The following is a 57,671-nucleotide window of genomic DNA, read 5'->3' on the forward strand; positions in this document are numbered from 1 at the left end:
CTGGAGTACAGCCCGCTATTATTGAATGGTGTGATCCATACCATTGTGAACGTGTATGACATAACCGCACAGAAGGAAGCCGAGCGGGTATTGCAGCGCTCCCGTGATTTGGCCGAGAGCGCCAATCGCGCCAAGACTGAGTTTCTGGCCAATATGAGTCATGAAATCCGCACGCCATTAAATGCCGTTTTGGGTGCGGCTCAGTTGCTCAGCTATACCACGTTGGATAAAAAGCAAAGTAATCATGTGGGTATGATTTCTGCCGCCGGGCAGGCCTTGTTGGCTTTGTTGAATGATGTGCTGGATGTTTCCAAAATTGAGGCAGGCAAGATGGAATTGTCCCATGAGCCATTTCTGCTCACTGATGTCATCGAACCGTTGGCAACCATTATGTCTGGCAATGCCGCCAAGAAAAATATTGAACTGGTGATTGAGGTGGACCCTAAGATTCCGCGCAATTTGGTGGGGGATGCCATGCGGTTCCAGCAGGTGTTGGTAAACCTTGCCGGTAATGCCATCAAGTTTACCGAAGAGGGTGAGGTGGTGGTTGCTTTCTCGTTGGTGGCTCAAGAGGGTAACCGTGCAACGATTGAAGTCTGTGTGCAGGACAGCGGAATCGGTATGGATGACGTACAATTAGCCTCTTTGTTTAAAGCGTTTTCCCAGGCTGATTCTTCCATTACCCGACGTTTTGGCGGAACCGGTTTGGGTCTTACCATCTGCAAAAAGCTGGTGGAGCTGATGCAAGGGCAGATACGGGTCAGCAGCCAAACGGGCAAAGGCTCCGAGTTCTGTGCGCAAGTGGTTTTGGATATTGATGCAAGCGACACACAGCGGCCAGTTGAGCCCGATCGCAATCGCCGGGTGTTACTTGCCGATGCCAGTGCTGCCTCGCGTAGAGCCATGCGAGCCTATTGCGATAGTTGGGGCTGGCAGTGCGAAGAAGTTGAATCATCAGCGGCTGCCCGTAAGCTGATCGAAGCGCGACGCAGTAACTTTGATGTGCTGATATTCAATCAGAATCTTGATGCTGCCGAAGCGCTGGATGCTTTGGCGATGACATTGCCGAGCATTAAGCTCGTTGGTCATGTCAGTCGGGAGAAGCTATCGAACAGCCCGTTATCCAGTAATAAAGTGGTCATGTTGTCCAAGCCGATCACCAGCTCGATCTTGCTGGATGGAATCAGCGAAGCCTTGGGCCGGTTTGCCAATGAATCGGCGTTGGTTAAACAGCGGCCCGCAGTGGAGTTGGCACGGCTTGATGGTGTGCATCTCTTACTGGTGGAAGACACGCCATCCAACCAGGTTATTATTATGGGGGTGCTGGAGCAGGCTGGTGCCCATGTTGAAGTTGCCGATAACGGTGCTGATGCATTGCAGCGATTGCGAGATAATGCGGCGTCTTATGATGCCGTGTTGATGGACGTACAGATGCCGGTGATGGATGGGTTCACAGCTACTCGCAAAATTCGTGACGAGCTGCACCTGACTGTCCCGATTATAGCGATGACAGCGGGGGTGTTGGCGTTTGAGCGACAGCAATGTATTGATTCAGGCATGGATGATTTTATTGGCAAACCTTTGGATATTCCCACGATGCTGAAAACCATTTCCCGATATGTGTCGGTTCGAGCTTCGCAGGCAGAACCGGCTGTGGTTGCTGCGGAGGTGTTGCCTTCAACGCAGCCGTTGATCAAGCAAGGTGTATTTGATCCAGAGCGGATCATGGGGTTTGTGCGGGGTAAACCTGCCCGTGAAAAAGACATTGTCGATATGATCGAACGTATTGTGGCCGAGCAAATGTTGCCGGTGGATACTGGGCGACGCCTGTTAGAGGAGCAGCGTTACGAAGAGGCTGCTCGTCATTTTCATACGCTGAAAGGGTCGATGGGCAACTTTGGTGCCAATGGGGTGATGGCCGCGGCACAGGCTTTGGAGCAGGCGATAAAGCAGAATCAGGGAGAGGACTATGAAGCGCTGTTGCAGGATTTTACCCAGGCATTACAGGACATGGTTGCGGTAGCTGGCAATTGGTTGGTGCAATACCGTGCCAGCAATGGGGTATCGGGCATTGAGTACGAGTGGAACGATCAGGAGTTTACTCTCAAATTGCAGCAGTTACGGGACAGCCTGAAGAGTTCCGATATTGAGGCGGTGGATATCTTCAATAGTATCGAATCAATGTTGAAACAGAAGCTGGGGGAGAGCAAAGTCAGCTCGCTGGTGGATGCCATGGACGAGCTGCGCTTCGAGGACAGTTTGAGCTTGCTGGAAGATCTCTGAACGTCTAAACGGCGTTTTTATTCAGTTTGTTGCGGGCCAGTAGATCCAGGCGCTGGCGAATGGATTGCTCAATACCTTCTGCATTCAACCCACACTCTGCGATCATCTCGGTGGGCTTGCCGTGATCCACGTAGTAATCGGGAATACCAAGATTCAGAATCGGCATGACAATGCCGTGTTTTGCCAGCACTTCGCAGACGGCCGATCCCGCGCCACCTTGGATGGCGTTTTCTTCTACAGTTACCAGCAATTCATGAGTGTTGGCCAGTTCCAGAATCAGCTCTTCATCGATGGGCTTAATAAAGCGCATGTCTGCCACACTGGCGGACAGGGTATCACCTGCGGCTTTAGCGGCAGTGACCAATGCGCCGAACGCCAGGATAGCTGTGCCTGAGCCCCGACGAACCATGCGCCCTTTACCTATTGGCAGAGCGGTCATGGTTTTCTGTATGGTGGCACCGGTGCCGGTCCCGCGGGGATAGCGAATGGCGGCAGGCCCTGTGTATTGGTAGCCGGTATACAGCATCTGGCGGCATTCGTTTTCATCAGAAGGCGCCATGATCAGCATGTTGGGAATGCAGCGCATGAAACTGAGGTCGTAGGCGCCTGCATGGGTGGGGCCGTCTTCACCCACCAGACCGGCCCGGTCGATGCCGAAGGTGACATCGAGGTTTTGCAGGGCGACGTCGTGAATGAGTTGGTCGTAGGCTCGCTGCAGAAACGTGGAATAGATGGCGACCACAGGCTTCTGCCCTTCGCAGGCCAGTCCGGCCGCCAGTGTGACAGCGTGCTGTTCCGCGATGGCGACATCTTCATATTGATCCGGAAATTGCCTGGAGAACTCTACCATGCCGGAGCCTTCGCGCATGGCCGGTGTGATGCCCACCAGACGCTTATCCTGCTGCGCCATGTCGCACAGCCATTGGCCGAATACATCGCTGTATTTGGGTGGCTTGGGTTTGGGGGCGGCGTTTTTTACCGGGGGTTTGGGTTCAATTTTAGATAGGGCGTGGTAGCCGATGGGATCCTGTTCGGCGGGATAGAACCCGCGCCCCTTGCGGGTAAACACATGGAGCAGGTGGGGGCCGGGGATCTCGCGCAGCTTGCCTAAGTAGGTCACCAGCTTATCCAGGTTGTGACCATCTATGGGGCCGATGTAGTTAAAGCCCAGCTCTTCAAACAGCGTGCCGGGGGACACCAGCCCTTTCATGTGCTCTTCGGTGCGGCGCACGAATTCCATGGCGGCGGGCATGTTCTCGAGGACTTTTTTGCCGCCCTCCCGCAGTGAATTGTAAGTGCGGCTGGCCCAGACTCGGGATAGGTAATTGGAGAGGCCGCCTACGTTCTCGGAAATGGACATTTCGTTGTCATTGAGGATGACAATCATGTTGGCCTTGGTGTGGCTGGCATGATTGAGTGCCTCAAACGCCATCCCGGCGGTCAGCGCGCCATCGCCGATGATGGCCACGTTGCTGTTGTTGCGGCCTTGGGCGCGGCTGGCCAGGGCCATGCCCAGCGCGGCACTGATGGAGGTGCTGGAGTGACCTACACCAAAGGTGTCGTACTCGCTTTCGCTGCGTTTGGGGAACCCGGCAATGCCGCCACGCTGACGCAGGGTGGTCATGTCATCCCGGCGACCGGTGAGTATTTTGTGGGGGTAGGTTTGATGGCCTACGTCCCATACCAGTTTGTCTTCCGGGGTGTTGAACACGTAATGCAGGGCGATGGTGAGTTCCACCACGCCAAGCCCGGCACCGAAATGACCGCCGCTCTTGCCCACCGCATACATCATGTAGTGCCGCAGTTCGTTGGCCAACTGGGGCAGCAGCTCCTGATCCAGTGTGCGCAACTGGGCGGGTCTGTCGATCAGGTCCAGCAGTGGCGTGCTGGGACGGGTGAGTGGTATTTCGGTAAACATCAAATTGATTGCCTGTATGCCAATCCGGTCAGGTACGGGGTAATCCCCCATTATACGAGTCTGGGAGCCAAAAATAACGTTCGGGTTTAATTTAGGGGTTAATTTCCTGTGTGTCAGTGGCTGCGGGAAACGATGTAGCGCGCCAGTTCCCGCAGTGGGGTGGCTGATGGGCCAAAATTTTGCAGGGCGGTGATGGCCTTTTCACTCAGCTCCCGCGCCAGTTGCTGGGCTTGTTCCAACCCCAACAAGCCAGGATAGGTGGCTTTGGCCAGTGCCAGGTCTGCGCCTTGCTGCTTACCCAGTTGTTCGGTTTCGCCAATGACATCGAGAATGTCATCCTGCACCTGAAAGGCAAGGCCGATGGCCTGGGCGTAGTGATCCAAGGCTTGCAGCTGATCTTCGTTCACCTCTGGCCGGGTGAGTGCGCCCATGGCGACGCTGGCCCGAATCAGGCAGCCGGTTTTGTGATGGTGGATGGTTTCCAGCTGCTGCAAGGTAAGCTGTTGTCCTTCTGCGGCCAGATCCAGTGCCTGGCCTCCTGCCATGCCTTGAGTGCCACTGTTGGTGGCCAACAGCTGGATCAGCCGCAGGCGGGTGCGGTCTGTCATGGACACCGGGGATCGGGTCAGCACTTCAAAGGCCAGGCATTGCAGGGCGTCTCCGGCCAGTATGGCGGTGGCTTCGTCGAACGCTATGTGGCAGGTGGGCTTGCCCCGACGCAGATCGTCGTCGTCCATGGCGGGCAGGTCATCGTGCACCAATGAGTAGGAATGCACCATTTCCAGGGCGGCGGCCACGTCGTCGGCCAGGGTTGTTTCACCGTCTACGGCCTGTGCGGCTGCGTAGGCCAGCACCGGACGCACCCGCTTGCCGCCATTGAAGGTGGCGTAACGCATGGCTTCAACCAGACGGGGAGCCAGGCCATTTTGCTGCTGCAGCCAGTATTCCAGCCGCTGATTTACCTGCTGCTGGCACTGTTTTAGATACTGATCCAACTGAAATTCGTTCATTTAACCGGCGTCTTCTTCCTTGAATGGAGCCAGTGTCTCTTCGCCATTCTGATTCAGAAGTACTTCCACTTTCTGCTCCGCTTCTTTCAGGGCCTGCTGGCATTCTTTGGTGAGCTTGATGCCCTGTTCAAATGCCTCCAGGGATTTCTCCAGGGTCATGTCGCCGCTTTCCATGGATTCCACCAGTTGTTCCAGTGTTTGCAGGGATTGCTCGAAGTCGATAGCGGTTTTTTTCTTCGCCATGATGTCTCCTGATGGGTGGGGCTGGGGCGACGCGGTGGCCGGTGTTTGTGTGAGGGCGCAAGTTTCGGCCATCGGGATGATGAGGTCAATGCGGTGCCAGAATAAATCACAATACGTCAGGATTGCGGAATTTCTCCAATTCCTGTCTAGACTTAGTTGTGTAGGCCACTTTCAGTCAAAATGTTGAACGTTTTTTAGTCAAATGGAGTAGGGGTGTGGATTTAGCGACCCTCATAGGATTACTTGGTGCGTTGGTGATTGTGGTGATGGCCATGGTCACCGGTGGCGATGTGATGATCTTTTTGAATATACCTTCCATATTGATTGTGGTGGGGGGGACGATTTTTGCCGTCATGGCGAAGTACTCATTGGGGCAGTTCCTGGGGGCCATGAAGGTGATGAACAAATCCTTCAAGTCCAAGCTGTCTTCGCCTGAAGAAATCATTGTTGAGGTGGTGGAGCTGGCGGATCTGGCGCGCAAGGGCGGGCTGCTGTCTCTGGAAGGCAAGGAGGTCTCCAACGATTTTCTGCAAAAGGGTATTCAGTTACTGGTGGATGGGCATGATCCTGAGGTGGTGAAGAGTATTCTGAGCAAAGATATGCGGGAGGGCCTGTCACGCCACGCCACCGGTAAAGCGATTTTCGTAAATATGGGCGATACGGCACCGGCCATGGGCATGATCGGTACGCTGATCGGTCTGGTGCAGATGTTGTCTGCCATGGATGATCCCAAGGCCATTGGCCCGGCTATGGCGGTGGCACTGCTGACCACGCTGTACGGTGCCATGATTGCCAATATGTGGGCACTGCCGGTTGCGGATAAGGTAGCCATGCGATCGGAGGAGGAGGCGCGCATTCAATCTATGATTATTGATGCTTTGTTGGCCATTCAGGCCGGTCAGAACCCTCGTGTTATTCAGGGCCTGCTCAAAACCTATCTGCCTGCCTCCAAGCGCGCCAGCGAAGAAGAGGCGTAAGGGAGAGGATATATGGCTGACGAAGACGATTGCGACTGCCCTGAATGCCCGAAAGGGCTTCCCGCCTATCTCGCTACCTTTGCTGACTTGATGTCGTTGCTGATGTGTTTCTTTGTGCTGCTGCTGGCATTCTCGGAGATGGACATTCAGAAATACAAGCAAGTGGCGGGTTCCATGAAGGATGCCTTTGGGGTGCAGGATCAGATCAAGATGAAGGAGATGCCCAAGGGTACCTCGATCATCGCCCAGGAGTTCTCCCCCGGCCGGCCGCAGCCCACGCCACTCAATGAGGTGCGTCAGTCCACCACGGAAACCATGAGCGATACTCTGGAAGTGCTGTGTGCGCCCGATGACAAGCAGGAGCGGGAGGATTCCCAGGATGAGTCCAAAGCGGCAGCGTCGGATCACTCTGCCGAGATCCTGGAGCGACTGGTGGCCATGACCCAGGCGGACGCTGTAGAGGTCGCGGCGGCGATGAAAGAGGATATTCAGAGCGGGGCGGTGGAGCTGGAAACCCGCAACCGTCGCATCGTGATCAGGGTCAAGGAGCAGGGGTCTTTCCCCAGTGGTTCGGCCACGCTGCGATCCAGTTTTATCCCGATTATGGATCGAATCCGCGAGGCAATTAAGGATATCGATGGTATCTATTCGGTGGAAGGGCATACCGACGACCTGCCCATTTCCACCGCCCGTTTTCGCTCCAACTGGGAGCTGTCTTCCGGTCGTGCGGTATCAGTGGCCCATGAACTGATGAAGAATAGCGATATGGATCCCACCAAGTTCACGGTGGTGGGCTTTGCCGATACCAAGCCGATGGTGCCCAACGAAGATGAGGCCAGTCGGGGTCGTAACCGGCGGGTGGAGATCGTTATCGAGCAGGGCAGTGAAGATGAGAAGTACCTGTCGGGGGAGGAGCAGCTGCCGGAGGATCCCGAGTTCAATACCGCATTGCTGAAAGAGGCTGGCATCGAGAACCTGGAAGGCTTCGAGCTGCTGTCCGGTGATGAAGCCGATCAGCAAACCAGTGAAGCCAAAGACGTGATCAGTGTAATCGACAGCGAACAGCCCCCCGAGGTGACAGCGGATCAGGCACCACAAAGCGGCCAGCCCGAGGCCGATGGCACACCCTCACCATCGCCCTTCGACCTGTCCGTGGATCCCTTTGCTCCCAAGCCGCAGCCCAAGCCCGAAGACGAGTTCTTTTAAGTTGAGCTTGCCATACCCCCCTTTGGGCGGGTATGGTTTGGTCATTTAAGGCCAAATCGCGGGTAATTAATGGACACCCCTCCACAGACAGGTAACGACAAAGAGCTGGACATCGAGCTGGACAAGCTCAGTGCCAACGCAGTGTACGCCGCCCTGCTGGTAGAAATGCTGGTGGAAAAGGGCGTGCTGTTGGCTGAGCTGTTGGCTGGCACCGATATTCGCCTGGAAACCCTCAAATCATTGGAGGGCCGTCTTACCGCACGTCAGTATCAGGCGCTCATCAATAACGCGCTGCGCCTGTCCCCCGACCCTGCCCTGGGCTTCAAGTTCGGTTTTCAGTTGAAACTGTCTACCCACGGTTTTCTGGGGTTTGCGGCAATGAGTGCAGCCACCCTGGGGGAGGCTCTGCAGCTGGGGGTTAAATACTGCCGCACCCGTTTTGATTTTTTTGCTCTTGACGTGTTTGAGCAAGACGGCAAAGTGATATTCCAGGTAGACGAACTGCTGAATATGGGGCCCGCCAGCGCCTTTCTGTTGGAATCTGTGATGGCCAGTTTTGGCACGATGAGCATCAATCTGTTGGGGGAGATTCCCAAAGGCGTAAGCTGCCGTCGTGTTTGTGCCAAGCCTGCGTATTTTGAAGAGCTGGAGCACTGGTTCCCGCAGCGGGCACCGGTGGAATTTAACCAGAGCGCCAATCAGCTGATATTCCAGAAAAGCCTGATGCAGCGGCCCCTTAACCTGTCCGATCCCCTGGCCCGGCAATTGGCCGAAGCGCAATGTCAGAAAGAATTACAAACCATACAAGTGGATGATGACCTGCTGTACCGTGTACATCGGCTGTTGAAAGAAGCGGAGCCCAATTATCCCAAACTGGATGAAGTGGCGGCGCGGTTACATTTGTCCTCCCGTACTTTCAAGCGCAGACTGCAGGCAGACGGCACCAGTTTTCAGGCGATCCTGGATCGGGTGCGTATGCACCAAGCCAGGCAGATGCTGGCAGAATCACGGCAATCCGTAGACGCCATCGCCTCGGCGTTGGGTTATAGTGATGCCTCTAATTTCAGCCGGGCATTTCGGCGTTGCGAGGGTATGACACCGGCTCGTTTCCGGCGTCAGAAACTCGAAAAAGAAAACCAGCCCTGATTGGGCCGACTGACTACAACAACAGTGCAATCCAACATCATTATTGAATTTTTGAGGGGAAATCATGACTGATCAAACTGAACTGGCCAGCAAGCTAGAGGAAGCCCATGTTCAATTCTTACTGAACCGTTTGCAGGATGAGGGGCTTGAAGCCACCATCGACCGAGAGCTGAAGGCTGCCTGGGAATGGGGTGCCACGGTGTCACTGAATGACATCCTGGATCGTGAGTTGCTTGTTACCACCATTCTGCGGTTGGTAGAAACGGGCCCCTTTAATCAGGAGCTGAGGGACATTGTTGTTAAAAGCGTGATCACCGGGATACAGGCTGAATTTAACGACGGTGCCACGATTCAAAGCCTGGTGCCCAAAGCCGAATACGACAAAGCCATCAGTCACTACGCCAAGTTTGAGAAAATTCGTGTGGATGTGATCCGCATGATTCTGGAAAGCCCGATTTACAGCGAGCTGATCACCGATGTGCTTTACCACGGCATTAAAGATTACATCACCACCGAAAACGTTGTGGTGAAAAAAGTGCCGGGTATGGGGGCGTTGATGAAAGCGGGTGCCAAAGGCCTGAACAAGGCGATGCCCAAGCTGGAAGGTGCGGCGGAAGGCACCATCAAAAAATTCATCACCAGCAACCTGCGCAGCTCGGTGGAGTTAAGTGAGAAAATCCTCAACAACGCCCTGTCAGAAAGCAACATCAAAACCATTGCAGACCACTTCTGGAAGACCATTAGCGAGAAAGACTTCTCCAAGTTCAAAAACTACGTTACCGATGAAGATATCAACGAAACCATCGCTATCGGTGATGACTTGTGGAATGAAATACGCCGGGCCGAGTACCTCCACAACATGATTCGTCAGATCGCTGAGCATATTCTGGACGAAAACGGCGATAAGAAGCTGGCCGATCTGGTGAATGATATTGGTTACACCGAAGATTACATAGCCGGTGAACTGAAACAGATTTTGCCGGGCATCCTGGGGCGAGAGGCCCTGTGGCGGTATCTGGAGAGTCGAGTCCGGTCTACGGTGTCTGACTTCTACGGCAGCGATGCTTTCACTGCTGCAGTGGGTTAATGGCGGCATATTGCCTTAACAGGCAATGGCAGGCGGCAAGCCGTGGCAGTGGCTTGCCGTTTCTGGGCGGAATGATGCAGTTTTTGAACGCCTTTACAGCGTTTGGGTCAGTTGGCAAAGGCTTTGCTTTGAGTTGTTCTAAAGCGGTTGAATCGTAAGGAGAACCTTGGCATGGAAGGCGTGTCCTCCAAATTGAAGAGCTGGTGGCAACAGAAAAATACAACCAAGTCAGAGCCGGTGCAAACCGTGTCAGAGGAGGTGATGCACCTGTTCCGGCTGCGGCGTGAGCATCGTTTGCTGCAAGCCCGTTTCAGTGGGGTGGAGGACGTTTTTCAGAGCCTGCTGTTGGAAGTGGATCTGGAGCAAAATCGTCTGTTGCTGGATGAGCCGTTTCCCCATCGGTTTCCGGTGCAATCCTGGGTAGGGCGTCGCATTAAAGTCTCCACCAGTGAAGGTGGGCTGGCAACCCGTTTTGAAAGCCGGGTTTGTGATCTGGTGCAACTGGATCAGGCCTCTGCGCTGGTGTTGGAGATGCCAAGAGACATCATGGCTGCTCAGCGGCGTCATCACTTTCGCGTCATCGTAAATCGACGTATGCCTGTGGATGCAGTGGTGCGCTTACCGGGCCAAGGCAACCTTGCGGCTACGGTGCTGGATCTGTCGGCCTCCGGCATTCGTTTGTCTATTCCCGGCGCATTCAGTGTGTTGGAAGAGGATGCCAAACTGTGTTTGCGGCTGGGGGCGGAATCACCCATGGTGAGCCTGCTGTCGGTGCGGAATTTGATGCCGTCGACTCAGGAAGATGACTATACCGAGGTGGGTGCGATGATGTCTGGTTTGAACAGCAGTCAGCTCAAAACCATTGAGCGCTTTCTGGTGCGCATGCAGCGAGCGCAGCGTCAGCAAGAACTGGAGGCGGGTTTAGCCTAGCAACCAGCATTTGGGCGATGATCGCTCACCGCCCATAATACCTAGCTACAGCGCAACACCGTCAGGAGGCGATTTCCGTTTCCGGCAGCGTTATGTTCAGTTCCAGTACTGCGCAATCTTCGTTCTGATCCAATGCTACCGACACCATATCGTCAGTGATGGGTACGTATTTGCTGATCACTGCAACCAGATCACGCTGCAGAGCAGGCAGGTAGTCTGGCTGGCCACGACTGCCGCGCTCGTGAGCCACAATAATCTGCAGGCGCTCCTTGGCAACACTGGCCGTACTTTTCTTTTTGGTTTTGAAGAATTCCAGTAAGCTCATTACCGCCCCCCAAACATTCTCGATAACAGGCCCTTTCTTGAGGCATTCAGAAAGCGGTGTTCAACGTCTTCGCCCAGCAGGCGACGTACCGCGTCATCATAAGCCTGACCCGCATCGCTTTCTTCATCCATGATGACAGGCTGGCCTTGGTTAGAGGCAGACAGAACTGCTTTGGATTCAGGAATGACACCCAATAAGGGAATGGACAGGATGTCTTCTACATCCTTAACGCTCAGCATCTCGCCCCGTTCTACCCGTTCCGGGCTGTAGCGAGTGAGCAGTAGATGTTCCTGAATAGGGGCTTCGCCCTTTTCTGCACGCATGGTTTTGCTTTGCAGAATGCCCAGGATGCGATCAGAGTCACGCACAGAGGACACTTCAGGATTGGTGACCACCACCGCGCGATCGGCAAAGTACATGGCCATGTGTGCGCCTTTTTCGATGCCTGCCGGTGAATCGCAAATGATGTAGTCGAAGGTTTTTTTCAGGTCATCCAGCACCTTCTGTACCCCTTCCAGGGTCAGTGCATCTTTATCCCGGGTTTGGGATGCGGGCAGGATGCTGAGGTTGTCGACGCGCTTGTCTTTGATCATGGCCTGGTTGAGGTTGGCTTCGCCGTTGATGACGTTGACGAAGTCATACACAACGCGACGTTCACAGCCCATGATAAGATCCAGGTTGCGTAAACCCACATCAAAGTCGATGATTACAGTTTTATGGCCTTTGAGTGCCAGCCCCGTGCCGATGGCTGCGCTGGTGGTGGTTTTACCCACACCGCCCTTGCCTGAGGTCACCACGATAATCTCTGCCAATGTCGTATCCTCTTTAAAAATTACAGTGGACTGATGATGAGTTGATCGCCTTCGAGCTCTGCCTTGATGGCTTGTTTCCACAGTGAGCCTTGCAGGTCTTCGTTGACTTTATAGTTGCCAGCAATGGAAATCAGTTCAGCTTCCAGGCTTTGGCAGAAAATACGGGCGCTGTTATCGCCCTTAACGCCCGCCAGTGCGCGTCCGCGCAGGGGGCCATATACATGGATATTGCCATCGGCCAGGATCTCGGCACCGGCGCTGACCGGTGCCATTACCACCAGGTCTCCGCCGGGGGCGTAGATTTGCTGGCCGGAGCGCACCGGTGTTGTGATCACTTTGTTGGCGCTCACAGGCACTTCTACTTCGATTTCCACTTCACGAATGGTAACAGCGGATTCGGAGGCAGGCTCATTGCTTTTACTGGCAATACTGGCGGGAGGCAGGCTGGGCAGCCCCGCAACATTGGCCGAGACGATCTGCTCTTCACTGCCGCCACGGACGGCCACGGGCACCATGCCGTATTCGCGGCACAGCTCTTCCAGTTCGATAAAATCGATGAAATCCTGCGCTGGGCATTTCTCCAGGCTGAGGATTACGGGGGTTTGTTGGAAAAAGTCCGGTGCGCTGCTAACCGTAGAGGAGAGGGCATCGTTGAAGCTCTGATAATCGTAACGATAGAGCTCCAAAATGGTCATGGTGACTCGGCTGCCTTTTAGTTTGAAACAAGCCTCCGAATCCAGTGCGGCTTCTGTATCCTGCATAGGTTCCAGTTTTATTCTGTTTTTCTGAACAGCTCTGATTGGCTCATGGTTTGAGTTCATCCTGTCCAGTGGAGTTTATGGCGACACTAGGTTCGCTTTTTTCAAACCATGATTTAGCGCAATTGTATCAGAACTGGAAAAGATAAAAGGGAAAAGTTTGCGATTTCGTGATCTTTTGTTGCGAATTTGAAAACGTGCTTGAGAAATTTATTTAGGCAATGAATCAACCGGACGCAAGCTGCAGGTGATGGCCAGTTCTTCGGCCAGGGTTTCGATGGCCAACGGCTTGGTGAGAAAGTCATTCATGCCTGCCTTCAGGCCTGCTTCCCGATGCTCTTGCATGGCGTGTGCGCTCAACCCCACTATGCGGGTGTGGCTGCATTGGGGCAGGTGGCGTAACTGTGTGGTGGCCTGATAGCCATCCAGATTGGGCATTTCGCAGTCCATCAGAATAAGGTCATAGGGCTCGGGAGCAGACTGGACACAGTGGATGGCTTCCAGTCCGTCGTTGGCCAGATCCGGCACTATGTTGAATTTTTTTAACAGGCCTTTCACCACCATCTGATTGACGGCGTTGTCTTCTGCCACCAGAACTTTAAGATCGCTGAAATCAGTCACTTCATAACGGGAGGTAACCGGTTGCTCGCGCCCGGTGAGTTGGCGCAGAACAGCCTGGATGAGCTGAGAGTGGGTGCAGGGATCTTGAATGTTTGCGGCATTATTGGGCGCGGCTTCCTGCAGGGGGCGCAGAATAAGGGTCGGGCAGGAAAATCGACGTAAGCTCGCCGGTTGATGCAGGTGCTGGATAACCAGATCCAGCCGTTCAGGAGAAAATTCGTCCCGCTCTGTAAAGGTGATCACGCCATATGCGGTTAATGCCGCCGCCACCCCGTTTACCGCTGCGGGCAGTGGATCGAGTATCAAAATCTGTTTACCTTTGAGGGCGGGGTTGGGCTCTGGATAGATGATGGCTTTACAGGGCAGCTCCAGCCAGAATTCGCTGCCTTTGCCCGCCGTACTCTTCAAGCCAATGCAGCCGCCCATCAGTTGAGTGAGTGATTTGGATATGGCCAGACCCAGGCCGGTTCCGCCGAACTTGCGGGTGGTTGAGGAATCAGCCTGGGAAAAAGACTGAAACAGTTTTTGCTGTTGTTCATCGCTGATGCCGATGCCGGTATCAATAATGGTGATGCGCAGCTGCGAGTGGCTTTTGTCGAAATGGGCTTTCAGGGCTACGTAACCCTTGTCGGTGAACTTCACCGCATTACCCAGCAGATTGATGATGATCTGACGCAGGCGAGTAGGGTCTCCCATGACCGTGATGGGGGTTTCGGGCGTGACGCTCAGGATCAGTCGGATCTGTTTTTCGGCGGTAGCGCAAGAGAACAGTTCGATGCATTCATCCAGCAGGTTGCGAAGGTTCAGCTCAATTTTTTCGGTGCTGAGTTTGCCTGCCTCGATTTTGGAATAGTCGAGAATGTCGTTGATAATGGACACCAGTGTGTCACCTGAGTGTTTGATGGTGCTGATCAGGTGGCGCTGATGGCTGTTGAGGGGGGTGTCCATTAATATCTGGGTGATGCCCAGTACGCCATTCATGGGGGTGCGAATTTCGTGGCTCATGGTGGCCAGGAACTGACTTTTGGTGGCCAGTGCCTGTTCCGCAATCATGCGGGCATTGTCGGCTTCCTGTTTTTGCGCCTCAAGTTCCTGCGTGCGTTCGGTGACCGCGTGATCCAGTTGTTTGTTGAGCACTTCCTGTTGGCGAATGATGCGTTCTTTGCTTTGTTCGCTGTTTCTTTGAAATTCTCGAAACTGGTTGGTGAGCCCCATGTTAAGTATGACCAGCGTAAACAAGGAGCCAATTTGGGAGCCATAGGTGGAAATAAAACTGACTTCGATCAGATCAAAAGCGCGCAGGATATTGAGTAGCCCTCCCACAAGGAAACCGATCCAGCCGGTTATGTAGTAGCGAGCTGCGTTTTTTCTCAAATAGAGCTGGTATAACGCTACCGTTAGCACATAGGGTGTCACAATCACCATGGCGAGCATGGAAATCTGAATCGCCCAGGAGAATGGCACCAGCAGGGATGTGATCATGGCCGTGACCCCTACAATAATAATCAGGGGTTCAACGTTGATTCTGCCTAAGCGCAGGGTGCGCAACCCAAAGTAACTTTTGGTGAGTTTGACGGTGAGGATGCTGAGCAGCCCAATAGCAAAGGGGCGCACGAACTTGGTGAATTCGGGAATGTCTCCCCACAGATATACGTTGCCTGTGCCATTGAGCGAAAGCTCAACGATGGCGTAGTTCGCCAGCAGCGCAACATAGTAGACCTGGGCTTTTTGCCGTAGAAAGAAGAACAGAAACGAGTTTATAAACAGTATCACCAGGATGGCACCGTAATACATGCCAAACAGCATCATGGAGTGCAGCTGATCCGTTTCATAGGCGTCCTGGGTGGCCACCGTGAGGGGGACAATCAGGGTATCCCGGCTGTTGACTCGCCAGTACAGGGTTTTGCTTTGTCCGCTGTCCAGTTCGACTGGAAAGGAGAAGTAACGATCCTTGAGGGGGCGTGAACTGAAAGGCAGTTGATCTCCGGTTTCTAATGCGAAGTACTGGCCATCGGCATCCGGTTGATAGAACTGGATGTGATCCAGTAGCGGATATTCCAGGCGGGCAATATAGGTTTGTTTGGGCCCTTCGTTGTGCAGCGTTAGACGCAGCCAGAGATGATCCTGGGTGAAACCGAAGTTGGTATAACCCCGATCCATTTGTTTCCATTTGTTGGCTTGAATAACGTCCTGCAAATCCATCTTTTGACTGGAATCCAGCAGAAAACTCGTGCTATGGGCAGCACTTTCGTAGGTGAAGTGGTGATCGAGCTGAATTTGGGAGCGAGTGACGGAGGCAGTGTGGGCGTAGGCCAGCCCTATACCGCTCAGAATTACCAAAAGCGATAGCAAGCCCTGGGCGACTGTTGTGGGGCCCAGTCTGAAATTATTGATCCGAAATAAATGCATACGCTCAGTATAGTGCAGCCCGGTTATTATACAGCCTCAGATTCTGTAGGCTGTTTGGGTCATTACTTTGGCCACGGCGGTCATCAGCTTTTTAACCGGAAAAGGCAGTTGAATCGCGCCTGCTTTACGGGCGGCTTCAGCGTGGTGAGCCTCATCTTCATGCATCTGGGCTAATATGCGGCGGCTGCGTTCATCTTGAGAGGGCAGGCGCGCCATGTGGGTTTCAAGGTGGGCACACACCTGATGTTCGGTTTCTTCCACAAAGCCCAGGCTCCAGCGATCGCCGATGGCTCCGGCGGCGGCACCAATTCCAAACGACATAGCGTACCACACCGGGTTTAGCAGGCTGGGGTGGCTGTTGAGTTCTTGCAGGCGTTGCTCACACCATTGCAGGTGGTCTTCTTCTTCCTGGGCCGAGATCTCCATCTGGCGGCGAATGCGAGGCAGGCGGGCGGTGGTTGCCTGACCTTGATACAGCGCCTGAGCACAGACTTCCCCGGTGTGATTGACCCGCATCAGCCCCGCCACATGGCGCTGCTCGGCGCGGCTCAGTTCGGGTATTTCAGTGTTGGTGGTGGGGTTGGGGCGATTGGTGCCTGGGTGCCCTCCGGCCATGGTACGGAGGGCGTTGTCTGCCTGACCAATCAGGCGATCGAATAGGCTGTATCGGCGTTGCGGTGTGCTGGTCTTCATGGCGGGCCCTTTTCTAAAACATCATTAGCCAAGTCAGGGTATTATAAAGCTTATGCAGCGCTGCGGGCAGAGCCCATTGCGCCTATTCTAGTTACTATCATGTTTTAAAAATGATTCATACCAATCAGAACAAGGAAAGTCCCTATGCCGGATCTGGTGGACCTGGAAATCATGATGCAGTCGCGGGTGCCGCTCATTGTCATCGAGACATTTGAGGAGCCGCGGGCGCTGGACCTGATTAAACTGGCGGGCATTAAGCAGAACAAGCCGGTTTTCGTCTGGTCGATTACGGAGGGGGTGCAGCGCGTTGATTTGGCCCACAGCGTGGCAGAGCACCTCACTACAGAACCCGATTCAGCACTGGCCCATATCAAGCAGAATGGTCGCGCTGGGGTCTATGTGTTATGCGACTTTCACCCGTTTTTGCAGGATCATCCGAAAAATGTGCGCCTGTTGAAAGAAATCGCCATGCGCCACGACGATCACCACCACACCCTGATTCTGCTCAGTCATGCCCTCAGCATTCCACCGGAGATTCGCCGTTATTGTGGGCGCATGGATCTGTCCCTGCCCAGTGATGAGCAGTTGATGCATCTGGTGAAAGAGGAGGCCAGTGTTTGGTCGCATCAGAATCGGGGTATGAAGGTGAAAACCGACAGCAAGACCCTGACTAAGTTGGTGGCGAACTTGCGGGGGCTGACCTTTTCGGATGCCCGGAGGTTGGCGCGCGGGGCGATTTTTGATGACGGTGCCATAACCGACACCGACCTGCCCGAGTTGAACCGGGCTAAATTTGAGCTGCTGGGCATGGATGGCGTACTCAGCTTTGAATACGATACGTCCAGTTTTGCGGATGTGGGTGGCCTTGTGGGCCTGAAACAGTGGTTGAACAAGCGGCGCGAGCATTTTCTTAATCCGCAGCCCGGGGTGGATGCGCCCAAGGGCGTGCTGTTGCTGGGGGTTCAGGGTGGCGGCAAAAGTCTGGCGGCCAAGGCTGTTGCCGGAATGTGGGGTGTGCCGTTACTGCGGCTGGATTTCTCTGCGCTGTATAATAAATATATTGGTGAGACAGAGAAAAACCTGCGGGAATCCCTGTCTATGGCGGACACTCTATCCCCCTGCGTATTGTGGCTGGATGAAATTGAAAAGGCGTTATCCGTGGATGCCAGTGATAACGGCACCTCCAAACGTTTGCTGGGGGCGTTGTTGACCTGGATGGCGGAGCGCAAGCAGCCGGTGTTTCTGGTGGCCACGTCCAATGATATTTCCACACTGCCTCCTGAGCTGGTGCGCAAGGGGCGTATGGATGAAATCTTCTTTGTGGATCTGCCTTCGGAAACTGTGCGCCGGGAGATTTTTGCCATCCATCTGCGTAAGCGTTTCCATGACCCTGATCGACTGGATCTGGATGCGCTGGCGCGGTCTTGTGATGGCTTTTCGGGGGCCGAGATCGAGCAGGCGGTGGTGTCTGGTCTGTACCGGTGTCAAGCCGAGGCCGTGGAGCTGGACACCCAGCATCTGTTGGAAGAAGTCGCCTGCACCCAGCCGCTTTCTGTGGTGATGGGGGAGAAATTGGCGGATCTCAGAAGCTGGGCGCAAGGCCGCACAGTGGCGGCAGACTGATATGGATCTGGCGGGGTTTGATTTGCAACTGGCGCACTCGGCCAGCAGTTTGTCGGCAGCTTATCTCAACTCCATTCTGCCCGGTCTGGTGCAGCATTATGGTCTGGATCAGGATGCTCTGCTGCGCAACAGCGGCATCTCCCAGCACGATCTGTCTGATCCTGAATACATGGTGCCATTCACGGCAGTGGCGGCGCTGTTTTTGCAGATTCTGCAGCAAACCGGTGATACCGGGTTGGGGCTGGAGGTTGGCCGACTGGTGCAACCACGCTCCTATCAGGTGTTGGGCTACGCCATAATGAGTAGCGCCAACCTGGGGGAAGCCATTGATCGGCTGATTCGCTATGAAAAACTGGTGGGTAAACTGGGCCACACCGAGCTGAAGATCAGCGAAGATTGCTGCCAGTTGCATTGGCATTGCCCGTTTCAGGGGGAATGGATCCGCTTGCTGAAAGAGGCCGCGTTGGCCGGCTGGGTGACTTATGGTCGCTCCCTGTTGCCAACGGAGGTGACGTTGCGGCGAGTTTGTTTTGATCATGGCGACGCGGGGCCGCACAGCCTAAACCCGGAGCGCTACGCAGCAATTTTTCAGTGCCCGGTGCATGTGGAGTCTGACTGGTGTGGCATTGAGTTTGATGCTGCACTTTTACAGCAGCCGTTGGTGCATTCTGACCCCGGCCTCAAGGCGATGATGGATGCCCGTGCAGAAGAGCTGCTGCGGGAATTCGAGCAGAAGATCAACCTGGTCAATGAGCTGCGTGCGGTGGTGTCGGATCTGCTGCCTGCCGGTGAGCCAACTCTGGAAATGGCGGCAGAGCGCTTACAGCTAACTCCCCGTGCTTTGCAGAATCGTCTGCGGCAGGCGGAGGTGAGCTTCAAGGATGTGGTGGACAGGGTGCGTCAGGTGTTGGTGCTGGGGTATATGCAGGATACCAGTTTGACCTTGCTGGATCTGGCGTTCTTGCTGGGGTTTGCTGAACAGAGCTCATTTTCGCGGGCTTTCAAGCGCTGGTTTGGGGAGCCCCCTCAACAGTACCGTAAGCGTCAGACCGGTTGAACGTCGTTGTCCTGGCTATTGCTGGGTAGATCCTGCCATTGAATCAGGGCGTCGCGCAGTTCACTGAGTTCGATGGGTTTGGCCAGATAGGCGTTCATGCCGCATTCCAGGCTGCGTTCTTTGTGTTCATCCATAATATGGGCAGTCAGCGCGATGATCGGAATGGGTGAGCGGTGCTGCGTCTGTTCCCACTGTCGAATGGCGCGGGTGGCGTCGAACCCATTCATTTCCGGCATCTCGCAATCCATCAGGATCACATCAAAATCCTGCTCCTGCGCCAGCTTTACCGCTTCGCGGCCGTTATCCACAGTGACCGCCTGCATGCCCAGGCGCGACAGCATACCTCGCACTACCTTCTGGGAGAGGTGATGATCCTCTGCCACCAATATACGCATGGGGGCTAAGGGTTCGTTGCGGCTGTTATCACGGGGGTGATCGGCCTGAATGCGGCGTACGTGCGCCAGCTCCTCCAGTAGCGTGACTTTCAACAGGCGACCGGTTACCGGTTTGCTGATGACGCGTCGGATGCCTGCGTTACGGGCGGCCGTCGCGCTGGGGGCCATGCCCAGCCCGGTGAGCATCAACACCAGAGGGTCGTTGTCGATCAGTGGGTCTTCTTTAATGCGGGCAGCCAGTTCCATACCGGTCATGCCCGGCATCTCATGATCCAGAATCACGACGTCGAAGGGTTCGTGAATCGTTGCCTGATTGTGCAGCATAGCCAACGCCTGGCGGCCGTTAATGGCGGTGGATACATTCATGCCCCAGCCGGACGCCTGCTGCTGTAATACCAAGCGGCAGGATGCGTTGTCGTCCACCACCAGCAGGTGCAGACCGTTAAGCTGGTCTGCAAAAAGAGGTATGTCCTGGCCGTCAGGATCGGGCTCCAGGGGAATGCTGAACCAAAAGGTGCTGCCGCGGTTGGCTTGGCTTTCGGCACCGATTTCACCGTGCATGATGCGCACCAGCTGCCGGGAAATGGGCAGCCCCAGGCCATGATGGCTGAGTTGTTCCAGGTGATCCCGTTCGTGGTGGAGCTGCTCTTGAAGCTGCTCCCGGGTCATGCCCACCCCGGTATCAATGATGGCAAAGCGCAGATGGTGGTGGCCGCATTCTTCATCGGGGCAGACTTCGATGATGACTTCGCCATGATCCGTGAATTTGATGGCGTTGGATATCAAATTTGCCAGCACCTGACGGATGCGGGTCGGGTCACCTTTCACTTGAGACGGCACATTATTGTGAATGTGGGTGATCAGCTCGATGCCTTTCTCTTCGGCTCGCTGTCGATACATTTCTACGCAATCTGCCAGCACGGCACTGATATCGAATGAGGTGATATCCAGGGTCATATTGCCGGTTTCAATTTTCGAGTAATCCAGAATATCGTCGAGAATCTTCAGCAGATTGTTGCCCGATGCATTGATGGTGCGTACGTAGTCTTCCTGGGAGGGTGAAAGAGGTGAATCCTCCAGCAGCTCAGCCATACCCAGAATGCCGTTCATGGGTGTACGTATTTCATGGCTAAGCTGTGCCAGGAACTCGGTTTTGGCACGGCGCTCGGCCTCTTGGATGGCCACGTGCTGACGCTGCTGCTGCGCGATGTTGCGAATTTTTCGTTGGCGAACACTCAATGCCATCACCCCGGCCAGGCAATCGATGAACAAACTGGCCAGCAGGATGTGCAGGGTTTCGATCTCCACTGCCAGCATGCCGAAAACAGTTTGTGCGGTCATCAATCCGATGAACACGATTATCAGTCGTGGCATCACCATGATGCGTGCGGGGTTATAGCCATCCAGAGCGCGCATGGCGGCGGTATAGAAATTCAGTGGCACGCAGATCAGGGCCAGTATCACTGATATTCGGGAGCCGGTTCTGACATCAATAAAAAATACTGCGATCAGCATGAGTAACATGATGGCAAGCATTGCGCGGTTGATATTGTCCAGGTGACGACGGGTGCGATGCAGCTCGAACAATTTGCGGCTGAAGTAGATACTGCTGGCAAATAACATGATCAGGGCCGCCGTTTCCAGTCGGCTCTGTAGCTCGGGTGCTGCAAACCAGTAGTAGCCTAAATAACCGTAGGCGCAGGCTCCGTAAACACCGATACACAGGGTGTACAAAACAAAGCTCAGATAACTGTTGTCGCGACTCCTGGCCAGTCCAACGCACCCATGCAAGCTGAGCATTAACAGCGTACCGAGCGCCAAGCCAATGATCAGCTGTTGTGTGAACTGCATCTGATAAAAGGTGCCAGGGTCAGACATGTTCAGCACCAGGGACATATACTGGTGGGTGCGCACTTCGATCAGATATTCCGAGCTTTGGTAGGGGCTTAAAAACAAGCGCAGTACCGGTGAGCGGTGGCGTACAAAACCGGTAATGTTGTCAGTCATGCCGCCGGCTTTTTCGATCAGGGTAGTGGCATTGGGGGTGGATTCGTAAATGGCCAGGTAACCAATATTCGGCTGGTTGATGTAGATCAGGGCGTTGGTGGGCTTGGCGGTTTGGTTTTCCACTTGTACGCGTAACCACAAGGTGGAATCGGTGTACCCTAATCGCAACACTGGGGTTCGTGTCGGGGTGAACTGTTGGCGTAAATGGGGATCGGAAAAATCATCAGCGCGGTATTGCTGTTCAGTGTCTTCAAAGTAACTGATGTTCTGGGTGATGTTGAAGTCGTAACTTGGGGAGGTAATAGCAATGGTGGCAAAGCCGGACCGAGATACAAGCAGGCACAACAGCAGGCAGAGGAAGCTGGCGCTCTGTCTCCGGGTGTAGCTTACTCCGCGCTGGGTCATCGGGTTGGTGCATCCTGCTAAAGTGGCTAAATTAGTGCCAAGTATATTCAGTGTGGACACCAAATCCCACACCTGCGGAATAGATTCACGGATTTATTAGCACATTCTTGCTTTCGTCAGCGCTCAGTAAAAAGGATTGCAGGCCATCCTTCACTAACAAATAAACACCCAGCTCGCTGCGAGGCCCGGCGTTATCCACCACCACATAGCGCACCGAGCGATCCAATCCTTTGCTGCGCCCGCGCAGTTTATTAAGGGGAATATTGATGGAGTTCTCGCGGTGGAAATGCTTGAACTCCCCACTGAGGCGTACGTCCACTAATTGCAGGTCGGTGTTGTCAGCCAGCATAGCCTGCAGATCCTGTTCGGTGATTCGGTTTAAAACAGGTTGCTCCAACAGGCTTTTGAATTCCTCTTTGTCCAGAAACATCAACGCACCATCGGTTTCCATGGTCACTGTAGCGTTGCGGGTGGTTTCACCGATCAGGGCTTCTTCGCCAAAGAAATCCCCGGGGCCTAATTTGGCTACCTGTTCAGGGCCTTGAGCCCCACGTTTGCTGACCAAGGCACTGCCATGCTGAATCACATAAAAATGATCCCCCGGATCGCCTTCTGCCACCACAACATCTCCCAATCCTTTTTCGATGTTTTTGAAGGCAGTGAACAATCGTTGGATGTTGGCGGGGGGCACCTTGGCGAATACATCGGATTCCAACAGTGCCGACATCCAGTCGATTTCATCTTCTTCGGATTCCTCTACGCCATACTCACCGGCCTGATCCCAAGTAATCGCCAGATCCAGCCGCTGGCGGTGGACTCTGAGAATGTCACATTGTGACGTGGTAATGGCCGAAAACCGGTACGGCGGGCGGTTGTCCAGGGCGTGTCGACATTCCGGATCATCGGCGCTGACACTGGTGATGTTGAAGTCTTCATCCAGTAAATCAACCGAGCCTTTCAACAAGTAGTACCAGTAGGCATCGCCTTCCCCGCGCTTGAACAGCTTTTTGCGGGGGGGTGCGGTGATCATGTCACAACACTTCAGCGCTTCCTGAAACTGATGGCGCAGCAATTCATTGAAGGGGACTAGCTGCTTGATGATGTCCTGGTCCAGGTTGGGGGCGAGCTCGGCCATGACGGTTCCTGTACTGGTGATTAGTAGGAAAAGTATAGATCAGGGTGCCTAAGTTGTGGGATTGGGTGATTCGTGCTCTATGGGCTAAGCTAACAGGGCCAAAATACACTCGTATGTTGCAAAAAATAAGCGGGCGAGTCTGAATCGAATCTGGTATAAACGCCGCATCGACGGGCTGAAAACCCAGGCCCAGAATGTTCTGCCTTAGACCATGGATTTGCACATGAAAGTTGCTATTTTGTCCCGTAACGCCAAACTTTATTCCACCAGAAGATTGATCGAAGCCGGTGAAGCCAGAGGGCACGAGGTGCAGGTGGTGGATACGTTGCGTTGCTATATGAACATGGCAACCCATAAACCCACCATCCATTATAAAGGTAAGGCGCTGGAGGGGTTCGATGCTGTTATTCCCAGAATCGGCGCGTCCATCACCTTTTACGGAACCGCGGTGGTGCGCCAGTTTGAGATGATGGGTGTGTACTCAGTGAATGAATCGGTGGCTATCTCCCGCTCCCGTGACAAGCTGCGTTCCTTACAGTTGCTTTCCCGTAAAGGTATCGGAATGCCGGTGACCGGCTTTGCCCACTCCCCGGATGAGATTCCCGATCTGATCGACATGGTGGGAGGCGCACCGTTGGTGATCAAGCTTCTTGAGGGCACCCAGGGCATCGGTGTGGTATTGGCCGATACGCGAAAAGTGGCTGAAAGTGTTATCGAGGCTTTTCTTGGTTTGAAAGCCAACATCTTGATTCAGGAATACATTGCTGAATCCTCCGGAGCCGATATTCGTTGCCTGGTGATTGGGGATAAGGTGGTGGCAGCGATGAAGCGTCAGGCCAAGCCGGGAGAGTTTCGCTCCAACCTGCATCGGGGCGGCAGTGCCACTTTGGTTAAAATTACACCAGAGGAGCGTGCCACGGCGGTGCGGGCAGCCCGTATCATGGGGCTCAATGTGGCCGGTGTGGATCTGATTCGCTCTAACCATGGTGCCCTGGTTATGGAAGTGAACTCATCCCCCGGTCTGGAAGGTATCGAAAGTGCCACCGGTAAGGATGTCGCCGGCATGATTATCAGTTTTATGGAAAAGAAAATCATCGACGGTAAAGCCAGCAGTCGAACCGTAGGAAAAGGATAAATCATGTCGCGTCGTGCTCATTCCATCGAAATTTTTGGCGAAGTTGTCGGACCTTCGTGCCATAAAACGTTCAACATTCCTATTGGGCAGCTTTATACACACACCGATATAGCCATACCAGTGCAGGTGGTTAACGGCAAAAGCGGTGGGCCGGTGTTATTGATTTGCGCGGCGATTCACGGTGATGAGCTGAACGGTGTGGAGGTGGTGCGTCGGGTTTTGAGCGCACCCTGGCTGAAAAATCTGCGGGGAACCCTGATCGCCGTACCCATGGTTAACGTGCTGGGCATTATCCAGCGTTCCCGTTACCTGCCGGATCGTCGGGATCTGAATCGTTGTTTTCCCGGTTCTGAAAAAGGCTCCTTAGGAGGCCGCATCGCCAACCTGTTTGTGCAGGAGATACTGAGTAAGTCTCAGTATGCGATTGATCTTCATACTGGCGCTATACACCGATCCAACATGCCACAAATCAGGGTGCATTTGGAGAATGAACAGGCCGCCCAGCTGGCGCAGGCGTTTGGTGTGCCCTTGGTGATTGATGCGCCCATTCGAGATGGCTCGTTGCGCGGTGCAGGTGATGATTTGGGGATTCCTATCATCACCTACGAAGCCGGTGAAGCTCTGCGGTTTGATGAGTCGGCCATTTCTGCTGGCGTGAAAGGCGTGCGTAATGTGATGACCCACCTTAACATGCTGCCGCCGCGCAAAACCGGCAAGCAGAAACCGCCCAGCTTTGTCGCCAAATCATCCAGCTGGGTGCGAGCGCCTGCGGATGGATTGTTCCGCATCAAATTGCAACTGGGTGATCGTGTGTCCCGCGGCGATGTGGTGGGCATCATTGATGGCCCCTTGGGGGGCAGTGAAATCCCTGTTCTGGCGCCGTTTGCCGGTATCGTGATCGGCAATACCAACTTGCCGTTGGTTAATGAAGGCGAAGCATTGCTGCACATTGCGCGCTTTGAAGATATCGATGATGTTGAAACGGTGGTGGATGAGTTCCGCCAGGAATTTGATGGCATTTATTGAAGTGCAGGTGCCTGCGTAGGCACCTGCAGAACCTGTACTGCTTATTCTTCCCGTTCCCTCTCTACCGCGCGATAGCCGATATCATCCCGGTAATAGACGTCGCTCCAGTTGATCTGCTTCACGAGGTCATAGGCTTTGGCCTGTGCTTCGGCGACGGTGTTGCCCAATGCCACGGCGCACAGTACACGGCCACCGTTGGTTTTCACTGCATCACCGTCAAGGGTGGTGCCTGCGTGGAACACCTTACTGTCATCTTGATCCTGTTCTGGCAGGCCGAAGATGATGTTGCCTTTTTCGTAGTGTTCGGGATAGCCGCCAGCGGCCAGTACCACGCCCAGCGAGGCGCGTTCATCCCACACGGCTGCTGCTTCATCCAGTTTGCCTGCCAAAGCCATGTCGCACAGGGCTACCAGGTCGGAGTTCAGGCGCATCATGATGGGTTGGGTTTCCGGGTCACCGAAACGGCAGTTGTATTCCAGTACCTTGGGGGTGCCGTCCGGGCCGATCATCAGGCCAGCGTAGAGGAAGCCGGTATAAACATTGCCTTCGGCCGCCATGCCATTCACGGTGGGGTAAATCACTTCTTCCATGACCCGTTGCTGGATCTCTGGGGTGACCACCGGTGCCGGGGAGTAGGCACCCATGCCACCGGTATTGGGGCCAAGGTCGCCGTTATCGCGGGCTTTGTGATCCTGAGAGGTGGCCATGGGTAACACGTTCTTGCCGTCCACCATGCAGATGAAACTGGCTTCTTCGCCCACCAGGAATTCTTCCACCACCACGCGGCTGCCGGCATCGCCGAATTTGTTGCCCGCCAGCATGTCTTCGATGGCGGCAATGGCTTCAGCTTCGGTTTGCGCCAGAATCACGCCCTTGCCTGCAGCCAGACCGTCGGCTTTCACGACAATGGGGGCACCCTGTTGTTTCACATAGGCGACGGCTTTGTCGATTTCAGTGAAGTTGCCGTAGGCGGCGGTAGGAATGTTGTGGCGGGCCAGAAAATCCTTGGTGAAGGCTTTGGAGCCTTCCAGCTGGGCAGCACCTTGGGTGGGGCCGAAGCATTTCAGTCCGGCCGCACGGAAGGCGTCTACCACGCCGATCACCAGTGGCGCTTCCGGGCCGACGATGGTGAGGTAGATGTTGTTGTCTTGGGCAAACTTGACCAGTTCATCGGTAGCCAGTACGTCGATGTTCACATTCTCGACCTTGGCTTCCAGGGCCGTGCCGGCGTTGCCGGGGGCAACGTAGACTTTCTCTACGGTAGGAGATTGTGCCGCTTTCCAGGCCAGCGCATGTTCGCGACCGCCACCACCAATAATCAAAATGTTCATCGTTTGCCCTCAAATCAGGAAGTTTTTAACTGCTTAAAGTCTATCGGGGTTGGGCGGGAGCTGACAATGCAGGAAACGCTACAAGTACATCCCTGTAAGCTCAGCAGGGGCCGTCCATGGCCCCTGATGTTCCTGCATTGTCAGCTCCCGCCCTCTGCATCTTTCACTTCGTAGCAGGTGGTCGAATCAATGCCGGAAATGACGCATTCCGGTAAAGACCATGGCAATGTCGGCTTCGTCGGCGGCGGCAATGACTTCCTCGTCGCGAATGGAGCCACCGGGTTGAATCACTGCGCGAATACCCGCCTGGGCTGCGGCGTCAATGCCATCGCGGAACGGGAAGAAAGCATCCGATGCCATCACCGAACCGGGTACGGTAAGGCCTTCATCGGCGGCTTTGATACCGGCGATTTTGGCACTGTAGACACGGCTCATCTGGCCTGCGCCGATGCCGATGGTTTGCTGGCCTTTGGCATATACGATGGCGTTGGACTTCACAAACTTGGCTACCTGCCAGCAGAACATCAGATCCTGCATTTCTTCGGCGCTGGGTGCACGTTTGGTCACCACTTTCAGATCCTGTTGGGTGATCATGCCGTTGTCACGATCCTGTACCAGTAAGCCGCCGTTGACGCGCTTGTAATCGAAACCGGCAACGCGCTCACCCCACTGCTCACAGGTCAGCAGGCGGACGTTTTTCTTCTCGGCAACAATGGCTACTGCTGCGTCGGAGGCTCCGGGGGCGATGATCACTTCCACGAACTGTTTGTCGACGATGTTGCGGGCGGTTACGTCATCCAGTGGCTGGTTGAAGGCAATGATACCGCCAAACGCTGATGTGGGATCGGTCAGGAAGGCTCGCTGATAGGCTTCGTTGATATTCGCACCGATGGCTACACCGCAGGGGTTGGCGTGCTTGACGATGACGCAGGCTGGCTCCTTAAAGGATTTTACGCATTCCAGGGCGGCGTCGGTATCGGCCACATTGTTAAACGACAACTCTTTGCCTTGCAGCTGCACTGCCGTGCTGACGGAGGGCTCTGCCGGGTTAGCTTCTTTATAGAATGCTGCCTGCTGGTGGGGGTTTTCACCGTAGCGCATCTCTTGCACTTTCAGGAACTGGGTGTTGAAGGTGCGTGGGAATGGGGTTTTCTCACCATCGGCTTTGAGGCTGCCCAGGTAGTTGGCAATGGCGCCGTCGTAGCTGGCGGTGTGCTCAAAGGCTGCCAGCGCCAGTTCAAAGCGGGTCTGATCACTAACGGTGTTGTGGTTGGCTTTCATTTCATCCACCACGCGCCCATAGTCGCTGGCGTTCACCACGATGGTGACCCATTTGTGGTTTTTCGCAGAAGATCGCACCATGGTGGGCCCGCCGATGTCGATGTTCTCAATGGCTGTGGGCAGGTCGCAATCGGGATTGGCCACCGTTTGCGAAAAGGGGTACAGATTCACCGCCACCAGATCGATCGGGGTTATGCCGTGTTGCTCCATGGCGCTGTCATCGGTGCCGCGACGGCCCAGAATGCCGCCATGCACTTTCGGGTGCAGGGTTTTAACCCGGCCGTCCATCATTTCAGGGAACCCGGTGTAATCCGACACCTCGGTGGCCTTGACGCCGCTTTCCTGCAGCAGTTTAAAAGTACCGCCAGTGGAGAGGATTTCTACTCCCATGGACTCTAGGGCCTGGGCGAAGTCGACGATGCCGGTTTTGTCAGAAACACTGATCAGTGCGCGTTTGATTGGCTTGCTCATGATGGAGGTCTGTACTGTAGCTTGAACGTGAATGAGGGGCGTCTTGCAGGTCGCCCGGAAAGGGGCGCATTGTAGTCGGAAATGGCCCTGGGTTTAAGACTTGAAGGGCAAAAAAGAGAAGCCTTGTAAACCCGTGCATGCTTCAAGGTACAAGTAAGTCGTTCGGTCAGGCGCTGGCCCAACTCCTAAGAAGGCTAGGAGTTGGGCATAACGTTCTGAAAACGTTGAGGATCAGATCAAACCGTAGGTTTTCAGCTTTTTCCGCAGGGTGCCGCGGTTCAAGCCGAGCAGTACGGACGCTTTGGTCTGGTTGCCTCGGGTGTATTCCATAACGGTTTCCAGCAATGGTGCTTCCACTTCTGACAGGACCATCTGATAAACGTCGGTGACTGGCTGGCCGTCCAGATGCGCAAAATAATTACGCAATGCACGGTGCACGTTGTCACGCAATGTCTGATTGCCCTGGTCCACGGAAGTGACCAAGTGTTGCTTCAAATCGGTGTTGCTGGCCGATGTGGAGCCGCTGGAAAATGGAGTTTCGTCGTTGTAGTTTGGTTCATTCATGCCGCCATTACCTCTCCCTCGATTAAATGCGCAAAGTATTCCTGAGCACTGGCGTATTGTTCCGACGCAAAATCAAGCTGGTTAAAACGTGATTTGAATTGTGCTCCCATTGGAAGGTGTTGTACATACCAGCCCAGATGTTTTCGGGCTATACGCACCCCCATGTAGTCGCCATAGAAGCTGTGTAAACGATTCAAGTGCTCTAGGATCACCGCTGTTACTTCCTTGTATGACGCTTTTGGAAGCGTTTCCCCTGTTTCGAGATAATGCTGGATTTCTCGAAAAAGCCAGGGGTTCCCCTGTGCTGCCCGGCCAATCATGATTCCGTCCGCCTGGGTGTAGTCCATTACCTGTTTGGCTCGCTCGGGTGTGGTGATGTCGCCGTTGGCAATAATCGGGATGCTGACTGCTTCCTTGATCATAGCAATGGTGTCATATTCCACCTCGCCCTTGTAAGCGCAGGCACGGGTACGACCGTGTACCGCCAGCGCCTGAACTCCGCAATCTTCGGCTATTTTGGCAATGGTGACACCATTGCGTTGGTCCGGGGACCAGCCGGTGCGGATTTTCAGGGTTACCGGTACATTAACCGCAGTTACTACGGCTTCCAAAATGGATTGGACCAGTACTTCATCTTTAAGCAACGCCGATCCGGCAGCCTTTTTACACACTTTCTTTGCAGGACAGCCCATGTTGATATCGACAATCTGGGCACCACGTTCAACGCAAAGTTGTGCGGCCTGGGCCATCTGGGCGGGTTCGGTTCCGGCGATCTGAACGGATCGTGGCTCCGGCTCATCCTGATGGATCAGACGCAGCTGAGACTTGCGGGTGTTCCAGAGACGAGTGTCGCTGGTCAACATTTCAGCAACTACCAAGCCTGCGCCTAAGCGCTTGCACAGCAACCTGAAAGGTTGATCGGTGACGCCTGCCATGGGCGCAAGTACCACTGGGCTACTGAGAGTAAAGGGCCCGATTTGTAAGGACACGCCGAACTCCTGTTTATTTAACCGCCTAATGGTTTTCAGCCATGCTTAAAGATCGAGCTATCATAGCCCGAAGAACTGACAGAATAAATACGGTTTGTACCGATATTGTAAAATAATTCGACTATTTCGTGAGTGAGGCTACAAATTGAGCTGATGCAGTTATCAGATAACCGTAGCGCCCCTCAGCTTGCATCGCTGCGGGGCAGGAACAGTAGCTGGTAATTGACCGCGTCCCGACCGGGGTCTTCGATTTCCAGAGTCAGGTGGATGGGGGTGTTGCTGGGCATGCTGTTCAGGTCAATGGTTTGGTCGCTGATGTATTCTTTTGGAGTGAAGCGTCGGCTGGCGACAGGGTCGCCATTGATGTTTTCGAAGTTGAGTTGCACGACCGGATAGGGCTGTTCAAACTTCGCCTGGTTTTTGATGATGACGTCGATGACCAGTGCGTTTTTTTCAAAGGGGTGGGATCGCACCACTAAATTGGTGCCCACTATACGCGATACATCGCTTTGGGAGGCCAGTTCACAGCCGATCATGGGGCAGTATTGGGCGATGATGGGCCTCAGGGCGGGAATGCGGGATAGCTCATCAAAATGGAAGTATGTGTATTGGGCGCCGAGGCTGAGAATCAGCACGATCATGGCTACAGCCCAAAGTGCGCCGCGGCCGGAAGGCTCCGATTGTTCTTCTGAGCCGTATTCCAGTGCACTTAGCCGAATCTGCTGATTGATGACCTCGTCGCTGTCAGCAAACAGGTTTTCGGGGGTTATGGCTTCTATCTCGTGGTCTTCAAGATCGTCGAGATCGGTCAGCTTGGGCTCTTTGTGTTTACCTGTCGGGGTGCGATCTTCTTCCAGCAGGCGAAAGAAGTCCTCGGTTTCATCTGTGCGCAGCTCGGCTTTTGGCTTTTTGCTGGACGATTTGGAGAGGGCTTTCTGTTTGTGTTTATCCTGTTTTGCTCGCTCGATGATTTCTTTTTTGTCCTTGGACAATTCTTTGGCAGCAAACGGGCTGTTGTCTTCTTCTTCTGGTTCGTCGATCAGCATGGATAGGCCGGATGGCGGCGGCTTTTTGGGTGATTCTTCTTCTTCGAGTTCATCCAGCATGGCTTTGGCCCAGGATTCATCGTCGGAGGAGTCGCCGCTGCCAAATTCGTCTTCTTCTATTTCGCTGATGGCAAAGGGATCATCACCGGCAAAGGTGCCCAGGCTGACAAAGGTGTCGCTCAGCTCGTTGCCCTGTTTCGGTTTTTTCTTTTTGGATGCAGGTTCTTCATCAAGAGAGAAGGCGTGATCGCCGCTGGTGATGCGACTTTTTGGTTCGTCTTCGTCGTCATCATCGTGAATCATCTGGTCGTCTTCGTCGTCGCCCAGTTCTTTGAGCAGTTCTTCAGCCCAGGATTCGTCGCTTTTGTCCTTTTTCTTGGGTTTTTCTTCCTGGTAGCCGAATTCTTCCAGTTTGGATTCCTGGTCGATTTTGGCGCGGTATTCCTCGCTGAATACTTCTTCGCTGGGGCTGTCCATTTCCAGGTCGTCTGAATCGTAGGGGTCCATGCCTTCGTCGGACTTCATGTCAAAGGCTTCTTCCACTGGGTCCGGAGGCAGGCTTACGGTGCGATGCTCCTCCACTACGGAGGTCTTCACGATGTGCTCCGCGGCGTGAAAGACTTGATAGCAGGCGCCGCAGCGCACAGCACCGCCGGCGATGTCCAGTTGCGCCTGTGTCAACCTGAAGGTGGTGCCGCAGTGGGGGCACTTGGTGAGCAGATTTTCAGACATGGCCCTGATCGAGATCCCTGATTGGTTATTCTTTTGATTTTACACAGTTTAGCGTCTGGCGCTGTGATGTGTTGATAATTTTAGCGCGCTTTTACACCGGTCAGGCGTACCCAGTCGCCGTCGATGGCCGCTGGATCCATGTTGAACCATTGGCTGTAGGTGTCGCTGACGTCGTTTGCCTGATCCTTGAGGATGCCGGATAGGATGATGTTGCCTGCATCGAGGGTGTGCCCCGCCAGTCGTTCCGAGAGGCTCATCAGTGGCCCTGCCAGAATATTGGCCAGCATGATGTTGGCTTGAATGGCGGGCATGGTGTCTGGGGCGAATACCTGTATTTTGTCGGTAACGTTATTGCGCTGGGCGTTGTCCTGGGTGGCGATGAGTGCCTGCGGATCGTTGTCGACGCAGTACACGGTTTTGGCCCCCAGTAGTGCAGCGGCGATGGCGAGGATGCCGGAACCGCAGCCATAGTCCACCACAATTTTGCCAGCCACGTCTGCACTGTCCAGCCAGCGCAGGCATAGGGCGGTGGTTTCGTGGGTGCCGGTGCCAAAGGCGAGGCCAGGATCCAGCATCATGTTGACGGCGTTTTGGTCTGGTGGTGTTTTCCAGCTGGGGCAGACCCAGAGGCGTTGGCCGAAGGCGATGGGCTCAAAGCTGTCCATCCATTCGCGTACCCAGTCTTTGTCTTCCAGGGCTTCTACTTTGATGGGTAGCTCTGCGCCCAATTCGTTGCGCAGTGCCAGGCAGATCAGGTCGATGTCGGCGTCTGCTTCGAACAAGCCGGTGAGGGTGGTGTCGTCCCAAATCGGGGTGGTGCCCAGGGGTGGTTCCAGCAGGGGCTGGTCTTTGCTGTCTTCCAGTGTGACCGATACCGCGCCCAGCCCCATCAGTAGATCTTCGATGGCGGGGGATCGGCTTCCGGTGGTTTGCAGTTTGACTTGAATCCAGGGCATTGGGGCGCTTCTTTACTGATAAGTGAGGCGCGGCAGGCGTGCCACGCGCAAAAGCACAGTTTACCTGAAGTTGGTGCGGTTTCAGAAACGGTGTTTTGCGCGCGGCGTTTTTCTGCGGTTGGGCGGGTTAGTGCATGCCCAGTATTTTCTCCAGATAGTGGATGTCTACGCCACCTTTGTTGAAGCCGCTGTCCTGCATGATCACTTCTTGATGCAGGGGGATGTTGGTCTGGATGCCTTCCACCAGAATTTCATCCAGGGCATTGCGCATGCGTTGCAGGGCAATGTCGCGGTTTTCGCCATAGGTGATCAATTTGCCGATCAGGGAGTCGTAATTGGGCGGCACTTTGTACCCAGAGTAGATGTGGGTATCCATGCGTACGCCATTGCCGCCCGGCGCGTGCCAGTGGGTAATGGTGCCAGGGCTGGGGATGAAGGTCTTGGGGTTTTCGGCGTTAATGCGACACTCGATGGAGTGGCCGACAATTTTAACGTCTTCCTGTTTGATGCTGAGCTTTTCCCCGGCTGCGATGCGCAGCTGTTCTTTGATGATGTCGACACCGGTGACCATTTCGGTAACCGGGTGTTCTACCTGAACCCGGGTGTTCATTTCTATGAAGTAGAACGCTTCGTTCTCGTACAGGAATTCGAAGGTGCCAGCGCCTCGGTAGTTGATGTCGATGCAAGCCTGGCGACAGCGCTCGCCCACTTCTTTGCGCAGCGCTTCCGGGATACCGGGTGCGGGCGCTTCTTCTACCACTTTTTGATGGCGACGCTGCAGGGAACAGTCGCGGTCGCCCAGGTAGATGGCGTTGCCCTGGCCGTCAGACAGCACCTGGATTTCTACGTGGCGCGGGGTCGTGAGGAATTTTTCCATGTAGACGGTGCCATCGCCAAACGCGGCACTGGCTTCGGCCTGGGTCAGCGCGACGGATTTGATCAGGTCTTTCTCGCTGTGCACCACGCGCATGCCGCGACCACCGCCGCCGGAGGCCGCTTTGATGATCACGGGAAAGCCGATTTCGCGGCCCATTTTCAGGATGGCGTTGTTATCGTCAGTCAGGGGGCCATCGGAACCGGGTACGCAGGGTACGCCGGCTTTTTTCATGGCTTCAATGGCGGACACTTTGTTGCCCATGAGGCGAATGGTGTCTGCATCGGGGCCGATGAAGATGAAGCCGCTGTCGGTAACCCGTTCGGCGAAGTCAGCGTTTTCTGCCAGAAAGCCGTAACCGGGATGGATGGCGGTGGCTCCGCTGATTTCGGCGGCCGCGATAATGGACGGTATGTTGAGGTAGCTTTCGGATGCCTTGGCGGGGCCGATACAAACTGCTTCATCCGCCAGTCGAATGTGCATCAGTTCTTTGTCGGCAGTGGAGTACACCGCCACGGTGGGGATGCCGAGCTCCTTACAAGCGCGCAACACCCGCAGAGCGATTTCGCCGCGGTTGGCGATAAGCACTTTTTCCAGCATGGTGTTGGCCTTTTAGTTGATGACGAAGAGAGGTTGGTCGAATTCAACCGGCTCGGCGTTGTCCACCAGAATCGCTACCACGGTTCCGGATTTGTCTGCTTCGATCTGGTTCATCATTTTCATGGCTTCGACGATGCACAGGGTGTCGCCTGCTTTTACGCTTTGGCCCACTTCTACAAACGGTTTGGATTCCGGCGAGGAGGAGCGATAGAAGGTGCCCACCATGGGCGATTTCACTTTGTGGCCATCGGGCTCGTTGCTGGCTGGGGCGGCAGCCGGGGCTGCTGCTGTTGCAGCGGGAGCAGGGGCGGCAACGGGTGCGGCCGGTGGTGGCGCGTAGTATTGTGGTGCTGCACCGCGGTTGGCGTTGCGGCTGATGCGCACGGATTCTTCACCTTCTTTTATTTCGATTTCGTCGATGCCGGATTCTTCCAGTAGCTCGATTAGTTTTTTTACTTTGCGAATATCCATGTGAAATTCTCTTTATTATGTTGTGAAACGGCGTTGGTCTAATCGTTTATTGTTTGGCCAGCTGTTGAGATGCGGCCAGCATAGCCAGTTCGTAGCCTTGTGGGCCCAAACCGGCGATCACGCCCACGGCGATGTCCGACAGATATGAGTGCTGGCGGAATTCTTCGCGGGCGTGAACATTGGAAAGGTGTACTTCGATAAACGGGATTTTGACTCCCAGCAGGGCGTCACGCAGGGCAATGCTGGTGTGGGTCAGCGCACCGGGGTTGATGATGATGAAATCGGTGCCGTCGGTCATGGCGGCGTGGATGCGCTCGATCAGTTCGTATTCCCGGTTGCTTTGCAGGCAGTCACATTGGTGCCCCAGGGTGCTGGCCACCGTGCACAGGTGCTGCTGGATCTGATCCAGGGTCTGGGTGCCATAGATGCCGGGCTCCCGAGTGCCCAGCAGGTTCAAATTCGGCCCGTTGAGTACCAGCAATTTCGCCATAATGAGGGTGATTCCTGTGGTCTTGCCTGTGTTTTTTTGACTGATTTCGTCCGGATTATAACGAGAGCCAGCAAGAGGTTCCTGTGCTTTGTGGCACTTCTTACAATTGCTTACAAGTTATCTACGGTAGGTTGCATGTTTACCGAAGTTAGCCGGTTTTTCACTCTATAAGTTGTTACTGGATATGATGATCATCCAGGTGTTTCATGAATTGCGGCTTACTTTTATAGGCGTATATGCGGGCATTTTCGAGTTCTTCGCCACTGCTGTTAAAGAACAGAATGGCCGGTGGGCCGGGCAGTTTGTAGCGTTTCAGCAGCTGGCTGTCTTCGGGGTTATTGGTGAGGTCGATCTGCAGCCAGAGGTGATCACTCAGGCGGGCTTGGACGTCGTTCTTGCTGAAGGTTTCATGCTCCATTTCAAAACAGGCGGTGCACCAGTCGGCAAAGTAATCAAGCATCACCGGTTGTTGTCGGGCCTTGGCGCTGGCCAATGCTTGCTCCAGCGCCTGTTCGCTGCGAATGCGCTGAAATGGCAGTTCGGTGCGGGCTTCTATGCTCTGGGGTGAGTTAGCGGGTGCCGTCACAAACTGGGACAGGATGAGAGCAGCGCCACAGATGACAACGGTCAGGCCGATGCCTCGGAACAGTTTGCCTTTGGGGCTGGTAAGGGGATCGAATGCACCCAGATACAGGCCCGCCAGAATAAAGAGGCCGCCCCCGATAACCCAGGCTAATAGGTCGGGCAACAGGTGTTTCACCAGCCACAGCGCCACCGCCAGCAGCATCACGCCGAACAGCCCTTTTACGTTGTCCATCCAGCCACCGGCTTTGGGCAGTATGTTGGCCCCGGTGACGCCGATGGCAATCAGCGGAGTGCCCATGCCGAGCCCTAAGGCCAGTAACGCGCTACCCCCCAGCAGCCAGTCGCCTGACTGGCCTATATACAGCAACGCGCCTGCCAGCGGAGCCGATACGCAGGGTGAGACCACCAGGGCTGACAGAATTCCGATAATGGCGACGCCGATGTACGTGCCGCCTTGTTGTTGCTGGCTGATGTTGTTAAGGCGATTTTGTACTGAGCCGGGCAGTTGCAGTTCGTAGAAGCCAAACATTGAAAACGACAGCACCACAAAGACTGCGGCGAAACTGAACAATACGGTGGGGTTTTGCATAGCAACTTGCAGCTTGGCTCCGGTAACGCCTGCCACCACGCCCAGGGCTGCATAGGTAACTGCCATGCCCAACACATAGGTGATGGACAGCGCAGCGGCTTTGCTGCGGGACAGATCTGTACCTTGGCCGACAATGATGCCGCTGAGGATTGGCACCATGGGCAGTACGCATGGTGTGAAGGTGAGGCCAATGCCGATCAAAAAGAACACACCTAAAATGCTGAGCAAGCCATTTTCGGAGAGGAAGTTTTCCAGGCTCAGGGCATCATCCGAATCCAGATCTGTACTTTTTGAGCTTCCAGCCCCCGCTTCCCCCTGATCGAAGGAGAGTTTTGGCCCTGTTAAGGGTGTTTCAGTCAGGCTAGGGTCGTCCAGATCTGTACTTACTGTCGCGCTGGGTTTGGCAGGGGGGGCTGCCTGCTCGATCAGCGGTTTGTCTGCATTGACATCAATTTGGTACATATTTGTATAGGTCTGCGGGATGTAGCACAGCCCTTTTTCCGCGCAGCCCTGGTAGCGGGCATCGATCTCTATAAAGCCGTCCGGGGCTTCTTTGATCGGTACATATATGTCTACTTGTGAATGAAAAACGATCACGTTGCCAAAGATAGGGTCATCTTTCCATTCACCAGCCTGCTGATACACCGGCTCTCCCAGTACACCGGCGCTGCCATCGGTGGTTTCAAAGCCAAAGCGATGTTTATAGAGGTAATAGCCGTCGGCGATGGTGAAGGTGAAATGCACATGATTCCCGGCTTCTATACCGCTGACCTTGAAGGCCTCATTCACCGGCAGGAATTCTTCTTCGTTGGCGAAGGCCTGAATACTCAGCCAGCTCAGCAGCAGGGCTAACATCAATTTACAGTGGTGCATGTCGGTTTTGCCTAAATTATGTACAGCTAAAGGGTGGTAAGAAAGGGGCTCAGTGTAACGTTAGACGTTTTTACCACCAAAGGGTTTCCTGTGGCGGGGATCTTTCGGGGAATGTGAACAAGGTCATGGGTTAACCAGCAACCAATTCATGCGCTGCTATAGTTAAAGTAACAACAACCAAACACTGAGCGATCCGTGCGCAAGCGAACAAGACCGGCAGTCCTGGTTCTATTATGGGTGGTCTGCTCCGCAGCGATGGCGGGGGTGCTGCCCCTTGAGATCAAGGGCAAAGTACATGATCAATATGGCTCGCTTGGTGTGGAGCGCGTTGAGCGTTGGGAAAAACTGGTGTGGGATATTACCTATCACAACGTTCCCGATCAGCTGCGGGCGGTTAACCAGTTCTTTAATCAACTTAAATTCCGTAGCGACCAAGAGCACTGGCAGCAGGAGGATTACTGGGCCACCCCCATAGAAACCCTGGCCAGTAACGGTGGTGACTGCGAAGATTTTGCCATTGCCAAATATTTCACCCTGCGCCAACTGGGGGTGCCCGCGAAAAACATGCGCATCACCTACGTTAAAGCCCTGCGCCTCAACGAGCCACATATGGTGCTGACCTATTATCCCGACAGCGGTGAGCCACTGGTGCTGGATATTTTAGTGCACGACATGCTGCCTGCGTCAAAGCGCAATGATCTGGAACCGGTATACAGTTTTAACGCGGAGGGCCTGTGGAAGGCCAAAACCCGTGGGGAAGACCTGCGCCTGGGGGATGCCGATGACATTTCCATGTGGCGAGACTTACGAGTGCGCTTGGGGCTGGGCAGCCTTTAGTTATACACTCAGAGAATAAACAAAAATAAACTAGGCAAATGCACCGCCCCGAGTTTGTCTGAGGAGAGCATCGTGAGTTTACATCGTCAAATGGTTCTGCTGATCACCGGTTTGCTGTTGGTGTTGTTGGCGGGGATTTGTTATCTGAGTGTGCGTAATAGTCGCGACTACCTTGAGATGCAAATGCACAGTCATGCGCAGGATACGGCTACCTCGCTGGGGCTGTCCATCGCCAAGCCGCTGGGGGAGGATGATCTGGCCATGGTGCAAACGATGGTGGATGCCATCTTTGATCGCGGTGATTTTGTCGAAATTGTCATTCGCAACCCCGATGGGGATGTGATGATCCGTCGTACCTTGCAGGCTCCACCGCATTTGATTCCGCAGTGGTTTGTGAACTGGCTTCAGATCAACCCCATGCCGGGTATCAGTGAAATCACCGAAGGCTGGCGTCGCGTGGGGGATGTGAGGGTGTTTTCGGATAAGGATGCTGCCAATCGAAACCTGTGGGTGGCGGCCAAACAAGCCTTTTGGTTGTTCCTGTTGGTTGGCGGCATCAGCTGGGTGGTTATCCTGTTGATTGTGCGAGCCGTACTCACCCCGTTACGCACCCTCGAGAAGCAGGCCGAGCTAATCTGCAACAAGGATTTCACCGGTCAGCAGCCGCTGCCCAAAACCCGCGAACTGAAACGTGTCGTGCAGGCCATAAACCGCATGACGCGCCAACTGAAAGTGCTGTTTGATGAGCAGGTGGCCCAGATCGAACAGGTGCGCAATCAGGCCTATGTGGATTCCATCACCGGGTTGGGTAATGGTCGTTTCTTTAATGCCCAATTGCAGGCTCGCCTGGATTCACAGGAAGAGCCATTCAGCGGCGTGCTGGTGCGGTTGCAAATAAAAGGCATGGCGGATTACAACGAACACTATGGGCACGATGCGGGCAACTTAGTGTTGCGCCGTATCGGTCAGATCTGGCAGCAATCCATGGAACAGATTGATGGCCACTGTGTGGCCCGCGTTACCGGCACCCGGTTTGCGGCGTTGTTGCCCCATCAAACAATTGATGCTGTGAAGACTATTATCGACGGTGCCATGACCAGAATTCAAAGGCTCGACGGTCTTAATCTAGGCGGCTCGAACGTCAAACTGTTCGCCGGGCTCAGCGCCTGCAAAGTAGGGGATGACAGCACCTTGCTGGAAGCCCAGGCTGCAGCCGCATTAGAGCGCGCCCAGAGCTACCAAAGCGGTCATGTTGAGATCTATGACGAGTCCTCCCACGGCGATGCTCTGGCGCCAAGTATGCCGGGCATCAGCAACTGGGCCAGTTTCCTGGAAGATGTGATCGAAAAGCAAAAAGTGGTGCTGCATTATCAGCCAGTGATCTCCTGTGTAGATCAATCCCTGATGCACTACGAAGTGCTGGCTCGAGTGGCCGTGGACGGCAAGCTGGTCACCGCCGGGCACTTTATTCCACTGGTGGAGCGGTTTGACATGGTGACTCGCTTTGATCGCATGATCATCGAACTGCTGATCAAACAATTGAAAGCCCAGCAAGATGGCAGCCGCGTGCCGCTTGCCGTGAACCTCTCCAGTCACAGCGTGCGTGAGGAGGATTTTGATGCCTGGTTACTGGCGACCTTAAACCACAACCCCGAAGTTGCGCCCTACTTGATCTTTGAGGTGCCGGAAATCACCGTGCGTACGGCCCACGGCAAACTGCGCCGCCTTGCCATTGGTTTGAAGGAGCACGGTGCCAAGCTCACTATCGATCATTTTGGAACCACTAATAGCAGCTTCGGGTATTTGAGTGGTTTGCAGCTTTATTCCATCAAGGTGGACAGCTCCTACATCCGCGACATAGAAGACAACCTGGATCACCAGTTCTTTGTACAGTCATTGGTGCGCATCGCCCATAGTCGGCAGATATTGCTTACTGCAGAAATGGTGGAGCTGGAAGCACAATGGGACTTGCTGCGTCGCTTCCAGTTGGACGGTGCACAGGGCTTTTTTCTGGGGCAACCCCAGCCGGGAAAGGAAGCGGCCTGAGCTGATCGGTGGCACCAAGATAGTTGCCACTGACAGCATAAACAGTTAGCGTAGCAACAGAATCTTCAGCTTGAGGAAAGGCATTTGGACGCGTACGACAATAAGAGCATTTTGGGAAAACTGATTACCGCATTGGTGGTCGTTTATCTGTTGGTGGCTGTGGGCTTGGGAGTTTACTGGAGCGTCGAACCTGAGATGTGGGACGTTGAGCGCGTGGTGGAACAGGATGCGGCGGCACAGGGAAAACAGCCCCAAGTCGGTTTCGCTACCACCTCCACCCTGATCCGATTAACCGACACCCTGATCAACAAACCCAATGGCGGATACATCACCAACGACATCGCACCGCCGGGCATATGGTTGGATAACATGCCCAACTGGGAATTTGGGGTGCTGGTGCAGATACGGGATATGAGCCGGGCGCTGCGCAAAGACATTGCCCGCTCCCAGTCTACATCCCGCGAGGATCTCGATCTGGCCAGGGCTGAGCCGCAGCTGCACTTTGATAATAAAAGCTTCTGGTTTCCCTCAACCGAAGGCGAATACGAAACCGGCATCAACTATTTGAGAGCCTATCAGGCACGTCTGTTGGATGACGATGCCACCAACGCCCAGTTCTATGCTCGCGCCGACAACTTGCGTAATTGGCTGGCAGACGTAGAAACCCGACTCGGCAGCCTGTCGCAAAAACTCAGTGCCAGCGTCGGCAAAGATCAGATCAATGTTGATCTGGCGGGCGATACGGCTGCCCGACAATCCACGCAATCACCCCAGGACATGCGCCTGAAAACGCCATTCACTCAAATCGACGACGTGTTTTACGAAGCCCGTGGCGCGTCATTCGCCTTGATTCACCTCCTAAAAGCCATCGAAATCGACTTTAAGGAAGTGCTGGAGAAGAAAAACGCCATGGTCAGCCTGCGCCAGATCGTGCGTGAGCTGGAATCCACCCAAGAGAACGTTGCCAGCCCCATGATATTGAACGGCTCCGGGTTTGGTTTGTTTGCCAACCACTCACTGGTGATGGCGAACTACATCTCGCGCGCCAACGCGGCGATCATTGATTTGCGTCGCTTGCTAGAGCAGGGTTGATCTGCACAAGTAAAACGGCACGATGATAATAAGGGGCAAGGTGACATTCAGCAGTCATCTTGCCCCTTATTTGTTGCCTCTCATTTAGAGTAAACCATCCCAGCCGAGCAGCTTTCTATCCATTCATCAATGGCGAGCGCCACACACTCCACCGTAATACCCCAAATTCTGTCAGGTTCTTCTGGCACGTATCTTGTTATTCCTACAGGGAATTTGCTTTTTTTCATCAAAAATAGGCGTTACAGCCCCAAATCTGCACTTGTGTGGTGCGGCTGTCAGCGCTTGTAGAATTTTGATCGCACTTTATTAGAGCGAAAAACCGGAGAGAGGAACCAAAATAATGCTTTTTGGCCGTCAGGATCGTAAAAAAATTAAGATATTGGACAAAAAAGTCCAAGAGTGGAAATACACCACCTGCGGTTACTGTTCCACTGGTTGCTCTATAGAAGTGGGGCTGGACGAGTCTGGCAAAGCCGTCGCAACACGAGGCGTGGCCACCGCCGATGTTAATCGGGGCAAACTCTGCATCAAGGGCATTTTTGAACACGAGCTGTTCGAAGCCTCAGGCCGGGGCAACACCCCTATCGTTCGCAACAAACCCTGGGAGGCCTGGCAGCCCACCAGCTGGGATGGCGCTCTCGACAAGATGGCTTCCGAAATCAAGCGCATTCAGGGTCAGTACGGGCGTGATGCGTTTGCCGTGGTATCCACCGGCCAGATCATGACCGAAGAATTCTATACCCTGGGTAAACTGGTGCGGGGTTGTATCGGCACCAACAACTACGATGGCAACACCACGCTGTGCATGGCATCCGCCGTATCCGGTTACAAACGCTCCTTCGGCTCCGATGGCCCGCCGGGCTGCTATGAGGATTTCGAACACACCGAATGCCTGATCGCCTGGGGATCTAACCTGCCGGAGCAGCACCCTATCATCTATTGGCGCTTGAAAGAAGCGTTGGAGAAACGCAAGTTCCCGCTGATTGTGGTGGACCCCCGGGTTACCATGTTCGCCCAGTTTGCCGACATCCATCTGCCCATCACCCCGGGCACTGACGTAGTGCTGCAAAACGCCCTGATGCACGTGATTCTGGCGGAAGGTCTGGAAGATCGTGACTACATCAACGCGCACACCAACGGCATCGAAGCGTTGGAAAACTGCGTCAAAGATTACGACCCCATAACGGCGGCGCGCATTTGTGGCATCGACGAAGACACCATCCGCAATGTGGCGCGGCTCTATGCAAAAGCCGGTGCTGCCATGAGCATCTGGACCATGGGCATCAATCAAAGCACGCACGGCTCGGATGGCGTAGTGGGCATCAACGATTTGAACCTCATCACCGGTAACATCGGTAAGCCCGGCGGCACCAGCCTGTCCATTACCGGCCAGTGCAACGCCATGGGCACCCGTGAGTGGTCATCCTGCTCGGGCCTGCCTGGGTATCGCGCCCTCGAAAACCAAACACATCGGGATGAAATCGCTAAATTCTGGGGTATTGATGAATCCTTCTTCCCCGAAAAACGCGGCATGTGCATGACCGATATTCTGCCCGCCATTGAAACCGGGCAAGTAAAAGGCCTGTGGTTAGTGGCCACCAATCCCATGACCTCCATGCCCAACACTCCACGCATTCGCAAAACCCTGGAAAAACTGGAGTTCCTGGTGGTACAGGATTCCTATCAGGATGTAGAAACCAACCAGTACTCCCACATGTATCTGCCTGCAGCCGTGTGGGCAGAAAAAACCGGCTGCTTCACCAACACCGAGCGCCGTGTGAATCTGATTCGCCCAGTAGTGAAGCCTCACGCCGACTCCAAGCCTGATTTCTGGATCTTCACCGAACTGGCAAAACGCTTTGAAAATGGCCAGAAGATACACTTTCCCGATACTCCAGAAGGCGCATTCAACGAAATGCGACAGCTCTCCAAAGGTGCCAGCCGTACCCTGGACATCTCCGGTATGAGTCACGACCTCATCGAAGAAAGTCGAGGTATACAATGGCCCTATCGTGAGGGCACCAAAGAAGCCAAAGGGGATCAGCGCCTGTATACCGATGGCGTGTTCCAGACCCCCGACGGTAAAGCCAAGCTGATAGCGCTGCCTTTTATTGATAACAACGAAAAACCCTGTGACGACTATCCCTTCTGGCTTAACAGCGGTCGGGTGGTAGAGCACTTCCACACACGCACCCGTACCGGCAAGCTGGGCAACTGCAACAAATTCAGCCCCACTCCCTACATGGAAATGAACCCGGATGCCGCGGCCGAACTGGGCATTCGCCACCAGACCTACGTGCGCCTGGTTTCACGCCGGGGCGATGCCGTGGTGATGGTGCAGTTGACCCAGCGCGTGCCGCGCAACATGGTGTTCATACCTTTCCATTTCCACGATTGCGTGAATCGACTGTCATTGGGGTTACTGGATCCCCATTCGCGACAACCGGCCTACAAGCAATGCTCTGTACGCATCGAACATACAGATCAAAAACAGGCCGCCAAACTCAACGCACAGCGCCGCGCGTTTTAATCGCGAATTCGAAGTAGAGGAGAGAACATGTTAAGTATATTACGCGCCGTACGTGATCGACTGGACCAAATTGGTGCTGAACCCGATCCCGAATATGATGCCCCGAAACCCACCTGGGAAAAGCGCCCGGGAGAACAAAACTACGCCAAACTGTTTGATCCCCAGGTACAGGAGACCAACCGTTACGGTCGCAAAATCGACCTGTTGGATCTGAGTGCGGGTGCGCTGCCCAAAGACGCATCCCTGCGCATCAACCAAAACCCGGCAGTGGGAGAAAACCCCAACCGTTACAAGCAGCACGGCTTCCACTTTACCTCTGACAACTGCATCGGTTGCCATGCCTGCGAAGCGGCCTGCAGTGAAAAGAACGGTAATCCAGCACACATCAGCTTCCGCTCCGTGGGATATGTGGAAGGGGGCACCTACCCCGACTACAAGCGAATGAACATCTCCATGGCGTGCAACCACTGCGATGACCCCGTGTGCCTGAAAGGCTGCCCCACCCGAGCCTACACCAAGCACGCCGAATACGGAGCCGTATTGCAAGATCCGGACACCTGTTTTGGCTGTGGCTACTGCACCTGGGTATGCCCCTACAATGCACCCCAGCTCGACCCCATTCAGGGTCAGGTATCCAAGTGCAACATGTGTGTGGATCGACTGGAAGAAGGCTTGAAGCCTGCCTGCGTATCCGCCTGCCTGGGCAACGCCCTGAACTTTGGCGTGATCGAAAATACCCCGGAAAACCGCGAACAGGTACTGCCCCAGATCCCCGGCTTCCCTGATCCCAGCATCACCAACCCCAACATCCGCTTCCAGCAAACCAAATCCATGCCCAATGAAGTCACCCGCACCGACTCCATGCCAGTGAAATACGCGAAAGGGGACGACGGCCAGTTTCGCTCCGTGGTGGATGAAAAAGAAGGCAAAGAAACCGCATGGAATTTCGCTCGCTTAAGCTCCCGCGAGAACCCGTTGGTGATCTTCACCTTGGCCACTCAGGCGGTTATTGGCGCATTCATAGCCGTGTATCTGGCGCCTTGGCTGGGGCTCGACAGCATCGCTGGTTTTGAAAGCAGCCTGCTGTTCATCCCCATGTTGGCCGTCTTTATGGGGCTGCAGTTGTGGGGGCTGGTGCTCTCCACCATGCACCTGGGCAAACCTTTCCGTTTCTATCGTGGCTTCAACAACCTGCGCTATTCACCGGTATCCCGCGAAGGTCTGGGTATAGCCCTGTTCCTCACCGGGCTGGGTGCTTACACCTTCTTTAAGCTGGTTAATATTTGGCTGGAGTGGGGCGCTGTAGAGGTGTTGGCACAACTGGCCGGTGGCTTTGCTGCCATCGCTGGCTTGGTAGGGCTGTGGTACATGCACAAAAGCTATCGTATCAAGGCCCGCCCTTTCTGGAATCACTGGCAAGTCATCACCTCCTTCTTTGGCACCATGTTCAGCCTAGGCAGCCTGCTGCTGGGCCTGTTCCTGTTGCCAGTGGCATTGATCAACGGCACCGACATCAGCAGCCTGATCACCGTGCTGGGCGCTATGGCCCTGATCGGTTTTGCTGCAGAGGGGTTAGGCCTGATCGCCCACGCCAAATACCTCAACGTAGAATCCGGCGAAGGCGCGGCCTCGCACTACGTACAGTGCACCACCTTCGGCAAAACCTACGCCCTGCGCAACGGCCTGATCGCCGCCAGCGCAGTACTGGCGCTGACCATGACCCTGTTGCCAGTGGGTATAGCCGGAGTCGCCCTGTATGCCATGCTATTAACGGGCGGCCTATCAGCACTGCTCATGGGCCGAGCCCTGTTCTACGTGCTGGTTATCCCCACCACCATGCCCGGAGCCTTCTTCTGGAAGAACAAAGGTTTTGAAGAACATGCCAGGGATGTGGGTTTGGCGAATATGCCGCAGGTGGGCGTGGTGCCGCATTTGCATTGATCCACGTTTTGCAGGCTGCGACCTGAATCAAAAAAGCCTCCAGCACCGATAATGCTGGAGGCTTTTTTATGTGTGTCAGAAACGTGGTAAAAATTTGAAAGCCGGGGTATTACCCATTACCATGCGCCAGCTCACAGGCATGTTGCCATTATGTGAGGTAATCTATGGATTTGATGGCATAATGGCTCTGCTTCGAACACGTTTAGTAAACGTGATTGGTTGTATTGTTTTGTGAATATTTGTCCAAGAAACGAACCTGATATCGCGCGAAGTAAGCGATATAGTAGATATCGCATTTGGTTAAAGTGGAAAAAGACATGCTTGAAAATTCAACGATTCTAGTAACGGGCGGTACAGGCTCGTTCGGTCATAAATTCATACCAATGACCTTGGATAAGTATAATCCTAAAAAGATTATAGTCTTCTCAAGGGATGAGATGAAACAATGGGAGATGGCTAAGCTTTATCAAGGCGATGCACGGCTGAGATTTTTTATCGGAGATGTTCGTGATCGTGAGAGACTATATCGAGCTTTGGATGGTGTTGATTATGTTGTGCATGCTGCTGCGACGAAGATCGTCCCAACTGCGGAATACAACCCTTTTGAATGTGTGAAGACCAATATCAATGGGGCTATGAACCTGATTGATGCTTGTATAGACAAGGGGGTCAAGGGAGTGGTGGCGCTATCTACGGACAAGGCGAGCAGTCCGATTAACCTTTACGGCGCCACGAAGCTGGCATCAGACAAACTGTTTGTGGCTGGCAATTCTTATGCCGGGGGGCATGAGACCAAGTTTTCTGTGGTCCGTTATGGCAACGTGATGGGCTCGCGGGGCTCGGTGATTCCGTTTTTCATGTCAATCAGGGACAAAGGCGTTTTGCCGATCACCGATCCTCGCATGACCCGCTTCATGATTTCCCTGGAGCAGGGAGTGGAGCTTGTTTGGCATGCCTTTGAGGATATGGTCGGTGGCGAAATCTATGTGAAGAAGATTCCGTCTATGAAGGTGGCTGATTTGGCGAGGGTGGTTGCGCCGGAAGCTCGTCAGGAGGCCGTTGGTATAAGGCCTGGTGAAAAACTCCATGAGCAGATGATTAGTGCGGAAGACGCATATTACACATATGAATATCCTGAACACTTCAAAATTCTTCCGACTATCAATGAGTGGGCAACCTGTCAGGAACGTATCAAGGATGGCAAGAAGGTTCCCGAGGGTTTTATCTATGCCAGTGACAATAATTCCGAGTGGATGACAGACGAGGAGCTTCAGGCTTGGATTGACGACAACTTCGTAGAGATTGGGAAGATCTGATGATTCCCTATGGGCGCCAGGAAATTACTCAAGCTGATATTGATGCAGTCGTTGACGCCTTAACGTCCGATTTTCTTACTCAGGGGCCGCAAGTGCCCAGGTTTGAAAGCGTGGTGGCGGAATATTGCGGGGCTAACCATGCTTTGGCTACGAATAGTGCTACTTCGGCCCTCCATATTGCGTGCCTGGCGCTGGGGCTCGGGCAGGGCGATTGGCTTTGGACGACACCGATCACGTTCGTCGCTTCAGCCAATTGCGGGCTGTATTGTGGTGCCAAGGTGGATTTCGTAGATATCGATCCACAGAGCTACAACTTGAGTCCTGGGGCCCTCGAGCGAAAGTTGGAAAAGGCTAAGCAGGAAGGCTGCCTGCCCAAGGTTTTAGTTGCTGTTCATCTTTGTGGTCAGCCCTGCGACATGAAGGCGATTCATGATTTGTCGCAACGCTATGGTTTCAAGGTTATAGAGGATGCATCACACGCTATAGGCGGTAAATACTGTAGCGAACCTGTGGGCAACTGTCGTTACAGCGATATCACCATTTTCAGCTTCCATCCGGTTAAGATTGTCACTACCGCTGAAGGTGGCATGGCATTGACCAACAATGTTAAGTTGGCTCAAAGGATGGGCTTGCTGCGCAGTCATGGCATTACTCGTGACGAAACCCTGATGACTCATGAACCGGACGGACCTTGGTACTACCAGCAAATTGATCTGGGTTTCAATTATCGCATGACCGAATTGCAGGCAGCACTTGGTACCAGTCAAATGCGGCGTTTGGATGCATACGTCGCTCGCCGACATGAATTGGCCCAGCGTTATAACCAACTGCTGAACGGTCTCCCCGTGACCTTGCCTTGGCAGCACCCCGACTCTTACTCTGGTTTGCACCTCTACGTCATTCGTATTCGTGGCGGCAAGGAAAAGCACCTTAGAGTTTTTGAAATGCTAAGAGCCCAGGGCGTTGGGGTAAATCTGCACTATATTCCGGTACACACCCAGCCTTACTATCAGGACATGGGTTTCCGGCAAGGCGATTATCCGGAAGCAGAAGCGTATTATGGCCAAGCAATTAGTTTGCCCATGTTTCCGACTATGATGGAGCAACAGCAGGATGAGGTTGTGGAAGCATTGCGCGTAGCACTCGGAGGGTTATGAGAAGCGTTATTGTCCTTCAAGCTCGTACCAGCTCTTCTCGCCTCCCCGGAAAGGTGTTGTTGCCTGTGTGCGGGTTGCCGTTAGCGGTATTGGCAGCCCAGCGAGCAGCGAATACTGGACGCAAAGTGATTGTTGCTACGTCGACGGAGGCCAGTGACGACGTCTTGGCCGATACCCTTAACCAGTTTGGAGTTTCCTGCTACCGGGGTAGCCTTGATCGGGTTCTTGACCGCATGCTTGCTGCCACAGAAGGGATGCCAGGTGAGACGGTTTTCATCCGGCTTACAGCAGATAACGTATTTCCCGACGGCAAATTGATCGACGAAGTGGAGTCGGAGTTTCTTTCTCAGGGGGTGGATTATCTTCGTTGCAACGGTATGGAATCCGGTTTGCCTTATGGCGTGAGTGTTGAGGTGACGCGCCTTGGGCATTTGCGGGAAGCTGCACGCAATACCGATAAAGTGGCTGATCAGGAACATGTTACCCCTTACGTCATTCGGAAATATGGGATAAGTAGTTTTAAGCGCTATCAGAACCTGGGTATGGGGCATTACCGTTGTACGGTCGATAATTTCGATGACTACCTCAATATATGTCGAATTTTCAGTGGTGTTTCAGACCCGGTTTCTATCTGTTGCTTTGATTTGATCGAGCGGCTAAGCGATGGTTTGTACCAACCATCGGTATCAGCCCCGGTTACAGATATGGTGATCGGTACAGCTCAGTTGGGTATGGATTACGGTGTTGCCAACAGACAGGGCGCCCCTTCCCAGGAAAGTGCTGAAGTATTGCTGAAAACGGCCATCGCCAATGGCGTAGCTTTTATTGATACAGCAAGGGCATACGGCAACAGCGAAGCAGTCATAGGTCGCTCATTGGCTGGAGGCTGGCATGGACGTGTCCCCATCATCAGCAAACTTTCTCCATTGACCCAATGCTCACCCTCTACCTCAATTCAAGAAGTTAAAGCTCTGGTTAATGCTAGTCTTTTTCAGTCATGCATGTCTCTCGGCGTGTCATCGCTTGATGTGCTCATGCTGCATAGAGCTGGCCACCTCCATATGTGGGGGGGGGCACTATGGCAACATCTTATGCAATGCAAGGAGGAGGGTTTGGTGAATGCGTTGGGCGTATCAATTCAGACGCCGGAAGAGTTGATAGTCGCGTCACGGAATACCGAAATCCAGTACCTGCAACTACCCATTAATGTACTGGATACACGCTGGAAAGATGCGATTTCTGCAATCACCAAGGCCAAAGCGCAACGGTCCCTAACTGTGCATGTGCGTAGTAGTTTGTTGCAAGGGCTCTTGGTCAGCAGAGACAGTAATCATTGGCTGCAAGCAGGTGTTCGAAAGCCGGAGACTATCTGGGCATGGCTGAATGATATGTGTAAACGTAGCAATAGCCAGAGTCTAGCGGATTTCTGTATTCGCTACGTTCGCTCTTTGCCATGGGTCGATGGTGTTGTGGTTGGCATGGAGTCACAACAGCAACTAGAGGAAAATCTGGCTTCTTTTGAGCGGCCATTACTGGAAAGCTCACTGCTGTCAGAGATCCACGCAACACGGCCTCTGCTGGATAATGAAACACTGGACCCGGCCCAGTGGCGCAAGGGGGAATCATGACGCAAGCGGCGGCTTCATTCAGTCTTGCCGGGAAGACTGCCCTGTTGACCGGCGCCACCGGCCACTTGGGTGAGCAAATGGCACTGGCACTGGGAGCGGCGGGAGCCAGAGTGCTGGTAAATAGCCGTTCTCTGCAGCGTGCTAATAGCTTGGCTCAACGCCTGCAAGAGCAGGGCTGTGTGGCGGATGTCTTGGCATTCGATGTGACAGACCAGCAACAGGTCAGCGAGGCTTTAGCGACGCTGCAAGGCCAACCATTGCATATTCTGATCAACAATGCGTATGCCGGTGGTGGTGGCACCATTGAAGAAGCTGAAACGTCACAGTACCATGACAGCTATGACATGGCGGTAGTATCGGCGCATAGGCTGCTGCAAGCGTGCTTGCCGAGCTTGCGTGAAGCGGTACGCCAGGATGGCGATGCATCTGTCATTAATATCGCCTCCATGTACGGCATGGTTAGCCCAGACCTGCGTATTTACGACTCGCGATCTGACACCAATCCACCGTTTTATGGCGCCGCCAAAGCGGCCCTGATTCAGTGGAGTCGCTATGCTGCCTGTGAATTTGGCACAGAATCCATTCGCGTAAACAGTCTCTCGCCGGGTCCTTTTCCTGCGGCCAGTGTGGAAAAAGCCAAGCCTGGCTTCATTAAAGCCTTGGTCTCACGCGTCCCCCTTGGCCGGATTGGTCGAGCGGAAGAGCTACAGGGGCCGCTGCTGTTTCTTGCTTCCTCGGCCTCCAGCTTTGTGACTGGGAGCAACCTGGTTGTGGACGGTGGTTGGACGTCATGGTGAAAGTGCTCTTCCGCACAGATGCCTCCACGCGCATAGGCACAGGCCACGTCATGCGCTGCTTGACGCTGGCAAAGGCATTGAAAGAGCAGGACGCAGAATGTGTTTTTATATGTCGTGAACATCCCGGCCACCTACTGGATCTGCTGGAGACGGAAGGCTTTGTCACCCACCGCTTATCTGCGCCACAACCGGCAACAGTATCCGGGGGGGCAAGCGATAACGTTGGCAGTGATTATGCCGCATGGCTGGGTGTAACCCGTGATCAAGATGCCAACGACTGCCTGCCGCTAATCAAGCAAAGTCAACCGGACTGGCTGGTGGTGGATCACTATGCTCTGGATGCCCGCTGGGAACAGGTATTGAGACCCCATGTGGACAAAATCATGGTAATTGATGACCTGGCCAACCGGGCGCACGATTGCGACCTGCTGCTGAATCAAAACCTGGGCAGCAAAGCAGCGGATTACGAAGGCAAAGCTCCTGCTGCTTGCAAGGTGCTAACAGGTCCGGAATTTGCCCTGTTACGCCCCGAATTTGCGGCCCATCGCGCAAGTAGTCTGGCCCGCAGAAAAACAGCGCCTTCGATCACCCATATTCTTGTCACCATGGGCGGCGTCGATGTGGATAATGTCACCGGTGCCGTGCTCGATGCTTTGACAAAAAGCCATCTTCCCGAAAGCTGTAGAATCTCTGTGGTAATGGGGGCACAGGCGCCCTGGTTGCAGCAAGTGCGTGCACAGGCGGCGGCCATGCCACATCAAGCAGACGTGTTCTCAGGTATCAGCAACATGGCAGAAGTCATGGCCAGTGCCGACTTGGCCATAGGCGCAGCGGGCAGTACCTCTTGGGAGCGTTGTGCGCTGGGTTTGCCTTCAATTACGGTGGTGCTAGCCGACAACCAGCAATCGATCGCCGATGCCCTTGTCCGAGCCGGTGCGGCCTTGATGTTAGAATTAACTTCAATAGAGGAAGCGCTGCCTAGAAAGATTGCCTGGATCAAAGCACAACCGAGCATCTTGAAAACCATGAGTGATGCTGCAGAACGCGTTACCTCTGGTACAGGTGTCACAAAAGTGATGGACTGGTTACAGGGAGTGCCTGCGTGCGAATAATGACTGAGTGGGATCTCGAGTCCGTGCTTGCCTGGCGTAATCACCCAGAGGTGCGACGCTTTATGTTCTCGCGCCATGAAATCGAGCTGCAAGAGCACAAGGCTTGGTTCGAAAAAGCAAGCAAACAAGCCAATCGCTATTTGTTGGTGTTTGAGCAAGACGCCCAGGCAAGAGGTTTTGTCAATCTTGCTGTTGCCTCAGGCAGCATTGCGGAATGGGGCTTCTACACCGATCCGAGCTCTCCAAAAGGCACAGGCAAGGCACTGGGAAATCAATTGCTCTCGTATGCTTTCGGTGAACTAAAGCTGCACAAGCTTGTGGGGCAAGTGCTGGCCTATAACGAACGGTCGCGGAATTTTCACCTTCGCTTGGGATTTCAGCAAGAAGGCATCCTGCGGCAGCAGCATTTCGATGGTGAGCAGTACCACGATGTGTATAGTTATGGCATGTTAGCCAGTGAGTGGCAGCAGCTTCAGGGAGAAAACCAATGACACGACCTTCCATTAGAATTTCCGGGCGCAGAATCGCCGATGATGTACCGCCATATATAATTGCTGAGCTGTCTGCCAACCATAATGGCAGTCTTGATACAGCGCTCCGTATTGTCGAAGAAGCCAAAAAAGCCGGTGCTGATGCTGTCAAGTTGCAGACCTATCGAGCAGACACCATTACACTGAATTCAGACAGCGACGACTTTCAGATCAAAGGTGGCTTGTGGAATGGCCGTACCCTCTACGAGCTGTATGAGGAAGCCCATATGCCCTGGGAATGGCACAAACCCCTGTTTGATCATGCCAGTGCACTGGGAATCCCCATTTTCAGCTCGCCATTCGATAATACAGCGGTTGATCTGTTGGAAGACCTGAATGCTCCGGCCTACAAAATTGCCTCTTTTGAAGCGGTAGATCTGCCGTTGATCAAGTATGTGGCTAGTACCGGCAAGCCGATGATCATTTCCACTGGCATGGCAGACGCCGGAGAAATCGAAGAAGCCATTACTGCCGCGCGTGAAGGCGGCTGCAAAGAGCTGGCGATACTTCACTGTGTCAGCGGCTACCCGGCCCCGGCGGAAGATTATAATCTGAGAACCATTGCCGATATGCGCCAGCGGTTTGGGCTGGTCGTTGGTTTGTCAGACCACACTCTCGATAACACAACCGCCATTGCCAGTGTCGTGCTGGGTGCAAACCTGATCGAAAAGCATTTCACTCTTGATCGTAATGGTGGTGGCCCAGATGATAGCTTTTCTCTTGAGCCTGAGGGCTTGTTGGGGCTTTGCCGCGATAGCAAAACCGCTTGGGCAGCGCTGGGGCAAATTGACTATGGTCGAAAATCAAGCGAGCAGGAAAATGCCCAGTTTCGCCGCTCCCTTTATTTTGTGAAGGATCTAAGCAAGGGGGATATTGTTACAGCTGATGCAGTGCGCAGTGTTAGGCCGGGTTTTGGTCTACCTCCAAAGCGTCTGGAGTCGATTCTAGGTAAAACGCTAACAGAAGGAGTCTGTTTTGCTGATCCTGTTTTGGATCATCTATTAAAATAAATACAGTCTACTAGTGCTGTTTGAAAGAAAAGGGGGGTTAGTAAACTACCCCCCCCATTTTTTAGTTGAAGTAATTAGAGGGCTCAATAGGCATTCTTGTTAATAAAGCCCTTGAGTAAAGTCATAAAGATTATTTTTATATCTAACCAAAGAGACCAGTTTTCAATGTAATGCAGATCGTGTTCTATTCGTTTGGTTAAATCTGTATCACCTCGCCAACCATGAACCTGAGCCCACCCTGTAATTCCTGCTTTTACTTTATGTTTCTGCATGTATCCAGGAATTTCGTCTTTAAACTTCTCGACAAATACAGGGCGCTCTGGGCGAGGACCAACTATGGACATATCCCCTTTCAATACGTTCCAGAACTGGGGGAGCTCATCTAAGCTGGTTTTACGTAGGAAACTGCCAAAGCGAGTGGCTCTATTCTCGCCAGCTTTTGCCCATACAGCGCCAGAATGCTTTTCCGCGCCCTTTGGCATTGATCGAAATTTGAGCATGTAGAACCTTCTACCATACCAGGTCAGCCTTTCTTGGCGGTAGAAAACCGGACCTGGAGAGGATAGTTTCACTCCGATGGCGATTAATAATAGTATAGGGGATATGAAAAGAAGGATTAAAGCTGCCAGCACTTTGTCTTCCAACGCTTTAATGTATCGGTTAGCACCATCCATGGGTGTGAGCGACAAATTAACCACTGGCAGGCCTGCTACAGTACTAACTGACTGATTGAGCAACTGAAAACCAAAGATATCTGGGACAAGGCGAATGTCAGCTGTGCAATGGCTCAATCCCTTAAGAATTACTTGGATTTGCTTCACTTTCGAGATCGGCATGGCGATCCAAACTTGATCAACGCGGTGTCTTAAGATGTAATCAAAGGACTCTTTAATTTTTCCGTTCACTAAATGTTCATTTAATCTGGCGATTTCCTTAATATCAGCATCATTTGTAAAAAAAGCGCTCAATTTGAACCCAGCTTCGCTAGAATTTGCTAGAGTTTTGGCCACTTGCTGACCGACATCACCTGCGCCTAGTATTACGATGTGGCGTTGGTTGTAGCCCAACGAGCGTAGCTTATTTAGGAAACTACGGAGCATTAGGCGGCCACACAAAAGCCCAGCTAGTCCGATTAAGCACCAAGTAACAGCCCAGGATCGCGAAACACTGGTTTTTGTTACGAAAGTGAGAAGGGCCAATAGTAAAAATATCATGGCCCAAGCGCCGATAATTGTGCCTAGCTCGTGTGTTTTTGTCGATCCGCGCCAATTGCGATAAAGATTGAAAGAAGGGGCGATTGCTGTGAAAAGGGCAAGTGCTAGTACTATTGCAGTTATGTATTGAGGTTTCGGAGGCCAAGCCCCCAACGTAATATAGTGCGCTATCAGTGCCGACACGAGCATGACAAGCCAGTCAAACGTTCTCAATAACCAAGAGAATAAGAGAGAATGCTCCCGTAAAAAGCCTTTGCTATGCATCCTTGTAAAAATCCTTTACGTATTGGGGCGTGGTTGCGTATATCATGGAACAGCGGTTATTATAGCAGCATATAGTCAGTGAATGATTGTTTAGAAGGCAGATTGACACCTCGCTCTAATTGTTCGAATTGAGTTGGCCAAATATTCAAAAATATATTTCTGATTAAGCTAAAGCTTTATCAATAAAGTCCTTCAAATTTATCTTGAAATTATGGACATCGAACTTTATTGCGTGATTTCGGATTTTCTCAGGATCAAAAGTATCATTGGTGCTTTCAAAATGTTCAATGGCTTGATTAAGTGACTGTGCTGTCTGTTCATGGAACAAAATACCGGTTTCTCCGTTCACGACTGTTTCAAGCGCGCCTCCTTTAGCAAACGCTATAACTGGCCTGCCTGAAGCCATTGCCTCAAGGGGGACTATCCCAAAATCCTCAATGCCTGGGAAAATTAATGCTCTACATCTTGAGTAATGCTTTTTGAGTTCTTGAAATGATTGTTTTCCTAAAAGTGTAATGTTTGGGTTTGCAATACGACGATAGTGCTTAAGTTTTTCACCTTCACCGATTATAACCAGCTTCTTACCATTTGAGTTAAAGGCATTAATAGCAATGTCCGCGCGTTTGTAATCAACTAGTTGTCCAACAAGCAAATAGTAATCGTCCTTCTCTTCCGAACATGTAAATGCACTAAAGTCTACAGGGGGTTGGATTACTGTTGATTTGCGTCCATAGTAATTTAGTATCCTCTTAGATACGTAATTCGAGTTTGCTATAAAGTGCTTAACTCGGTATGCAGTACTAAAATCCCACATTTTTAAATAGTGAATAAGCAAAGGCATCAGTAAACGCTTTAGAAAAGATGATTTTGACCTGTATTCATAATACATATCCCATACATATCTCATAGGGGAATGACAGTAACAAATATGAATGGCATCAGGGCCGGGAATAATTCCTTTGGACGGTCCAGACTCGCTAGAAATTATCAAGTCATAACTCGTTAAATCTAACTGCTCGAGAGCTAAAGGCATTAACGGTAAGTAAGATTGGTACAATCTTTTTGACAATGGCAGCCTATTGATGAAAGTAGTACCTTTGATCCTTGATAATATATTAGGTGATACGCTTTCCGGATCAACGACATGACAAAAAATATCAGCGTGTGGATAAATTTCGAGTAGTGCTTCAATTACCCTTTCACCACCCCGCATATTAACAAGCCAATAGTGTACGATTGCGACTTTCATACTAATTCCCGTGGTTGTTCAGTTTAAGCACCAAACCAATTTTTTACGTACGTTGTTCCAATTAATGAATCGAGGTGTTTTGTGTCTTCGATAAAGTACTGTTCGAGTGACGTACGATCACTGGGAGAAAGAGTGGGCATCTCTTCATTTCGGTAGCTACGATACAAGAGAAGAATTATCCTGCTGTGCTTAATCTTACCCACCAAATTGGGGAAACCTAAGTCCCTAACCAGTGAGGCCATCGTTTTAAGCAGCTTGGCAATGTAAAAGGATCGTGCCTTCTCTGCGGATCTAACAATACCTATGTTTGATGGGTCATAAAAATCAATGCCTAAAAATTCGCATATTGTGGCGGCGTAATCAGATTGGGAGTTCTTTAGGGTGCTGAAATCCAAAATGCAGATATGTTGGCGCGGAAATAACCCAAAGTAACCATTAAGATGCTTAAAATACAGGCTGTTATCGATGATCTCAGGATGTTCTTCAATTGCGCTCCAGAAATCTGTTTTCGTGATGCCGCTTCTTACTAAGTAAAGATAGTGAGAGAAACTTCGATCTACAGGGTTTCGCAGTGAAGTAAGTAATTTAATTTCTGGATTAAAGCTATAAATACGGTTTGCGGCATCGAGACTAAATAAATAGTCGTGGCAGATCTCTCCACTTGCTGAAAAGTTAGAATTTACGCTTTTGAAAAAACTGAGATACCAGCTTGCGCCTTTCTTAAAGTATCTATCAAAAAAATAGATATCTTTGCATTCTGGAACAAAGCATTGAGGGTGTGATCGTAAGTATTCGAAAAGCCATGAAGAGCCTGTTTTGTCTGGACCTATAAAAATAAAACTGGGAATGTTGTTACTACTTTCCATCAAATGCACCCTCGTAAGCCTCGATATACTGAGTCACGCATTTTTCCAGTGAAAAATCATGAGCTTTATCTACGCATAAGCTATTCATTGATCCTAGGCTTTCAGGGTTTTCTAGAATTCTGTCCAGAATCGATAGCAGTTGTTTGGGGTTGTCAGGGTCGTAAATCCATCCAGTTTGTCCTTCATCTATGGATTCGGGTATTCCACCTCTATTACTTCCTATAACGGGCTTGCCGTAGTTATATGACTCATAAACAACCCTGGGCAGTGGGTCGTGCCATAATGAAGGTACTATAAGAACGTCTATATTGGGAAAGAATTCTTCGGGGGAGATCCAGCCGCTGAATGAGATGTGCTTCTTGTCAATGACACTATGCTTCAGCGTTTCTACATACTTACTATCGCCATCTCCTGCAATTAATACAGAATACCTGCTGCTGTCCAGTTGGGTTAGTGTATCCAAGAGCTGGCTTAGCCCCTTTGAGGGATGCAGTCTACCGATGAAACCAAAGACTACATGCGAATCAGCACTTCTTCTAGAAAAGGCTGGCGTGCGATTGAATGCGCTATAGATAACTAGTTTCTGAGTGGCTTGATCAAAGTATTTTGAACGTAAATGGGTGTTCAGTATAAAATTGCTATTACCTACAACTGTATTGATTTTGTTGGAAAAGAACTTTCGGCGTTGAGTCAGCAGCCTACATTTAAAACATCTTTTGTCACATGTTTTACCGTGAGACAGCATTGTCCCTTTGGCACAAAGCAAATAATAACCACGTAACGTATGAACGATTGGAATCGACATCAAATGTGCTGCACGCCAAATGCCAATGCTAACACCACCTAGATTGTTTGTGTGTACTACATCGGGAGTCTCTTGATTCAAAATGTTGATGAAAAATTTTGTGTATGAGTGATTGATCTCACCGGATATTTGCCAAGCTATTCTTCCTATAGGTGTTCGGATTGAAGTGGTTGGCGACGAACCAAAATTTGTGTCTTTAATATAATAAACCTTAATGTCATTGA

Annotated in this window: 46 protein-coding genes (2 of these 46 running past the window's edge); 22 read left to right on the plus strand and 24 right to left on the minus strand. The window is 53.1% G+C overall.

Features of this window, described 5'->3' with window-relative positions:
• A protein-coding gene (locus tag Kalk_RS15325; RefSeq protein ID WP_158643522.1) for a PAS domain S-box protein crosses the window boundary here: on the plus strand, nt 1–2,283 show its 3' portion. 1,992 nt of this gene lie to the left of the window's left edge; only the last 2,283 of its 4,275 coding nucleotides appear in the window; the start codon falls outside the window, past its left edge; the stop codon is at nt 2,281–2,283.
• Between the two features lie 4 nt (nt 2,284–2,287).
• Here Kalk_RS15325 and dxs read toward each other — a convergent pair whose 3' ends face one another.
• The 3 genes from dxs to Kalk_RS15340 form a co-directional block, all read right to left on the minus strand.
• A complete protein-coding gene (gene dxs, locus Kalk_RS15330) occupies nt 2,288–4,201 on the minus strand; it encodes a 1-deoxy-D-xylulose-5-phosphate synthase (RefSeq protein WP_101895079.1) in 1,914 nt (637 codons plus the stop codon).
• A gap of 113 nt (nt 4,202–4,314) precedes the next feature.
• On the minus strand, nt 4,315–5,211 hold the full coding sequence (gene ispA / locus Kalk_RS15335; RefSeq protein ID WP_101895080.1) for a (2E,6E)-farnesyl diphosphate synthase: 897 nt from the start codon (nt 5,209–5,211) through the stop codon (nt 4,315–4,317).
• Nucleotides 5,212–5,454 (minus strand): exodeoxyribonuclease VII small subunit, encoded by a 243-nt coding sequence (locus Kalk_RS15340; protein WP_101895081.1) that lies wholly within the window; start codon nt 5,452–5,454, stop codon nt 5,212–5,214.
• 215 nt (nt 5,455–5,669) lie between these two features.
• Between Kalk_RS15340 and pomA the strand changes: the two genes are divergently transcribed.
• The 5 genes from pomA (at nt 5,670) to Kalk_RS15365 (ending at nt 10,800) form a co-directional block, all read left to right on the plus strand.
• Complete coding sequence (pomA, locus tag Kalk_RS15345; RefSeq protein ID WP_101895082.1) at nt 5,670–6,431, plus strand: flagellar motor protein PomA; 762 nt, start codon at nt 5,670–5,672, stop codon at nt 6,429–6,431.
• A gap of 12 nt (nt 6,432–6,443) precedes the next feature.
• Nucleotides 6,444–7,637, plus strand: a complete 1,194-nt coding sequence (locus tag Kalk_RS15350) for a flagellar motor protein MotB (RefSeq protein ID WP_101895083.1) — start codon at nt 6,444–6,446, stop codon at nt 7,635–7,637.
• Nucleotides 7,638–7,706: 69 nt separating this feature from the next.
• Nucleotides 7,707–8,783, plus strand: coding sequence for an AraC family transcriptional regulator (locus Kalk_RS15355; protein ID WP_101895084.1), 1,077 nt, complete (start codon nt 7,707–7,709; stop codon nt 8,781–8,783).
• Nucleotides 8,784–8,847: 64 nt separating this feature from the next.
• Nucleotides 8,848–9,870: a hypothetical protein gene (locus Kalk_RS15360; protein WP_101895085.1), complete on the plus strand. Its 1,023-nt coding sequence runs from the start codon at nt 8,848–8,850 to the stop codon at nt 9,868–9,870.
• 171 nt (nt 9,871–10,041) lie between these two features.
• Nucleotides 10,042–10,800 (plus strand): flagellar brake protein, encoded by a 759-nt coding sequence (locus Kalk_RS15365; RefSeq protein WP_101895086.1) that lies wholly within the window; start codon nt 10,042–10,044, stop codon nt 10,798–10,800.
• Nucleotides 10,801–10,861: 61 nt separating this feature from the next.
• On the opposite strand, the gene minE is transcribed toward Kalk_RS15365, so the two are convergent.
• From minE to coq7, 5 genes are all read right to left on the minus strand, one after another.
• Nucleotides 10,862–11,125: a cell division topological specificity factor MinE gene (gene minE / locus Kalk_RS15370; protein WP_101895087.1), complete on the minus strand. Its 264-nt coding sequence runs from the start codon at nt 11,123–11,125 to the stop codon at nt 10,862–10,864.
• Nucleotides 11,125–11,937, minus strand: a complete 813-nt coding sequence (gene minD, locus Kalk_RS15375; protein WP_101895088.1) for a septum site-determining protein MinD — start codon at nt 11,935–11,937, stop codon at nt 11,125–11,127. The genes minE and minD overlap by 1 nt, the downstream gene beginning before the upstream one ends.
• Nucleotides 11,938–11,957: 20 nt before the next feature.
• On the minus strand, nt 11,958–12,698 hold the full coding sequence (gene minC / locus Kalk_RS15380) for a septum site-determining protein MinC (protein ID WP_101896351.1): 741 nt from the start codon (nt 12,696–12,698) through the stop codon (nt 11,958–11,960).
• A 207-nt stretch (nt 12,699–12,905) separates the two neighbouring features.
• On the minus strand, nt 12,906–15,656 hold the full coding sequence (locus Kalk_RS15385) for a hybrid sensor histidine kinase/response regulator (RefSeq protein WP_158643523.1): 2,751 nt from the start codon (nt 15,654–15,656) through the stop codon (nt 12,906–12,908).
• A 105-nt stretch (nt 15,657–15,761) separates the two neighbouring features.
• Nucleotides 15,762–16,418: a 2-polyprenyl-3-methyl-6-methoxy-1,4-benzoquinone monooxygenase gene (gene coq7, locus Kalk_RS15390; RefSeq protein WP_101895090.1), complete on the minus strand. Its 657-nt coding sequence runs from the start codon at nt 16,416–16,418 to the stop codon at nt 15,762–15,764.
• A 144-nt stretch (nt 16,419–16,562) separates the two neighbouring features.
• On the opposite strand from coq7, the gene Kalk_RS15395 reads away from it, so the two are divergent.
• Together Kalk_RS15395 and Kalk_RS15400 are read left to right on the plus strand one after the other, a co-directional pair.
• Nucleotides 16,563–18,041 carry an AAA family ATPase gene (locus tag Kalk_RS15395; RefSeq protein WP_101895091.1) on the plus strand — a complete coding sequence of 493 codons (1,479 nt, stop codon included), beginning with the start codon at nt 16,563–16,565 and terminating at the stop codon, nt 18,039–18,041.
• A gap of 1 nt (nt 18,042) precedes the next feature.
• Complete coding sequence (locus Kalk_RS15400) at nt 18,043–19,098, plus strand: AraC family transcriptional regulator (RefSeq protein ID WP_101895092.1); 1,056 nt, start codon at nt 18,043–18,045, stop codon at nt 19,096–19,098.
• On the opposite strand, the gene Kalk_RS15405 is transcribed toward Kalk_RS15400, so the two are convergent.
• Entirely contained in the window at nt 19,086–21,905 is a 2,820-nt protein-coding gene (locus tag Kalk_RS15405; protein WP_101895093.1) for a hybrid sensor histidine kinase/response regulator, read from the minus strand. The two genes, Kalk_RS15400 and Kalk_RS15405, sit on opposite strands and share 13 nt — an antisense overlap.
• Before the next feature lie 85 nt (nt 21,906–21,990).
• Complete coding sequence (locus tag Kalk_RS15410; RefSeq protein ID WP_101895094.1) at nt 21,991–23,040, minus strand: cyclic nucleotide-binding domain-containing protein; 1,050 nt, start codon at nt 23,038–23,040, stop codon at nt 21,991–21,993.
• A 223-nt stretch (nt 23,041–23,263) separates the two neighbouring features.
• Between Kalk_RS15410 and rimK the strand changes: the two genes are divergently transcribed.
• Both rimK and Kalk_RS15420 read left to right on the plus strand, forming a co-directional pair.
• Nucleotides 23,264–24,175 (plus strand): 30S ribosomal protein S6--L-glutamate ligase, encoded by a 912-nt coding sequence (rimK, locus tag Kalk_RS15415; RefSeq protein ID WP_101895095.1) that lies wholly within the window; start codon nt 23,264–23,266, stop codon nt 24,173–24,175.
• Nucleotides 24,176–24,178: 3 nt separating this feature from the next.
• A complete protein-coding gene (locus tag Kalk_RS15420; protein ID WP_101895096.1) occupies nt 24,179–25,201 on the plus strand; it encodes a succinylglutamate desuccinylase/aspartoacylase family protein in 1,023 nt (340 codons plus the stop codon).
• Nucleotides 25,202–25,242: 41 nt separating this feature from the next.
• On the opposite strand, the gene purD is transcribed toward Kalk_RS15420, so the two are convergent.
• The 10 genes from purD to dsbD all read right to left on the minus strand — a co-directional run bounded on the left by purD (nt 25,243) and on the right by dsbD (nt 37,053).
• Nucleotides 25,243–26,532 (minus strand): phosphoribosylamine--glycine ligase, encoded by a 1,290-nt coding sequence (gene purD / locus Kalk_RS15425; RefSeq protein WP_101895097.1) that lies wholly within the window; start codon nt 26,530–26,532, stop codon nt 25,243–25,245.
• Nucleotides 26,533–26,718: 186 nt separating this feature from the next.
• The gene (purH, locus tag Kalk_RS15430) at nt 26,719–28,284 is read right to left on the minus strand and encodes a bifunctional phosphoribosylaminoimidazolecarboxamide formyltransferase/IMP cyclohydrolase (protein WP_101895098.1); all 1,566 of its coding nucleotides are present in this window, start codon (nt 28,282–28,284) and stop codon (nt 26,719–26,721) included.
• A gap of 231 nt (nt 28,285–28,515) precedes the next feature.
• Nucleotides 28,516–28,848, minus strand: coding sequence for a DNA-binding transcriptional regulator Fis (gene fis / locus Kalk_RS15435; RefSeq protein ID WP_101895099.1), 333 nt, complete (start codon nt 28,846–28,848; stop codon nt 28,516–28,518).
• Nucleotides 28,845–29,837, minus strand: coding sequence for a tRNA dihydrouridine synthase DusB (dusB, locus tag Kalk_RS15440; RefSeq protein ID WP_101895100.1), 993 nt, complete (start codon nt 29,835–29,837; stop codon nt 28,845–28,847). Before dusB ends, fis begins: the two co-directional genes overlap by 4 nt.
• 182 nt (nt 29,838–30,019) lie before the next feature.
• A complete protein-coding gene (locus tag Kalk_RS15445; RefSeq protein ID WP_101895101.1) occupies nt 30,020–31,615 on the minus strand; it encodes a DUF3426 domain-containing protein in 1,596 nt (531 codons plus the stop codon).
• An 80-nt stretch (nt 31,616–31,695) separates the two neighbouring features.
• Nucleotides 31,696–32,571, minus strand: coding sequence for a 50S ribosomal protein L11 methyltransferase (prmA, locus tag Kalk_RS15450; RefSeq protein WP_101895102.1), 876 nt, complete (start codon nt 32,569–32,571; stop codon nt 31,696–31,698).
• Between the two features lie 127 nt (nt 32,572–32,698).
• Nucleotides 32,699–34,045 (minus strand): acetyl-CoA carboxylase biotin carboxylase subunit, encoded by a 1,347-nt coding sequence (accC, locus tag Kalk_RS15455; protein ID WP_101895103.1) that lies wholly within the window; start codon nt 34,043–34,045, stop codon nt 32,699–32,701.
• A gap of 12 nt (nt 34,046–34,057) precedes the next feature.
• Nucleotides 34,058–34,516: an acetyl-CoA carboxylase biotin carboxyl carrier protein gene (gene accB, locus Kalk_RS15460; protein WP_101895104.1), complete on the minus strand. Its 459-nt coding sequence runs from the start codon at nt 34,514–34,516 to the stop codon at nt 34,058–34,060.
• Between the two features lie 46 nt (nt 34,517–34,562).
• On the minus strand, nt 34,563–35,006 hold the full coding sequence (gene aroQ, locus Kalk_RS15465) for a type II 3-dehydroquinate dehydratase (RefSeq protein WP_101895105.1): 444 nt from the start codon (nt 35,004–35,006) through the stop codon (nt 34,563–34,565).
• A 175-nt stretch (nt 35,007–35,181) separates the two neighbouring features.
• On the minus strand, nt 35,182–37,053 hold the full coding sequence (dsbD, locus tag Kalk_RS15470) for a protein-disulfide reductase DsbD (protein ID WP_101895106.1): 1,872 nt from the start codon (nt 37,051–37,053) through the stop codon (nt 35,182–35,184).
• Between the two features lie 195 nt (nt 37,054–37,248).
• Between dsbD and Kalk_RS15475 the strand changes: the two genes are divergently transcribed.
• The 12 genes from Kalk_RS15475 (at nt 37,249) to pseI (ending at nt 53,049) form a co-directional block, all read left to right on the plus strand.
• On the plus strand, nt 37,249–37,890 hold the full coding sequence (locus tag Kalk_RS15475; RefSeq protein WP_233716663.1) for a transglutaminase-like cysteine peptidase: 642 nt from the start codon (nt 37,249–37,251) through the stop codon (nt 37,888–37,890).
• A gap of 72 nt (nt 37,891–37,962) precedes the next feature.
• Nucleotides 37,963–39,936: a bifunctional diguanylate cyclase/phosphodiesterase gene (locus tag Kalk_RS15480; RefSeq protein WP_158643524.1), complete on the plus strand. Its 1,974-nt coding sequence runs from the start codon at nt 37,963–37,965 to the stop codon at nt 39,934–39,936.
• A 159-nt stretch (nt 39,937–40,095) separates the two neighbouring features.
• Nucleotides 40,096–41,028 carry a DUF2333 family protein gene (locus tag Kalk_RS15485; protein WP_407656831.1) on the plus strand — a complete coding sequence of 311 codons (933 nt, stop codon included), beginning with the start codon at nt 40,096–40,098 and terminating at the stop codon, nt 41,026–41,028.
• A gap of 340 nt (nt 41,029–41,368) precedes the next feature.
• On the plus strand, nt 41,369–43,558 hold the full coding sequence (locus Kalk_RS15490; RefSeq protein ID WP_101895110.1) for a molybdopterin oxidoreductase family protein: 2,190 nt from the start codon (nt 41,369–41,371) through the stop codon (nt 43,556–43,558).
• Between the two features lie 27 nt (nt 43,559–43,585).
• On the plus strand, nt 43,586–45,499 hold the full coding sequence (locus tag Kalk_RS15495) for a DmsC/YnfH family molybdoenzyme membrane anchor subunit (RefSeq protein ID WP_101895111.1): 1,914 nt from the start codon (nt 43,586–43,588) through the stop codon (nt 45,497–45,499).
• A 317-nt stretch (nt 45,500–45,816) separates the two neighbouring features.
• Nucleotides 45,817–46,815, plus strand: coding sequence for a UDP-N-acetylglucosamine 4,6-dehydratase (inverting) (gene pseB / locus Kalk_RS15500; RefSeq protein WP_101895112.1), 999 nt, complete (start codon nt 45,817–45,819; stop codon nt 46,813–46,815).
• Nucleotides 46,815–47,972 (plus strand): UDP-4-amino-4,6-dideoxy-N-acetyl-beta-L-altrosamine transaminase, encoded by a 1,158-nt coding sequence (gene pseC / locus Kalk_RS15505; protein WP_101895113.1) that lies wholly within the window; start codon nt 46,815–46,817, stop codon nt 47,970–47,972. Before pseB ends, pseC begins: the two co-directional genes overlap by 1 nt.
• Nucleotides 47,969–49,600, plus strand: coding sequence for an aldo/keto reductase (locus Kalk_RS15510; RefSeq protein ID WP_101895114.1), 1,632 nt, complete (start codon nt 47,969–47,971; stop codon nt 49,598–49,600). The genes pseC and Kalk_RS15510 overlap by 4 nt, the downstream gene beginning before the upstream one ends.
• Nucleotides 49,597–50,397, plus strand: coding sequence for an SDR family NAD(P)-dependent oxidoreductase (locus tag Kalk_RS15515; protein ID WP_101895115.1), 801 nt, complete (start codon nt 49,597–49,599; stop codon nt 50,395–50,397). The genes Kalk_RS15510 and Kalk_RS15515 overlap by 4 nt, the downstream gene beginning before the upstream one ends.
• Nucleotides 50,391–51,509, plus strand: a complete 1,119-nt coding sequence (gene pseG, locus Kalk_RS15520; RefSeq protein ID WP_101895116.1) for a UDP-2,4-diacetamido-2,4,6-trideoxy-beta-L-altropyranose hydrolase — start codon at nt 50,391–50,393, stop codon at nt 51,507–51,509. The genes Kalk_RS15515 and pseG overlap by 7 nt, the downstream gene beginning before the upstream one ends.
• Nucleotides 51,509–52,000 (plus strand): UDP-4-amino-4,6-dideoxy-N-acetyl-beta-L-altrosamine N-acetyltransferase, encoded by a 492-nt coding sequence (pseH, locus tag Kalk_RS15525; RefSeq protein ID WP_101895117.1) that lies wholly within the window; start codon nt 51,509–51,511, stop codon nt 51,998–52,000. The genes pseG and pseH overlap by 1 nt, the downstream gene beginning before the upstream one ends.
• Nucleotides 51,997–53,049: a pseudaminic acid synthase gene (gene pseI / locus Kalk_RS15530; RefSeq protein WP_101895118.1), complete on the plus strand. Its 1,053-nt coding sequence runs from the start codon at nt 51,997–51,999 to the stop codon at nt 53,047–53,049. The genes pseH and pseI overlap by 4 nt, the downstream gene beginning before the upstream one ends.
• A gap of 83 nt (nt 53,050–53,132) precedes the next feature.
• On the opposite strand, the gene Kalk_RS15535 is transcribed toward pseI, so the two are convergent.
• The 4 genes from Kalk_RS15535 to Kalk_RS15550 form a co-directional block, all read right to left on the minus strand.
• Entirely contained in the window at nt 53,133–54,527 is a 1,395-nt protein-coding gene (locus Kalk_RS15535) for an undecaprenyl-phosphate glucose phosphotransferase (RefSeq protein ID WP_101895119.1), read from the minus strand.
• Nucleotides 54,528–54,690: 163 nt separating this feature from the next.
• A complete protein-coding gene (locus tag Kalk_RS15540; RefSeq protein ID WP_101895120.1) occupies nt 54,691–55,776 on the minus strand; it encodes a glycosyltransferase in 1,086 nt (361 codons plus the stop codon).
• A gap of 23 nt (nt 55,777–55,799) precedes the next feature.
• Nucleotides 55,800–56,642, minus strand: a complete 843-nt coding sequence (locus Kalk_RS15545) for a sulfotransferase domain-containing protein (protein WP_101895121.1) — start codon at nt 56,640–56,642, stop codon at nt 55,800–55,802.
• On the minus strand, nt 56,632–57,671 hold the 3' portion of the coding sequence (locus Kalk_RS15550; RefSeq protein WP_101895122.1) for a glycosyltransferase family 4 protein. The gene runs 157 nt beyond the window's last position; 1,040 of the gene's 1,197 nt are visible here — the last part of the coding sequence; its start codon lies off the right edge, out of view — the gene reads right to left on this strand; it ends in the stop codon at nt 56,632–56,634. The genes Kalk_RS15545 and Kalk_RS15550 overlap by 11 nt, the downstream gene beginning before the upstream one ends.

Source organism: Ketobacter alkanivorans, assembly GCF_002863865.1.
In the GTDB taxonomy this organism is placed as follows: Bacteria; Pseudomonadota; Gammaproteobacteria; order Pseudomonadales; family Ketobacteraceae; genus Ketobacter; species Ketobacter alkanivorans.

Coding starts and splice junctions, on each gene's coding strand:
- Kalk_RS15340 (WP_101895081.1), bottom strand. CDS start 5,454: ATGGCGAAGAAAAAAACCGCTATCGACTTCGAGCAATCCCTGCAAACA.
- Kalk_RS15420 (WP_101895096.1), top strand. CDS start 24,179: ATGTCGCGTCGTGCTCATTCCATCGAAATTTTTGGCGAAGTTGTCGGA.
- rimK (WP_101895095.1), top strand. CDS start 23,264: ATGAAAGTTGCTATTTTGTCCCGTAACGCCAAACTTTATTCCACCAGA.
- Kalk_RS15535 (WP_101895119.1), bottom strand. CDS start 54,527: ATGCATAGCAAAGGCTTTTTACGGGAGCATTCTCTCTTATTCTCTTGG.
- aroQ (WP_101895105.1), bottom strand. CDS start 35,006: ATGGCGAAATTGCTGGTACTCAACGGGCCGAATTTGAACCTGCTGGGC.
- Kalk_RS15545 (WP_101895121.1), bottom strand. CDS start 56,642: ATGGAAAGTAGTAACAACATTCCCAGTTTTATTTTTATAGGTCCAGAC.
- Kalk_RS15540 (WP_101895120.1), bottom strand. CDS start 55,776: ATGAAAGTCGCAATCGTACACTATTGGCTTGTTAATATGCGGGGTGGT.
- coq7 (WP_101895090.1), bottom strand. CDS start 16,418: ATGAAGACCAGCACACCGCAACGCCGATACAGCCTATTCGATCGCCTG.
- purD (WP_101895097.1), bottom strand. CDS start 26,532: ATGAACATTTTGATTATTGGTGGTGGCGGTCGCGAACATGCGCTGGCC.
- Kalk_RS15510 (WP_101895114.1), top strand. CDS start 47,969: ATGAGAAGCGTTATTGTCCTTCAAGCTCGTACCAGCTCTTCTCGCCTC.
- pseH (WP_101895117.1), top strand. CDS start 51,509: ATGACTGAGTGGGATCTCGAGTCCGTGCTTGCCTGGCGTAATCACCCA.
- Kalk_RS15400 (WP_101895092.1), top strand. CDS start 18,043: ATGGATCTGGCGGGGTTTGATTTGCAACTGGCGCACTCGGCCAGCAGT.
- fis (WP_101895099.1), bottom strand. CDS start 28,848: ATGAATGAACCAAACTACAACGACGAAACTCCATTTTCCAGCGGCTCC.
- pseI (WP_101895118.1), top strand. CDS start 51,997: ATGACACGACCTTCCATTAGAATTTCCGGGCGCAGAATCGCCGATGAT.
- dsbD (WP_101895106.1), bottom strand. CDS start 37,053: ATGCACCACTGTAAATTGATGTTAGCCCTGCTGCTGAGCTGGCTGAGT.
- ispA (WP_101895080.1), bottom strand. CDS start 5,211: ATGAACGAATTTCAGTTGGATCAGTATCTAAAACAGTGCCAGCAGCAG.
- accC (WP_101895103.1), bottom strand. CDS start 34,045: ATGCTGGAAAAAGTGCTTATCGCCAACCGCGGCGAAATCGCTCTGCGG.
- minE (WP_101895087.1), bottom strand. CDS start 11,125: ATGAGCTTACTGGAATTCTTCAAAACCAAAAAGAAAAGTACGGCCAGT.
- Kalk_RS15395 (WP_101895091.1), top strand. CDS start 16,563: ATGCCGGATCTGGTGGACCTGGAAATCATGATGCAGTCGCGGGTGCCG.
- prmA (WP_101895102.1), bottom strand. CDS start 32,571: ATGCCCTGGATTCAAGTCAAACTGCAAACCACCGGAAGCCGATCCCCC.
- purH (WP_101895098.1), bottom strand. CDS start 28,284: ATGAGCAAGCCAATCAAACGCGCACTGATCAGTGTTTCTGACAAAACC.
- minC (WP_101896351.1), bottom strand. CDS start 12,698: ATGCAGGATACAGAAGCCGCACTGGATTCGGAGGCTTGTTTCAAACTA.
- Kalk_RS15365 (WP_101895086.1), top strand. CDS start 10,042: ATGGAAGGCGTGTCCTCCAAATTGAAGAGCTGGTGGCAACAGAAAAAT.
- accB (WP_101895104.1), bottom strand. CDS start 34,516: ATGGATATTCGCAAAGTAAAAAAACTAATCGAGCTACTGGAAGAATCC.
- Kalk_RS15405 (WP_101895093.1), bottom strand. CDS start 21,905: ATGACCCAGCGCGGAGTAAGCTACACCCGGAGACAGAGCGCCAGCTTC.
- Kalk_RS15515 (WP_101895115.1), top strand. CDS start 49,597: ATGACGCAAGCGGCGGCTTCATTCAGTCTTGCCGGGAAGACTGCCCTG.
- pseC (WP_101895113.1), top strand. CDS start 46,815: ATGATTCCCTATGGGCGCCAGGAAATTACTCAAGCTGATATTGATGCA.
- Kalk_RS15445 (WP_101895101.1), bottom strand. CDS start 31,615: ATGTCTGAAAATCTGCTCACCAAGTGCCCCCACTGCGGCACCACCTTC.
- dxs (WP_101895079.1), bottom strand. CDS start 4,201: ATGTTTACCGAAATACCACTCACCCGTCCCAGCACGCCACTGCTGGAC.
- Kalk_RS15410 (WP_101895094.1), bottom strand. CDS start 23,040: ATGGCCGAGCTCGCCCCCAACCTGGACCAGGACATCATCAAGCAGCTA.
- Kalk_RS15350 (WP_101895083.1), top strand. CDS start 6,444: ATGGCTGACGAAGACGATTGCGACTGCCCTGAATGCCCGAAAGGGCTT.
- Kalk_RS15355 (WP_101895084.1), top strand. CDS start 7,707: ATGGACACCCCTCCACAGACAGGTAACGACAAAGAGCTGGACATCGAG.
- Kalk_RS15360 (WP_101895085.1), top strand. CDS start 8,848: ATGACTGATCAAACTGAACTGGCCAGCAAGCTAGAGGAAGCCCATGTT.
- pseG (WP_101895116.1), top strand. CDS start 50,391: ATGGTGAAAGTGCTCTTCCGCACAGATGCCTCCACGCGCATAGGCACA.
- Kalk_RS15495 (WP_101895111.1), top strand. CDS start 43,586: ATGTTAAGTATATTACGCGCCGTACGTGATCGACTGGACCAAATTGGT.
- pseB (WP_101895112.1), top strand. CDS start 45,817: ATGCTTGAAAATTCAACGATTCTAGTAACGGGCGGTACAGGCTCGTTC.
- Kalk_RS15490 (WP_101895110.1), top strand. CDS start 41,369: ATGCTTTTTGGCCGTCAGGATCGTAAAAAAATTAAGATATTGGACAAA.